Raw genomic sequence first — 57,423 nt, forward strand, 5'->3', positions numbered from 1 at the left:
CCGTTGCAGCGCCGGTTCGACGTCGCGACGTTCGCGGTGCACTCGACGCCCGGCCCGGTCGCGCCGAAGGTCTGGCACCTCGACTCGGTCGACGCCGCGCGCCTCCTCGACACGCAGGCCGCGCGCGCCCGCGAGGCGCGTGCGCACGCGGGCCCGGAGCTGTGGATGCGCCGCGACGAGGTCCCCCTGGCGGCGGACGCCGTCCCCGCTGCGTCCGCCACCACAGCCAGCCCCACAGCCAGCCCCACAGCCAGCCCCGCGGCCACCACCGCAGTCCTCGCCGACGACCTCGTCGAGGACCCTGCCGCGGTCGGCACGGACGACGAGCCGGACCGTGGACCCGGAGCGGTGCCCGTCGACGGACGACCGGGGGACGGAGCGCAGCCGTGAGCACGGCGGTCGCGCGGCCCGGGCGCCTCGGGGTCGGCGTCGTCGGCGCGGGCCGGGTCGGCGCGGTGCTCGGCAGCGCGCTCCGCGCGACCGGTCACGCCGTCGTCGGGGCGAGCGGGGTGTCCGACGCGTCGCGCGAGCGCATCGAGACCCTCCTGCCCGGCGTGCCGGTGCTGGAGGTCCCGCAGGTCGTCGAGCGCGCGGAGCTCGTGCTCCTCGCCGTGCCCGACGACGCGCTGGGCGACCTGGTCCGCGGCCTCGCCGACGTGGGCGCCTGGCAGCCGGGGCAGATCGTCGTGCACACGTCCGGTCGCTACGGGACCGCGGTGCTCGACCCGGCGCGCAGCGCGGGCGCGATCCCGCTCGCGCTGCACCCCGCCATGACCTTCACGGGCACGTCGCTCGACCTCGCACGGCTCGAGGGCACGACGTTCGCCGTCACGGCGCCGGGGCCGGTCCTGCCGATCGGGCAGGCGCTCGTCGTGGAGCTCGGCGGTGAGCCCGTCGTCGTGGCCGAGGAGTCCCGCGGGCTCTACCACGCGGCGCTCGCGCACGGCGCGAACCACCTCGTCGTGCTCGTCGCGCAGGCGGCGCAGGCGCTCGAGGCCGCGGGCGTCGACCAGCCGGGCCGCGCGCTCGCCCCGCTGCTCGCCGCCGCGCTCGACGGCGCGACCCGCGGCGCGGACGCGGGCGCCGGATCGGGCACGGGGGCGGGCGCCGGCGCGCTCCTCGGCCTCACCGGCCCCGTGGTGCGCGGCGACGTCGGCACGGTCCGCGAGCACCTCGCCGCTCTGGACGCGCTCGCCGCGACGAGCGACGCGGCCGACGTGCCGCCGTCGTACCGGGCGCTGAGCCGCGCCGCGACCCACCGCGCCCTCGCGGGCGGACGCCTCGACGAGCGGGCGGCCCGGGCGCTCCTCGACGCGCTCGTCGCGGAACCCGCCGACGGGCCGGACGCTCGGCCCGACGCCCGGCCCGACGCACAGCCCCACGACCCGCACGAAGGAACGGTATGACCACCACCCCTCACCCGGACGCCGCGGCCGCGCCGACGGCCGCCCCGGCCGGGACGCCCCGCGTCGTCGCAACCCGGGCCGGCCTCCGCGGCGCGCTCGACGCCTGGTCGGCCGCGCACCCGGGCGGGCGCCGCGCCGTCGTCATGACGATGGGCGCGCTGCACGCCGGGCACCTCGAGCTCGTGCGCCGCGCTCGTGCCGAGGTCGGCCCGGACGGGCAGGTCGTCGTCACCGACTTCGTCAACCCGCTCCAGTTCGGTCCCGACGAGGACTTCGAGCGCTACCCGCGCGACGTCGCGGCGGACTTCGCGCTGCTCGCCGCCGCGGGCGAGGACGTCGCGGTGGACGTCGTGTTCGCCCCGGACGTGCCCGAGCTGTACCCCGACCTCGGGTCGTCGGCCGGTGGGGGTGGCCCGATCGTCCGCGTCACCTCGGGCCGGATCGGCACCGTGCTGGAGGGCGCGTCGCGGCCCGGGCACTTCGACGGCGTCCTCACCGTCGTGCTCAAGCTGCTCCACCTCGTGCGGCCCGACGTGGCGGTCTTCGGGGCCAAGGACGCGCAGCAGCTGCTCGCGATCCGGCGCCTGGTCGCCGACCTCGACGTGGACGTGGAGATCCTCGCCGTCCCGACGGTGCGCGAGGCGGACGGGCTCGCGCGCTCGTCGCGCAACGCCTACCTGTCGCCCGCCGAGCGGGACCGGGCGCTCGCCCTGAGCCGGGCGCTGCGCGCGGGCGCCGACGCCGCCGCCGCGGGTGCCGACGCGCCGGGCGTGCTCGCCGCCGCGCGGGGAATCCTGGACGCCGCCGACGGCGTTGACCTGGATTACGTGGTGCTCGTCGATCCCGCTACCGTGGAGGACCTGGCGCCCGGCGCCGTCGGCCCCGGGCTCCTCCTGGTCGCGGCACGCGTGGGCACCACCCGTCTCATCGACAACGCGGCCGTCGAGATCGCGCCGCCCGCGACCCGGGCCGCCGACCGCGACGGCCGTGCCCCCGCACCTGGAGGTACCGCGTGACCGCGCAGACCCCGTCGAGCCCGCCGCGCCGTCCGGCGTCCCTGCAGCGCCCCATGATGATCGGCAAGATCCACCGCGCGACGGTGACGCAGGCCGACCTGCACTACGTCGGCTCGATCACCGTGGACGCCGACCTGCTCGACGCCGCGGACCTCTACCCCGGCCAGCAGGTCGACGTCGTGGACGTCACCAACGGCGCGCGGCTGACGACGTACGTCATCCCGGGCGAGCGTGGTGCCGGCGAGGTGTGCATCAACGGCGCCGCCGCACACCTCGTGAACCCGGGCGACGTCGTCATCCTCATCGCCTACGGCATGCTCGACGACGCGGACGCGCGCACCTACCTGCCGAACGTCGTCTTCGTGGACGAGCAGAACCGGATCGTCGAGCTCTCGGACGAGCCCGGCCTCGTGCCCGCGGGCCACGGCCTCGAGGCGAGCGGGCTGCCGTTCGCCCCGTTCCGCGGCGCGGGCGCCGGTGGAGACGCGGCCGTGGTGCGCCCCGCGTGAGCGGGAGCGGCGGTTCCTCGGCGGCTGCGTCCGCCCGGACGCTCGCCCGGACGCTCGCGGCCCCGGCACCGGGCTGGACGACGACTGCGGACGTCGTCGTCGTCGGGTCGGGCATCGCGGGTCTCACCGCGGCGCTCGAGCTGCGTACGCGAGTGCCGCGCGTCCTGCTCGTGACGAAGGGCGAGCTGTCGTCGGGATCGACCGTGTGGGCGCAGGGCGGCATCGCCGCGGCGCTCGACCCGGAGGACTCGCCCGAGGCGCACCTCGCGGACACGCTCGTCGCGGGCGGCGGGGTCTGCGACCCGGCCGCGGTCGAGGTGCTCGTCACCGAGGGCCCGGCGCGCGTGCGCGAGCTCGTGGCGCGCGGCGCGAACTTCGACCGGGCCGAGAACGGCGACATCGCCCTGACGCGCGAGGGCGGCCACCACGCGGACCGCATCGCGCACGCAGGCGGCGACGCGACCGGGGCGGAGATCTCTCGCGCGCTCGTCGCGCAGCTCGACGCCGTGCGCAGCGACCCCGGCATCGAGGTGATCGAGAACGCGCTCGTGCTCGACGTCCTCACGGGCACCGGCCCGGACGGCGTCCCGCGGGCCAGCGGGGTCACGCTCCACGTGCGCGGCGAGGGCACGCGCGACGGCGTCGGGGCGGTCCTCGCGCGCGCGGTCGTGCTCGCGACCGGGGGAGTGGGCCAGGTGTTCCGCTCCTCGACCAACCCGCCGCAGGCGACGGGCGACGGCATCGCGGCGGCGCTGCGCGCGGGCGCGACGCTCGGCGACCTCGAGTTCGTCCAGTTCCACCCGACCGTCCTGTGGCTCGGGCTCGGTGCGAAGGGTCAGCTCCCGCTCATCTCCGAGGCGGTCCGCGGCGAGGGCGCGATCCTCCTCGACACCGACGGCCACCGGTTCATGCCCGCGCAGCACCCCATGGCGGAGCTCGCGCCGCGCGACGTCGTCGCGCACGCGATCGTGCGGCAGATGGCCGCGACGGGCTCCGACCACGTGCTGCTCGACGCGCGCCACCTCGGCGCCGACTTCCTGCGCTCGCGCTTCCCGACGATCACCGAGCGGCTCGCGGAGAACGGCCTCGACTGGACCGAGGAGCCCGTCCCCGTCGCGCCCGCGCAGCACTACCACTCGGGCGGGGTCGTCACCGACCTGCACGGGCGGTCCACGCTCGACGGCCTCTACGCGATCGGCGAGGTCGCGTGCACCGGTGTGCACGGCGCCAACCGGCTCGCGTCCAACTCGCTGCTCGAGGGCCTCGTGTTCGCGCACCGTGCGGCGCGCCAGATCACCGAGAGCGTCGCGGCAGGCTCGCTCGAGCGGGTGGACCCGGTCGACCGGCTCGGCCCGTCCGCGCTCGTCGCCGCCGCGGCGCGCTCGCGCATCCAGTCGATCGCGTCCTCCGGCCCCGGCGTGATCCGTTCCGGTGAGGGACTCGCCACCGCCGCGGCGCGGCTCGCCGCGGTCCGCACCGACGCGCACGAGGCGAGCGACGTCGTCGCGCAGCCGCAGGCCGCGGAGTGGGAGACGACGAACGTGCACCAGGTCGCGACCGCGCTCACCGCGGCCGCGACGCTGCGCACGGAGTCCCGCGGTGGCCACTTCCGCACCGACTTCCCGGAGACGGACCCGGCCTGGGAGCGCCGAGTGCTCGTGTCGCTCGACGCTGACGGGACGCTGCTCGTCCGCTGACGGACCCGCTCCGCTCGCCCGGCGGGCGGTCTCGTCGGCCACCGCCGTCCTGCCGAACCCGGGGTTGTCGACGGGTTCGCGCCCGTATCGGACGACAACCCCGGGCTCGGCGTGGCTCGACGGGACGCGACCTCCGTCTCTGCCGGGCGCGGAGCCTCGGTTCGTCGGACGAGCGGATACGGTGGGGGACCGTGAGCAGCCCCGCCGAGCCCGTGCCCGCCCGCCCGTCCGACGCCGGAGGGCGGTCCGTCCCGACGCGCGTCGAGCCGGGGCTCGACCCGGCGTGGATCGCCGAGACCGTCGCGCGAGCGCTCGACGAGGACCTGGGCGCTGCGCCGGGGCGTGACGTCACCACGCAGGCGACCGTGCCGCCGTCCGCCACCGGGACGGCGCACCTCGTGGCGCGCGCGGACGGGGTCGTGGCGGGGCTCGTCGTCGTCGAGGAGGTGACGCGTCAGGTCGCCGCGCGGTTCGGCCTCCCGCCGGTCGAGGTCACGTTCGCCGCGTCCGACGGCGAGGCCGTGGGCCGCGGCCGCGTGCTCGCCGCGCTCACGGGGCCCGTCCAGGTGCTCCTCACCGCCGAGCGCACGCTCCTGAACCTCGCGAGCCGCGCGTCGGGCGTCGCGACGGCGACGCGTGCGTGGGCACGCGAGCTCGGGGGCACGGGGGCGCAGGTGCTCGACACGCGCAAGACGACGCCGGGCCTGCGCGCGCTCGAGAAGTACGCCGTGCGCGCCGGCGGCGGCACGAACAAGCGCATGGGCCTCTACGACGTCGCGATGGTCAAGGACAACCACGTCGTGGCCGCGGGCTCGGTGAGCGCCGCGATCGACGCGATCCGCCGGACGTTCCCGGACGTGCTCGTCCAGGTCGAGGCGGACACGACCGACCAGGCCCTGGAAGCCGTGTCGGCGGGCGCCGACTTCCTCCTCCTCGACAACATGCCGACCCCGGTCCTCGCCGCGACGGTCGCGGCCGTCCGGGCGCGCGAGGGTCGCGACGGCGTGCCCGAGAAGGTCGAGCTCGAGGCGACGGGCAACCTCACGCTGGACCGCGCGCGCGAGGTCGCGGGCACCGGTGTCGACTACCTCTCCGTCGGCGCCCTGACCCACTCGGCCCCGATCCTCGACCTCGCCCTCGACCTCCTGCCCACCCTCTCGCCGAGCGAGAACCCTGGTCACGCGAGATAGAACCCTGGGAGCGCGAGGTAGAACTCTGGTAGCGCGAGACAGAACCACGGTTCTACCTCGCGTGACCACGGTTCTCCCTCGCGGCACACACGGGCCCGCACGAGCGTCGGTAGAATCCTCGGGTGACCTCCCCCGCCGGAACCCCCTCTCCTGACGTGCGCGAGCCCGAGGAGCACGTCGACGACGTGCCGGAGCAGATGCAGGTCCGCCGCGAGAAGCGCGAGCGGATCCTCGCGCGCGGTGACGAGCCCTACCCGGTCTCCGTCCCGCGCACGACGACGATCGCCGACGTCCGCGCCGCGTACGCGCACCTGGAGACGGGCGAGGAGACGCAGGACGAGGTCGGCGTGGCCGGTCGTGTCGTGTTCCTGCGCAACACCGGCAAGCTGTGCTTCGCCACGCTGCAGGACGGCGAGGGCAACCGTCTGCAGGTCATGCTGAGCCAGGCCGTCGTGGGCGAGGAGTCGCTGGCGTCGTTCAAGGCGGACGTCGACCTGGGCGACCACCTCTTCGCGCACGGCCGCGTCATCAGCTCGCGCCGCGGCGAGCTGAGCGTGTTCGCCGACGCGTGGCAGATCGCCGCGAAGGCGCTGCGCCCGCTCCCGGTGCTCCACAAGGAGCTCTCGGAGGAGGCGCGCGTGCGCCAGCGCTACGTCGACCTCATCGCCCGCCCTGCCGCCCGGGACACGGTGCGCCTGCGTGCCGCCGTCGTGCGCTCGATCCGCGAGAACTTCTGGGAGCGCGGTTTCGTCGAGGTCGAGACGCCGATGCTCCAGACGCGCCCGGAAGGCGCTGCCGCGCGTCAGTTCGAGACGCACATGAATGCGTTCGACATCGACCTGTTCCTGCGCATCGCCCCGGAGCTGTTCCTCAAGCGCGCGGCGGTCGGTGGTGTCGAGAAGGTGTTCGAGATCAACCGCAACTTCCGCAACGAGGGCGTGGACTCCACGCACTCGCCGGAATTCGCGATGCTCGAGGCCTACGAGGCGTACGGTGACTACGACACCATGGCGGTGCTCACGCAGAACCTCGTGCAGCGCGCCGCGCAGGATGCGCTCGGGAAGACCCTGGTCACGCTCGCCGACGGGACGGAATACGACCTCGGCGGCGAATGGACGCAGCTCAGGATGTACGACTCGCTCTCGGACGCGCTGGGCGAGACGATCACGCCCGGGACGTCGGTCGAGTCGCTGCTGACGTACGCCGACAAGTTCGAGCTCTCCTTCGACCCGAAGAACGTCAACCACGGAAAGCTCGTCGAGGGCCTGTGGGAGCACCTGGTGGGCGACCACCTCGTCGCGCCGACGTTCGTGCGCGACTTCCCCGTCGAGACCTCCCCGCTCACGCGGGATCACCGTGCCGTGCGGGGCCAGGTCGAGAAGTGGGACCTCTACGTGCGCGGCGTCGAGCTCGCGACCGCGTACTCCGAGCTCGTGGACCCGGTCGTCCAGCGTCAGCGCTTCGAGGCTCAGGCGCTGCTCGCCGCGGCCGGCGACGAGGAGGCCATGCGTATCGACGAGGACTTCCTCACCGCGATGGAGTACGCGATGCCGCCGTCGGGGGGGATGGGGCTGGGGATCGACCGCCTGCTCATGGCGCTCACCGGTCTCGGCATCCGCGAGACCATCCTCTTCCCGCTCGTGAAGCCCGCGCAGCAGTAGCACCCGAGAGACCGAGGACCGACAGCATGGACATCTGGCCCACCCTGGCCGCACTGATTCCCTCGATCGGCGTCGGGGTGCTCTTCTACGTCGCGATGCGCGCGATCGTGCGTGCGGACCGCAACGAGCGCGCGGCCCTGGCCAGGCTCGACGCGGAACAGGATTCCGCGGTCGACGGGAATGGGACGCCGACGCGCGACTCGTGAGCGCGGCGCTCGATAAACCCGCAATGATGGACTATCGTCCAACAATGCGTGATCACGACCGTCGACACATCGGCGCGGACAATTGACGCCCGCAACTTCCGGATGGCATCCTGGCGAGGACAATCATTCCTGTGAATCGTGAGGTAACCACAGTGGCCCAGAAAGTCCAGGTAATTCTCGTCGACGACCTCGACGGGGGCGCGGCCGACGAGACCGTCACGTTCGCACTTGACGGCGTCTCCTACGAGATCGACCTCAGCACCAAGAATGCGCAGGAGCTGCGCGACGCGTTCGCGTCGTGGGTCGGCAACGCGCGCAAGGTCTCGTCCCGCACGAGCACGGCCCGCCCCGCGCGCCGCGGCAGCCGCGCGTCCGGCTCCGCCCGCGCGACCGAGGTCCGTGAGTGGGCCCGCGCCAACGGCTACACGGTGAACGACCGCGGTCGCATCTCCCAGGAGATCCAGACGGCGTACGACGCCGCGCACTGACGCGACGCCGCGCACTGACGCGACGACGCACCGAGCACCTGGGCGCCCTGCCGACCAGCACCGTCGGCGGGGCGCCCTCGTCGTCGTCCCGGGTGGGCCGTGGCATCCATGCGGTGCTCTCGCCGTGCCCGCGCCGTGCCGGTCAGGGTCGGCTCGGTGCCGGAGGCACCCGTCCGGAGAACTAGGCTCGGGTCATGACCTCCGCGACCCGCGCCCTCTGGATCGGCACCTATCCGCACCCGGCGAACGGCGGCGCGGAGGGCGTGTGGCGGGTCGGGCTCGAGGTCGACGCGGCGGCGGGGACCGGGTCGTTCGTCGGAGGCGCGCTGGTGGCGGAATCGCCTTCGCCGTCCTTCCTCGCCCTCGACCGCGACACCCTGTACGCGGTGGGGGAGACGGAGGCCGGCTCGGTGTCGGCGTTCACCGTCGGGCCCGACGGCGGTCTCGCACCCCGGGGCGCCGCCGTCGCGACGGGCGGGACGTACCCGTGCCACGTGGCCGTGAGCGGTGACGTGCTCGTCGCGAACTACGGGGACGGCGTCCTCACGGCCGTCCCGACCGCCCCGGACGGCGCGCTCGCCGCGTCGGCGCACGACCGGACCGGGACCGCGGTACGTCGCCAGGGGCACACCGGCACGGGACCGGTCGCCGACCGCCAGGAAGGGCCGCACGCCCACTTCGTCGCCCCGCTCGCCCACCTCGGCGCCGCCGACGACGGCAGCGGCGACGTGCTCGTCGTCGACCTCGGGACCGACGAGCTGCGCCGGCACGACCCCGCAGCACCCGACGGTTCCGCACCGCGCGTCGTCGCGACCTTCCCGCCGGGGACCGGCCCGCGCCACCTCGCCGCGCTCCCCACGGGTCACCTCGTCGTGGTCGGCGAGCTCGACCCGGCCCTGTTCGTCCTCGCGCCGGTCGACGGCCCGGACGGGGTGCGCACGTACGACGTCGTCGCGCGCTACGACGTCACGCACGCCGCGGCTCCCGCGGACGGCGGGAACTACCCGTCCCACGTCGCGGTCACGGCGGACGGTTCGCGCGTCCTCGTCGCGGTGCGTGGCTCCGACGTGCTCGCCGTGCACGCGGTGGAGCCCGCCCCCGAGGGCGGCGTCCCCGCCCTGCGACACCTCGCGGACTCCCCGGTGGGCGGCGCCTGGCCCCGTCACTTCGCCGTCCTCGACGGCTCCGGCCTCTCCGAGGCGCAGCCGCACGACCTCGTCGTCGTCGCGAACCAGAACGACGACCCGCTGCTCGCACGGCCGGACGCCCCGAGCGGCGAAGAGCCGACGTCGAACCTCGCCCTCCTGCGCGTGCGTCGCTCGGACGGCGCCGCCCAGGTGCTGGACGTGCTCGCGCTGCCCGCCCCGGCCTGCGTCGTGGAGGCCTGAGCCGTCGTGTCCACGCTCGAGCTGCCGGAGGGCGTCTCCCCGTCGACCCCGCTGCGGGTCGCCATGCTCTCGGTGCACACGTCGCCCCTCGACCAACCGGGCACCGGCGACGCGGGCGGCATGAACGTGTACGTCACCGAGCTCGCGCACGCGCTCGCCCGGCGGGGTACGCAGGTCGAGATCTTCACGCGCGCGACGGCGTCGAGCCAGCCGCGCAAGGTCGAGGTGTCCGACGGCGTGACCGTGCGGCACGTCGTCGCCGGCCCCTTCGAGGGGCTCGACAAGAACGACCTGCCCGGCCAGCTGTGCGCCTTCACGGCGGGCGTGCTGCGTGCCGAGGCACGGCACCACGAGGGCTGGTACGACGTCGTGCACACCCACTACTGGCTCTCGGGGCAGGTGGGCTGGCTCGCGGCCGACCGCTGGGACGTCCCGCTCGTGCACACCATGCACACGCTCGCCCGCGTGAAGAACGCGGCGCTCGCCCCGGGCGACGCGCCCGAGCCCCTGGGCCGGATCATCGGGGAGGAGCAGGTCGTCGCCGAGTCGGACGCGCTCGTCGCGAGCACGGACGCCGAGGCGGACGACCTCGTGCGCGACTACGCCGCCGACCCCGCGCGCGTGCACGTCGTGCCGCCGGGCGTCGACCTCGACCTGTTCTCCCCGGACCCCGGCAGCGCGTCGGCGGGCGACGGCGCCGCGCGGCGGGAGCGGCGCCGGGCGCTGCGGGCCGGGCTGGGGCTGCCCACCGACGGCGGGCTCGTGCTCTTCGCGGGGCGCGTGCAGCCGCTCAAGGGTCCCGACGTGCTCGTCCGGGCGCTCGGCGTCCTCGCCGAGCGCGGGGAGCCCGTGCCGACGCTCGTCGTGCTGGGGGGCCCGAGCGGGCGCCCGACGGCGGTGCGCGAGCTCGAGGCGCTCGCCTACCAGGTCGGGGTGAGCGACCGGCTCGTCGTGCGCCCGCCCGTCCCGCGCGACGAGCTCGCGCGGTGGTACCGCGCTGCCGACGTCGTCGCCGTGCCGTCGCACAACGAGTCGTTCGGGCTCGTCGCGGCCGAGGCCGAGGCGAGCGGCACGCCCGTCGTCGCGGCCGCCGTCGGCGGGCTGCGGACGGTGGTCGAGGACCAGGTCTCCGGCGTCCTCGTGCCCGACCACGACCCGGAGACCTGGGCGCGCGTGCTGGGCGACCTGCTCGCCGACGACGAGCGCCTCGCCGCGCTCGGCGACGGCGCCCGACGCGCGGGCGAACGGTTCGGCTGGGACACCGCCGCGCTGCGCATGCTCGACGTCTACGCGCAGGCGCGCAAGGTCCGCGCGGCGCGCTGACGCCGCGCGGACCTCGCTGCGGGTCAGGCGTCCGGCGCGGTGCGCTCCAGGACCAGGACGGGGATCACGCGGGACGTCCTCGTCTGGTAGTCCGCGTACGGCGGGTAGGCCGCGACGGCGCGCTCCCACCAGAGCGCCCGTTCCTCGCCGTGGACCTCGCGCGCGACGTAGTCGTGGCGCTCGGCCTCGTCCTGGAGCTCTACCTGCGGGTGCGCCAGGACGTTGTGGTACCAGACGGGGTGCTGAGGGGCGCCGCCCAGCGACGCGACGACCGCGTACGCGCCGTCGTGCTCGACCCGCATGAGCGGCGTCTTGCGGACCTTGCCGGTGCGTCGGCCGAGGGTCGTGAGCACGACCACCGGCATCCCGTTCAGGGTCGTGCTGCGCGTCCCGCCGGACGACTCGTAGGACTCGGCCTGCTTGCGGGACCAGGCGCTCGGGCTGGGGGCGTACTCTCCGTCGATCGGCATGTCCGGGCAACGTGCGCCTCGCCCACTCGATTCCCGGACCTTCGTCCCACGCCCGACGGCGACGGTCATCACCACGTGGGACGCGGGTGCCCACGCGCCGGGCCGTGCGGCAGGATGGAACCCATGACCTACACCCTCGTGCTGCTCCGCCACGGCGAGAGCGAATGGAACGCCAAGAACCTGTTCACCGGCTGGGTGGACGTCGCCCTCTCGGAGAAGGGGACCGAGGAGGCGAAGCGCGGCGGTCAGCTCCTCACGGAGGCCGGCGTCCTGCCCGACGTCGTGCACACCTCGCTCCTGCGCCGCGCCATCACGACGGCGAACCTGTCGCTCGACGCCGCGGACCGCCACTGGATCCCCGTGAAGCGGTCGTGGCGCCTCAACGAGCGCCACTACGGCGCGCTGCAGGGCAAGAACAAGAAGCAGACGCTCGAGGAGTTCGGCGAGGAGCAGTTCATGCTCTGGCGCCGCTCGTACGACGTGCCGCCGCCCGAGATCGAGCTCGGCTCCGAGTTCTCGCAGGACGCGGACCCGCGCTACGCCGACGCCCCCGTCGTGCGCACCGAGTGCCTCAAGGACGTGCTCGAGCGCGCCCTGCCGTACTGGGAGGGCGAGGTCGTCCCGGACCTGAAGGCCGGCAAGACCGTCCTCGTCGCGGCGCACGGCAACTCGCTGCGCGCGATCGTCAAGCACCTCGACGGCATCTCCGACGAGGACATCGCCGCGCTCAACATCCCGACCGGCATCCCGCTGCTCTACGAGCTCGACGAGGACCTCAAGCCCGTCACCAAGGGCGGGCGCTACCTCGATCCCGAGGCCGCCGCCAAGGCAGCCGCCGCGGTCGCCAACCAGGGCCGCTGACCGCCCGCACGCAGAGACGACCGTGGCCCGTCCGGACATCCGGACGGGCCACGGTCGTCTGTGCGCAGAGACCGAGACGGCAGGTAGAACCACCGGCACCGAGGTAGAGCTCCGCGGGTCCTACCTCGAGACCTGAGGCTCTATCTCGCGGGCAGGGCCGTGGCGCCGTCGTCAGGCAGACGCGCGGGCGGAGCCGGCGGGGGTGCCGCGGTCGTCGGCGAAGTCGCCGGTGACGAGGTACGTCACGCGCTTGGCGATGGAGACGCCGTGGTCGCCGAAGCGCTCGTAGTAGCGGCCCACGAGCGTGACGTCGACCGTCTCCTGCGGGGTCCCGTTCCACGTGCCGTCGAGCAGCGCGGTGAAGGTGTCCTGGTGGAGCTTGTCGAGCAGGTCGTCGTCGCGCTCGATGTTCGCGGCGACGGTGAGGTCGCGCGTCGTGAGGAGCGTCGTCGTCCGGCGGGCCACGCGCACGGCGGCGTCGTGCATCTGCTCGAACGTGCGGTGCAGCGACGGCTCGATCGCCCGGGACGGGTACCGGCCGCGCGCGACCTGCGCGATGTGGCGAGCCAGGTCGCCCATGCGCTCCAGGGTGGCGCTCATGCGCAGCGCGCTGACCACGACGCGCAGGTCGGTCGCGACAGGCTGCTGCTGCGCGAGGAGGAGCACGCAGCGCTCGTCGAGCTCGCGCTCGAGCGCGTCGATCGCGTGGTCGTCGCCGATCACGGACTGGGCGAGCTGCAGGTCCGCCGTGAGGAGCGCCTGCCCGGCGCGGTTCACGGCCGACTCCACCAGCCGGCTCATCTCGGCCAGGTCGTCGCCGACCTGCTTCAGCTCGGCCTCGAAGATCTCCCGCATCGCTTCCCTCTCGTCGTGACCGGTCCGTCCGGTCCGTGACGGCGTGCGCCCCTGCGCGCCGGGAGGCGCCCGGTCACGCCGTCGGCTCCGGTCACGCTCGCAGGTGCGGTCGACCGGGCGGTGAACTCCAGGGCGCCGCCAGGTGAACTCTTGGCGGCTCGCGCCCGCAGGGGCCCGCTTCGGCCGGGCGGGTCCGTGCGCGACCGTACGCTGGACGTGTGGAAGCCGAGGGACTCATCGAGGGCGCGACCGTGCTGCTCGCCGGTGTCGTGGGCGTGGTGGTCGGCGTGGTCGCCGCGATCGCGTTCCGCGTGAGCGAGCGCCAGCAGCGTGCCGTGCGGGCGGAGCCCGCGCCGGAGCTCGACGAAGGACTCGTCCGGGTGCTCGCCGTGCTGCGGTCCGCCGCCGTCGTGCTCGACGGCGAGGGGGAGGTCGTGCGCGCGAGCCCGCCCGCCTACGCGCTGGGCGTGGTCCGCGGCGACGCGATCGCGCACGCGGCGATTCGCGACATGATCGACGACGTGCGCCGGGACGGCGTGATCCGCGACGAGGAGCTGGAGCTCCCGCGCGGCCCGGTCGGTCGCGGCACGGTCATGCTCCAGGTCCGGGTCGCGCAGGTCGGGCCGCACCACGTGCTGGTGCTCGCGGAGGACCGGACGGAGGCGCGGCGGGTGGAGGCGATCCGTCGAGACTTCGTCGTCAACGTCTCGCACGAGCTCAAGACGCCGGTCGGGGCCCTCGCGCTCCTCGCCGAGACGGTGCAGGACGCGGCGGACGACCCGGTGGCGGTGCGCCGGTTCGCCGCGCGCATGCAGTCCGAGGCGACCCGGCTGTCCGCGCTCGTCCAGGAGATCATCGAGCTCTCGCGGCTCCAGGTGGCGGGGGCGCTCCAGGAGGTGACGGTCGTGCCGGTGCGCGGCGTGGTCGAGGAGGCCGTGGACCGGGCCCGCACGACGGCGCAGGGCAAGGGGATCACGCTCACCACGGGCGGTGAGCTCGACGCGGCGGTGTACGGGGACCACAACCTGCTCGTCACGGCGGTCCGCAACCTCCTCGACAACGCGGTCGCGTACTCGGGCGAGAACACGCGCGTCGGTGTCGGGGTCACGCTCTCGGGCGACCTCGTCGAGATCGCGGTCGTGGACCAGGGCATCGGGATCGCGGCCGACGAGCAGGCGCGCGTGTTCGAACGGTTCTACCGGGTGGACCCCGCACGGTCGCGCGACACGGGCGGCACGGGTCTCGGGCTCAGCATCGTCAAGCACGTCGCCGCCGACCACGGGGGTGAGGTCACGATGTGGTCCGAGCCCGGTCGCGGCTCGACCTTCACGCTCCGGATCCCCGCCGCGGACGTCTCGGCCGGTCAGGTGCGGCACGAGCCCGCCGGGCGGGTCGCTGTCGACGAGCCGGTGGACGACGGCACGGGCGGCGCGGGTCCCCGCGCCGGGCAGCACGGCGCCCGGGGGGCCACGCAGGACCCCGCGCCGCACGAAGAAGCACAGAACAAGGAGGTAGGCGCGTGACGCGCATCCTGGTGGTGGAGGACGAGGAGTCGTACCGCGACCCGTTGACGTACCAGCTGCGTCGTGAGGGCTTCGACGTCGTCGAGGCCGCGACGGGCACGGAGGCGTTGGAGCGGTACGACGCGGACGGGGCCGACCTGGTCCTGCTCGACCTCATGCTCCCCGGGCTCAGCGGCACCGAGGTGTGCCGTGAGCTGCGGGCGCGCGGTGACGTCCCCGTCATCATGCTCACGGCGAAGGACTCGGAGATCGACAAGGTCGTGGGCCTCGAGCTCGGTGCGGACGACTACGTGACGAAGCCGTACTCGTTCCGCGAGCTGCTCGCGCGCGTGCGCGCCGTGCTGCGCCGCAAGGGGGGTGACAACGGCGGTGAGGTCGCCGCGGAGAGCGCGCTGGAGGTCGGGCCGGTCCGCATGGACGTCGAGCGGCACACGGTCTCCGTGGACGGCCAGGTGGTCCCGTTCCCGCTCAAGGAGTTCGAGCTCCTGGAGCTGCTCCTGCGCAACGCGGGTCGCGTGCTGACGCGCGGGCAGCTGATCGACCGCGTGTGGGGCACCGACTACGTGGGGGACACGAAGACGCTCGACGTCCACGTGAAGCGCATCCGGTCGAAGATCGAGCCGGAGCCCGCGAGCCCCCGCTACCTCCTCACGGTGCGCGGCCTCGGGTACAAGATCGCGGACGGTCTCGGGCAGGCCTGACCAAGCGTCGACGCGGCGGCGACGCCGCGCCGGCAGCGGCCGGACCCGGCCCCGGCGCGTCCCGCGTGGACGCGCCGGGGCCGTCCTCGTGCGGTACCCGCGACTCCCGGGTGGGGACGTCGCCACGCCCGGACGGGACCCGACGCCTGGCACGGAAGGTCTGTGCACTGTTCATCCCTCGTTCACCCGCTCTCGGGGAACGCGTCACCCGGCGCTCCTAGCGTCGGGATCGTGCCCGGCGCTCGCTGGTGCCACGAGACGCTTGAACAGGATGGAACGAAGAGTGAAGCTCAGCCGATTCTCCCGTGCTGGATCCGCCGTCGCGATCGGTGCGCTCGCGCTGACCCTCGCCGCCTGCGGGTCGGACGACCCCGTCGGCAGCGCCGACGGCGCCACCGACGGTTCCTCCGAGGGCTCCTCCGAGACCGCGAGCGACCTCAGCGGTGAGCTCAACGGTGCGGGCGCGAGCTCGCAGGAGTCCGCCATGGAGGCGTGGCGCGCCGGGTTCCAGAGCGCGAACCCCGACGTCACCGTGAACTACGACCCGGTCGGCTCCGGCGGCGGCCGCACCCAGTTCCTCGAGGGCGGCGTCGCGTTCGCCGGCTCGGACGCGGTGCTCAAGGAGGAGGAGATCACGCAGTCGCAGGCCGTGTGCGGCCCCGACGGCGCGATCGACCTCCCGGTCTACGTCAGCCCGATCGCCATCATCTACAACCTGCCGGACGTCGCGGAGCTCAACCTCGCGCCGGCCACGATCGCGGGCATCTTCAACGGCACGATCACGCAGTGGAACGCGCCGGAGATCGCCGCCGACAACCCCGACGCGACGCTCCCGGACCTCGCGATCACGCCCGTGCACCGCTCCGACGAGTCGGGCACGACCGAGAACTTCACCGAGTACCTCGCCGCGACGGCGGGCGACGCGTGGGGCCACGAGCCGAGCGGCGACTGGCCGACGCAGGGCGGGGAGTCCGCGCAGGGCACCTCCGGCGTCGTGCAGACGGTCCAGGGCGGCGAGGGCACGATCGGCTACGCCGACGCGTCGAAGGCCGGCGACCTCGGCACCGCGAGCATCAAGGTCGGCGAGGAGTGGGTCTCGTACTCGCCCGAGGCCGCCGCCAAGGTCGTCGACGCGTCGCCGCGCGTCGAGGGCCGTGCCGAGCACGACATCGCGGTCGAGCTGGACCGCACGACGACCGAGGCCGGCGCCTACCCGCTGGTGCTCGTCTCGTACGCGATCGCCTGCACGAGCTACGAGGACGAGGCGGCGGGCAACCTCGTCAAGGCGTTCCTCACCTACATCTCGAGCGAGGAGGGCCAGTCGGCCTCCGCGTCGGCCGCGGGCAACGCGCCGATCTCGGAGGACCTGCGCACGGACGTCCACGCGGCCATCGAGTCCATCACGGTGGGCGCCGCGGGCTGACGCTCGGCGCACCATCGCGGGAAGGGGGCGGCGGGGCCTGCGGGCCCCGTCGCCCCGACCCGCGAGACCGACCCGCGAGACCGACCCGCGACACCGACCGTGACCAGACCTCAGGCAGCAGACCGCATGCACCGGGAGCACGAGTGACCACCACAGCCCCACCCACGACGCCGGGCACGGCCCCCCGCGCGGGCGCCCCACGCCGTCGGGCGCGGACGGCCGACCGCGGCGTGAACCGCGCGTTCCGCTGGACGGCGACCGGAGCCGGAGGGCTGATCCTCGCCGTCCTCGCCGCGGTCGCGATCTTCCTCGTGCTGCGCGCGTGGCCCGCGATCACCGCGGGCGGGGAGACCCTGAGCGAGGAGGTGTCGTGGTTCCCCGAGGGGGCGTCGCTCGTCTCGTTCGTCGGGCCGCTGATCTTCGGCACGCTCCTCGCCGCGGCGCTCTCACTCCTCCTCGCGACGCCCGTCGCGATGGGCATCGCGCTGTTCATCTCGCACTACGCGCCGCGCCGGCTCGCGTCGACCCTGGGGTACGTCGTCGACCTGCTCGCGGCGATCCCCAGCGTCGTGTACGGCCTGTGGGGGTCGCTCGTGCTCCCTCCGATCGTGGTCCCGGTGTGGTCGTGGCTCGCCGACACCTTCGGCTGGTTCCCGCTGTTCGCCGGCCCGGCCTCGCCGACCGGCCGCGTCCTGCTCACCGTCGCGCTCGTGCTCGCCGTGATGATCCTGCCGATCATCACGGCCGTGAGCCGCGAGGTGTTCCTCCAGACGCCGAAGCTCCACGAGGAGGCGGCGCTCGCGCTCGGCGCGACGCGCTGGGAGATGATCCGCACCGCGGTCATCCCGTTCGGTCGCTCGGGCGTCATCTCGGCCGCGATGCTCGGCCTCGGCCGCGCGCTCGGCGAGACGATGGCCGTGCTGATGATCCTCTCGCCCGGGCTCCTCTACTCGTTCAAGATCCTGCAGGCCGGGCAGCAGCAGACGATCGCCGCGAACATCGCGGCCGACTTCCCCGAGGCCAACCCGCTCGGGGTGAGCGCGCTCATCGCGACCGGCCTCGCGCTGTTCCTCATCACCCTGCTCGTCAACATGGGCGCCCGCGCGATCGTCGCGCGGCGCAAGGACTTCTCGGGAGCCAACTGATGAGCGCCCTCAGCACCAGCCCCGCGCGCGGGGCCTCCGCCCCCGATCCGGAGCGCACCGCGTCCGTCCGCGCGCTCCTGCGCGGCGCGGACGCCGGCCGCCGCCGCAAGGACCGCACGATGACGGTCCTCATGTGGGGCGCGTTCGCCCTCGCGATGGTGCCGCTCGTGTCCGTCGCGTGGACCGTCGTCGTGCACGGCATGGAGCGGTTCGACGTCTACTTCCTGACGCACTCGATGCGCGGCGTGTTCGGCGGCATGGACGCGGGCGGCATCTACCACGCGATCCTCGGCACGCTCCTCATCACGCTGGGCGCCGCGGTGATCTCCGTCCCGATCGGCCTGCTCGCCGCGATCTACCTCGTCGAGTACGGGCGCGGTCCCCTGGCGCGCGCGGTGACGTTCTTCGTCGACGTCATGACGGGCATCCCGTCGATCGTCGCCGGCCTCTTCGCCTACGCCCTGTTCGCCGTGATCTTCGGGCCGGGGGTGCGCATGGGCATCGTCGGCTCGGTCGCGCTGTCGGTGCTCATGATCCCCGTCGTCGTGCGCTCGTGCGAGGAGATGCTGCGGCTCGTGCCGAACGAGCTGCGCGAGGCGGCCTACGCGCTCGGCGTGCCCAAGTGGCTGACCGTCGTCCGCGTCGTGCTGCGCACGTCGATCGCGGGGATCACGACGGGCGTCATGCTCGCCGTCGCACGCGTCATCGGCGAGACGGCGCCGCTGCTCATCACGGTCGGCGTCGTCGACTCGATCAACGGCAACCTCTTCGAGGGCCGCATGATGACCCTGCCGGTGTACGTGTACCGGCAGTACAGCCAGGGCCTCGTGCCCTGCAGCAACGTCACCGACGTCGTGTGCATCCCTGACATCAACTACGACCGGGCCTGGGCGGCCGCCCTGACGCTGATCCTCATCGTCATGCTGCTCAACCTCGTCGGGCGACTCGTCACCCGCTGGTTCGCGCCCAAGACCCTCCGCTAGAACAGGACACTCCGATGGCACAGCGCATCGACGTCAAGGACCTCAACATCTACTACGGCGACTTCCTCGCCGTGCAGGACGTCGGCATGACGATCGACCCCCAGTCCGTGACGGCCTTCATCGGCCCGTCCGGCTGCGGCAAGTCGACGTTCCTGCGGACCCTTAACCGCATGCACGAGGTCATCCCCGGCGCGCGCGTCGAGGGCACGGTCGCGATGGAGGGCGTCGACCTCTACGGGGACGACGTCGACCCGGTCGCCGTCCGCCGCCAGGTCGGCATGGTCTTCCAGCGGCCCAACCCGTTCCCGACGATGTCCATCAAGGAGAACGTCCTCGCGGGGGTCAAGCTCAACAACAAGCGGATCTCGAAGTCCGACGCCGAGGACCTCGTCGAGTCCTCGCTGCGCGGCGCGAACCTGTGGAACGAGGTCAAGGACCGCCTGGACCGCCCGGGCTCGGGCCTCTCCGGCGGGCAGCAGCAGCGCCTGTGCATCGCGCGCGCCATCGCGGTCAAGCCGCAGGTGCTCCTCATGGACGAGCCCTGCTCGGCGCTCGACCCGATCTCCACGCTCGCGATCGAGGACCTCATCGCCGAGCTCAAGGACGAGTACACGATCGTCATCGTCACGCACAACATGCAGCAGGCCGCGCGCGTGAGCGACCGCACCGCGTTCTTCAACATCGCGGGCACCGGCAAGCCCGGGCGCCTCATCGAGATGGACGACACCGCGACGATGTTCTCCTCGCCCACCCAGCAGGCGACGGAGGACTACATCTCCGGCCGCTTCGGGTGACCTGATCCCCACGGGCCGGTCGACCCGGTCGGACGACGACGGCGCCTCTCCCGGACCGGGAGGGGCGCCGTCGTGCGTGGGGTGGGTCGGGTCAGGACGCGCGGCGCCGGAGCGACCCCGTCACGTCGGTGCCGGGTGGTGTCGAGGACGTCGGCACGTGAAGGCCGGGGTCCGCCGTCGACACGGTCCGGGACGAGCTCTCGGGCCGGGGCCGCGGTGTCACGGCAGCAGGTGCGCGTACTCCTCGAGGGTGCCGTCGAGGACCGGCAGGGAGAGCGACTGCTCGTCGCCGGAGGTGACGCTCACCGTCACGGGGAGGACGTCGCCCGGCTCCGCGTCGACGCGGCCGATCTGCGCGTCGAACCCGTCCTCGGCGCCGAGGTAGACGGTCTCGCCCGCGGCGACGGGGATCGTGACGGCGGAGCCGCCCTCGGGCGTCACGTCGAACTCGACGTCCTCCGTCGAGTCGTTCGCGAACGCGCCGACGAGCGCGCCGGCGTCGCCCTCGGCGGCGCTCACGACGAGCAGGTTGAGGCCGCGCAGGTCGTCGGTGAGGTCGACGCGCAGGCCGTCCGACGGCGAGTACGGGCGGTTCGTCTCGATGGGGGAGCAGGCGGCGGCGAGCGCGACGCTCGCGACCACGACGGGCACGGCCCAGTAGCGCGCGCGGCCGGTCGCTCGGGACACCGCACGGGTCGATGCTCGGGGGGTCGGGATGCGGGTCACGTGCGCTCCAGGGCTGCGAGAGGGGGACGGGATTCCGCGCCCAGCCTAGTGCGTCGTGCGAGGCCGGGCGGCCGGAACGGGCGCCTCGCGACGGTCGCGTGAGCGGCGTCACGCACGCGCGCAGGCGGTCGGTGGGGGCGTCGCCCGGTGCCGAGCGGGCCCTGGGGCCCCTCCCGTGACATTCGTGAGGCGCGCTGACAGGCTCCTGACCTGCGGAGATGCTGTCTCTGAACGCTTGTCAAGGGGCGAAGGGGCTCGGATTTGCGCCCTTCCGCGTGGTAAGGTGGACCACCGCGAAAGGGGACATCTGCAGATGACGTTCACAGTAGGCGAGACCGTTGTCTACCCGCACCACGGAGCCGCACTGATCGAGGAGATCAAGACGCGCACCATCCGCGGAGAGGACAAGATCTACCTCAAGCTCAAGGTCGCGCAGGGCGACCTGACCATCGAAGTCCCAGCCGAGAACGTCGACCTCGTCGGCGTGCGTGACGTCGTCGGCCAGGAGGGTCTCGATCGCGTGTTCGAGGTGCTGCGTGCACCCTACACCGAGGAGCCGACCAACTGGTCGCGCCGGTACAAGGCGAACCTCGAGAAGCTGGCGTCGGGCGACGTGATCAAGGTGGCGGAGGTCGTGCGCGACCTGTCGCGCCGGGACGCGGACCGCGGCCTCTCGGCCGGCGAGAAGCGCATGCTCTCGAAGGCTCGTCAGATCCTGGTCTCGGAGCTCGCGCTGGCCGAGCACACCGAAGAGGACAAGGCCGAGGCGATCCTCGACGAGGTGCTGGCCTCCTGACGCCCGGGGCCTCGGCCCGAGCGACAGACCACCGGGGAGGGTGCCGTCCGTACGGACGGCACCCTCCCCGTCGTCGTGCCCGGTAGCGTGTGCCCGTGCCGACTCTTGCCGTCCTCACCGCCGCGGGCTCCGGGACCCGTCTCGGGCTGGACCTGCCCAAGGCCCTCGTCGAGCTCGACGGCCTGCCGCTCGTCGTGCACGCCGCGCGGCGGCTGTGCGCGTCCGGTGCGGTCGACGCGGTCGTCGTCACGGCGCCGCCCGGCCTGCGGGAGCACGTCGCGACGCTGCTCCGGGACGACCCCGCGGTGGATCGTCCGGTGCGGGTCGTCGAGGGGGCGGGGACGCGCCAGGCGTCCGTCGCCGCGGGGCTGCGCGCCGGGCTGGACCGGCTGCCGGGCGACGCGGCGGACGGCGACCCCCGCCGGGGGGCCGAGGGTGCCGCGTTCGACGTCGTGCTCGTCCACGACGCAGCACGACCCCTCGCGCCGCCGTCGCTCGTCCGCCGCGTCGTCGAGGCCGTGCGGTCGGGCCACGGCGCCGTCGTGCCGGGACTGCCGGTGACGGACACGATCAAGCGCGTGACCGCCGCGCGGTCCGACGACCCGTCCCACGCCGAGCCCGTCGCGGAGACGGTGGACCGGGCCGTCCTGCGCGCCGTCCAGACCCCGCAGGGGTTCGACCGGGCGCTCCTCGTGCGCGCGCACGAGGCCGCGGCCCACCGGGCCGACGACGAGCGGTCTGCCGCGACCGACGACGCCGGCCTCGTGGAGGCCCTCGGGCTCCCTGTCCACGTCGTCCCCGGCGACGCCGCGGCGGCGAAGATCACGACCGCCCACGACCTGCGTGTCGCGGCGCTCACCCTCCGGGAGGAACGATGACGACCCCCTCCGAGCCCGCCGAGGGCACGCCGCTGCCCACCCTGCCGCGCACGGGTGTCGGCGTCGACGTGCATGCGTTCGCCCCCGAGGGCGAGGAGCGGGAGCTCTGGCTCGGGGGGTTGCACTGGCCGGGGGAGCGTGGGCTCGCCGGGCACTCGGACGCGGACGTCGCGGCGCACGCCGCGGCCGACGCGCTCTTCTCGGCGACCGGCCTCGGTGACCTGGGGTCGAACTTCGGCACGAGCGCGCCCGAGTGGGCGGGAGCGAGCGGGGCGCGCCTCCTGGCCGAGGCTGCGCGCCGGGTGCGGGCCGCCGGGTTCGAGATCGGGAACGTGGCCGTCCAGGTCATCGGCAACCGTCCCCGCCTCGGCCCGCGCCGCGCGGAGGCGGAGGCCGCGCTGGGCGCGGCCGCGGCCGCCCCGGTGACGCTCACCGCGACGACGACCGACGGCCTCGGTCTGACCGGCCGGGGCGAGGGGGTCGCGGCGGTCGCGACGGCGCTCGTGGTCGCCGTCCGGCCCTCGGCGTGAGCTCAGCCCGCAGGGGCGAGCTCGACGCTCTCGAGGATCGCGCGCGCCTGCGCGGCGCCGTCGGCGTCCTCGGTGGCGTACGAGGCCGTGAGGTCGACGACCCAGGCCTGCGGCCCGTCGCCGGTCCGGACGGCCACGACCTCCTGTGCGACGACCGTCCCGGCCGCCTCGTACGTGCCCGCGACGCGGAAGGCGGGGAGCTCGGCGAGGGTCGTCATGCCCTGACCGTCGCCGTCCGGGCTCCAGCCGGGGATCGCGCCCACGGCGGCCGCGGTGTCGGCGCCGGCCTGCTCGAGCGTCGTCGCGGACTGCTCGCCCGTCACGACGACGTTCGCCCGGAAGCCCTGCGCGCCCGACCCGCTCGGCGCGCGCAGCACGAACGACCCGTCGCGTGTGACGTGCTCCCAGCCCGGGGGAGCGGTGACCCGGACCGGGACCTCGGGGACGTCGTACGCGACCGGCTCGTCGCCGCCCCCGGTGTCCTCGGGACCGGCGCAGCCCGCGAGGGCGAGCGCCGCGGTCACGAGGGTCGCGACGGGCGCGACGGTCCAGGAGGTGCGGGGGTGGCGCGGTCGGGGCACGGTCGTCCTTCGTCGGGGGCAGGAGCACGGCGGGCTCGGGGGGTTCGGCTCGCCATTCTCGCCTCCCGGCGTCCCGGGTGCCAGGGCCACGGGCAGACACTACGATCGCTGGGAGCGCATCGATGTGTTTGACTTTCCCAAGAACGACACATGGGATGAATCGCACATGAACCGAATGTCCGTCGAAGAACGCCGGGCCCAGCTCGTCGACGCGGCGATGACCATCGCCGTCCGCGAGGGCGTCGAGGCCGTCACGATCCGCGGCGTCGCGGCCGAGGCCGGGGTGTCGCTCGGCGTCGTGCACTACTGCTTCGAGGACAAGGACGAGCTCCTCCAGGCGATGGGCAACAGCCTCGCCCTGGTCGCGTCCGAGCCGGTGCGCGCGGCCCTCGACGTCGACGGCGACGTCGTGGAGCTCGCCCACGCTGCGGCCGACGGGCTGTGGAGCGGGCTGACACCGCGCCGGCACATGCGCCTCCTCACGTTCGAGTTCGCGACGGCGGGCGTGCGCAGCCGCGCGCTGCGGTCCGTCGCGCACACGCACCTGGAGCAGACGTGGGCGATGACCCGCGGATTCCTCGAGAACGTCGCGGAGCGCGGGAACGTCACCTACTCGATGGACCTGGGCTTCCTCTCGCGCATCGTGGCCGGGTACATCGACGGCATCGAGATCGCGTGGCTCGTCGAGCAGGACGACGAGACCGCGGTCCGCAGCTTCCACGCGCTCGCGGAGTACGTGCTGTCCGTCATGGTCCGACCGGACGGCTCGCCCGTGCGCGAGCACGGCCCGGAGCCCGTCTCCTGACCGACGGCGCGGCCGTCTCGTGCCGCGGCCGACCCCGTGACGACTGCGGTCACGGGACTCGGGCGGACGGCCGTCAGCCGCGCAGGCCCGGGGCGCGCCCGAGCACCTGGTCCGTGTAGGCGTTCGCGAACACCCCGCGCGGGTCCGCCGCGTCGCGGACGGCCACGGCGTCGTCGAACCGGGGGTAGAGCGCGCGGAGGCGGTCGGCACCGAGGCCGTGGAGCTTGCCCCAGTGGGGGCGACCGTCGACCTCCGCGACGATCCGCTCGACGGCGTCGAAGTACCGCTCGTGCGGCAGGCGCGCGTACTGGTGCACGGCGACGTACGCGGTCTCGCGGCCGTGGGCCGTGGAGAGCCAGACGTCGTCGGGCGCCGCGAACCGGACCTCGACCGGGAAGGGCACGTGCTCGCCGGACCGGTTCAGCCAGTCGTCGATGCTCGACAGGACGTCCACCAGGCGCTCGCGCGGCACGGCGTACTCCATCTCGCGGAACCGGACGCGCCGCGAGGTGACGAAGACCTGGTGCGACGGCGCGACGTAGGTGCGGGGCGCGAGCGCGCGGGCCGAGACGGCGTTGAGCCGCGGGGTGACACGGGGCACGGCGGTCGCGAGCCGGTTGACGAGCTCGAACGCCCCGTTGGACAGCAGCTCCTCGTCGACCCACGTGCGTGCCCGCGCGACGGGCCCGGGTCCCGTGGTGCGCAGGCGCTCGAGCTCCGCCGCCTCCTCGTCGGGTGCGAGCCGGTTGTTGCGCTTCGTCAGCGCGCGCCGCGTGTGGGGGAACCAGTAGAACTCGAAGTGGTCGTTGCCCCCGACGAGCCCGTCCGGGTCGTCCGGCGTGCCGAGCCCCTCCAGCACGCGGTCGAGCGGCCAGGGCTCCTCCTGCGCGCGGAGCAGGAAGGCGGGGACGACCTCGAGCGTGACGGCCGACAGCACGCCCGTCACGCCGAGCCCGAGGCGGCTCACCTCGAACAGGTCGGGGTCCTGCGTCGCCGACGCCTCGCGGACCTCGCCGTCGGCCCCGACGACCCGGACGCCGCGCACCTGGGTGGCGAGCCCGCCGAGCCCGGCGCCGGTCCCGTGCGTGCCCGTCGAGATCGCACCCGCGATCGACTGCCGGTCGATGTCGCCGAGGTTGCGCATCGCGAGGCCTGCGGCGGCGAGGGCCTCGTTGAGCCGGTGCAGGCGGATGCCCGCCCCGACGGTCACGAGGATCGCGTCGGCGTCGGCCTCACCCGGTGCGCCCGTGCCGCGCGTGATGCGCTCGACGAGGCCGATGCGGTCCAGGTCGAGCAGCAGCCCGTCCGTGGCGGCAGCGGGGGTGAACGAGTGGCCCGCCCCGACGGCGCGCACCGGCATCCCGTCGGCGGCGGCGCGGGCGACGAGCTCGCCCAGCTCCGCCTCGTCGCGCGGGGAGGCGCGACGGCGCGGGGTCGCGGAGGCCGTGCGGGCCCAGTTGGTCCAGGAGAGGGCGTCGTCGCTGCTCACAGGTCGTACTGTCTCACGCTCCCTGCGTGGCGTACGTTCTCCCCATGACGACCGACGCGGCCCCCGGGCCGGACGCGGGGACGAGGGCGGGGACGGGCGAGCATGGCGCGGACGAGCGCGGTGCGACGCCGTCGCTGCTCGCCCGGCTGACCCGCGCGACCGCCGACCTCGACGGGCCGCTCGCCGTCGTCGACCTCGACCGGTTCGACGCCAACGCCGACGAGCTCCTCGCGCGCGCCGGCGGCGTCCCCGTGCGGGTCGCCTCGAAGTCCGTGCGGGTGCGGTCGCTCGTGGCCCGTGCGGTCGATCGGGGCTTCCGGGGCGTCATGGCCTACTCGGTGCGCGAGGCGCTGTGGCTCGTCGACGCGGGCGTCCGCGACGTCCTCGTGGGCTACCCGTCGGTGGACCGCGGGGCGCTCGCCGCGCTCGCGCGGCACGAGGCCGGGCGGCGCGAGGTCACGCTCATGGTCGACGACGCGGCGCACCTCGAGCTCGTCCGGCACGCGCTCGCCGAGGCGGGCGCGGGCGACGACCCGCCCGTGCGCGTGTGCCTCGACGTCGACGCGTCCTTGCGCGTCGGCCTCGGGATCGTCACGGTCCACCTCGGCACGCGGCGCTCGCCCCTGCACGACCCCCCGGACGTCGCGTCGCTCGCCGCGCGCGTCGTCTCGACGCCGGGGCTCGCGCTGCGCGGCCTCATGTTCTACGAGGCGCAGGTCGCCGGGATGCCCGACTCGAGCCTCGCTGTCCGCGCGGTCAAGCGCCTCTCGGTGCTGGAGCTGGGCGAGCGCCGCGGCGAGGTCGTCGCCGCGGTCCGCGACGTCGTCGGGCACGACCTCGAGCTCGTGAACTCGGGCGGCACGGGGTCGCTCGAGACGTCGTCGGCGGACGACGTCGTGACGGAGGTGACGGCGGGGTCGGGGCTGTACGTCCCCGGGCTGTTCGACGAGTACCGGTCCTTCCGGCCGCGGCCCTCCGCCTTCTTCGGCCTCGACGTGGTGCGCGTGCCCGCCCCCGGGTGGGCGACGGCGTTCGGAGGCGGGTACGTCGCGTCCGGCCCGGCGTCGCGCAGCCGCCTGCCGCGCGTCGCGACGCCCGGCTGGTCGCTCACGGGCCGCGAGGGCGCGGGCGAGGTCCAGACGCCGCTGCACCGGGCCCGGCGCGCCGTGGGCGCTCCCGACCTCGCCGTGGGCGACCGCGTCTGGTTCCGCCACGGCAAGGCGGGCGAGGCGATGGAGCGGTTCGACCGCGTGCACCTCGTGCGGGGCGACGAGGTCGTCGACGTGGTGCCGACGTACCGCGGCGAGGGCAAGAGCTTCGGCTGACGCGGTCGGCCCGGGCGGCGCCGAGACCCGCGGTCGGGCGGGCGCGTCCCGCTTCGGTCGCGACGGCGCCTCCCCGGTACCCTTGCGGACGTGACTCTTCGCCTGTTCGACACCGCCACGCGGGACGTGCGCGACTTCGTGCCCCTGACCCCGGGCGAGGTCGGCATCTACCTGTGCGGCGCGACGGTCCAGGCGGCGCCCCACATCGGCCACATGCGCTCCGCCGTCGCGTTCGACGTGCTCGTGCGCTGGCTGCGGCGCGGCGGGTCGCGCGTGACGCTCATCCGCAACGTCACCGACATCGACGACAAGATCCTCGTGAAGTCCGCCGACGCCGGCGAGCCGTGGTGGGCCTGGGCCGCGACGTACGAGCGCGCGTTCACCGCCGCGTACGACGCGCTCGGCGTCCTGCCGCCCACGTACGAGCCGCGCGCGACCGGGCACGTGCCGGACATGGTCGAGCTCATGGAGCGGCTCGTGGAGCGCGGGCACGCGTACACGACCGGCCCCGGCGACGTGTGGTTCGACGTGCGGTCGTGGTCCGAGTACGGCTCGCTGACCAACCAGCGCCTCGAGGACCTCAACCCCGTGCCCGACGACGTCCCCGCGGACGCGGAGGAAGCCGCCGCCAAGCGCGACCCGCGCGACTTCGCGCTGTGGAAGGCACCCAAGGAGGGCGAGCCGGAGACCGCGTCGTGGCCCACGCCGTTCGGCCGTGGACGACCCGGCTGGCACCTCGAGTGCTCCGCGATGGCGCGCCGGTACCTCGGCGACACGTTCGACATCCACGGCGGCGGGCTCGACCTGCGCTTCCCGCACCACGAGAACGAGCAGGCGCAGTCCCGCGCCGCGGGATACGGGTTCGCGCAGCACTGGCTGCACAGCGCGTGGGTCACGCAGGGCGGCGCCAAGATGAGCAAGTCGCTCGGCAACGGTCTGCTCGTGCGCGAGGTCCTCGCGACCACCAGCCCGGCCGTGCTGCGCTACGCCCTCGGGTCCGTGCAGTACCGCTCGATGCTCGAGTGGACGCCTGCGACCGTGGTCGAGGCCGAGGCCACGTGGGAGCGCCTCGCCGGGTTCGTCGAGCGCGCGACCGAGCGCGTGGGCGACGTCGAGGGCGTGCGCGAGGCCGAGCTGCCCGCCGCGTTCACCGCGGCGATGGACGACGACCTCAACGTCCCGGCGGCGCTCGCCGTCGTGCACGAGCACCTGCGCGCGGGCAACGCGGCGCTCGCGGACCGCACGACGGCCGCCGACGCCGTCGCGCGGCACCACCTCGTCGCGGTCCGGGCCATGCTCGACGTCCTGGGTCTCGACCCGGGCGACGCGCAGTGGGCCGACCGCGGGGACTCGCGCTACGCGTCGGTGCTCGACGCCGTCGTGGGTGCGGAGCTCGCCGCGCGGGCCGAGGCCCGAGCGGCACGCGACTTCGCGACCGCCGACGCGATCCGCGACCGCCTCGCCGCGGCGGGCGTCGCGGTCGAGGACTCGGCCGACGGCGCACGCTGGACCCTCGCCTGACACCCTCCTGGACGGCCCACCGGGAGCGCACCGCGGGCTCGCGAGGTAGAACCGTGGTACCGCGAGGTAGAACCGTGGTACCGCGAGGTAGAACCGTGGTCGTGCGAGGTAGAACCCTGGTAGCGCGAGGTAGAACCCTGGTCCCGCTTGGCGGCCGACGGTTCTCCCTCCGCGAGGAGTCTGGGGGACACTGGACCAGGAGCGAGACACGCCGGGCGTCGAACCCGACACGAACTGACCTGAACTGACCTGAACGACGACACGATCGGTACACCATGGCTGGCAACTCACAACGACGCGGCGCGACCCGCAAGCCCGGCAGCAAGAAGGGCGCGACCGTCGGCTCCGGCGGGCAGCGGCGCAAGGGCCTCGAGGGTCGCGGGCCGACCCCGAAGGCCGAGGACCGCGTCTACCACGCGGCGCACAAGCGCAAGGTCGCGGACGAGAAGCGCGCCACGACGCCGACTGGGCGCGGGGGTTCCACGCGGGGCACCGCCGCCAAGGGCGGTACGTCGCGCGGTGGCGGCCCGAAGGGTCGTGGCTCGGTGCAGGAGGTCGTCGCGGGCCGCAACTCCGTGCTCGAGGCGCTGCGGGCACGCATCCCGGTCGAGGTGGTCTACCTCGCGTCGCGCCTCGACGCCGACGACCGCACGCGCGAGATCGTCGACATCGTCGCGGGCCGCGGGTACGACCTCCTCGAGGTCGGCAAGCCCGAGCTCGACCGCCTCACCGACGGCGCCGTGCACCAGGGCGTCGCGATCAAGGTGCCGCCGTACGAGTACGCCGACGTCGACGACCTGCTCGACGCGGCCGAGGCGACAGGTCGTCCGCCGCTGATCGTCGCGCTCGACGGCGTGACCGACCCCCGCAACCTCGGCGCCGTGCTGCGCTCCGCGGGTGCGTTCGGGGCGCACGGCGTGCTCGTCCCCGAGCGCCGGGCCGCGGGCGTCACGGCGTCGGCGTGGAAGGTCTCCGCCGGGGCGGCCGCCCGGGTGCCCGTCGCGCGGGCGACCAACCTCGTGCGCGCCCTCGGTGAGCTCAAGAAGGCGGGCTGCTTCGTCGTCGGGCTCGACGCCGGCGGGGACACCGCGATCGGCGACCTCCAGCTCGCGACCGAGCCGCTCGTCGTCGTCGCCGGGTCCGAGGGCAAGGGCCTCTCGCGCCTCGTGCGCGAGGCGTGCGACGTCGTCGCGTCGATCCCCATCGGGTCGGACACCGAGTCGCTCAACGCCGCCGTCGCGACGGGCATCTCGCTCTACGAGGTCGCGCGGCTGCGTCGCGAGGCCTGAGCCTTCCTCGACACCTGTCAGCGCTCCACGGGTCCAGGGACGCGTGGGGCGCTGACGGCTTTCCAGGTGCTAGCCGTAGAACTCGGGGTCCTTCTCACCGGGCGCGAGGCCGAGGATCGCCTTCTCGTCCGGCCGGTGGCGCAGCACGTTCTCGACGTAGGACTGCGTAGCCTCCGGCATCGGGACGTCGCGGCGGGCGCGCTCGGAGATGAACCAGCGGTGGTCGAGGATCTCGTGGAACAGCTGCGCGGGTTCGAGCTTGCGGCGCAGGTTGCGGGGCACGGCCTGGATCGTGGGCTCGAACACGCCGCTCAGCCAGTCGTGCGCGACGAACTCCTCGTCGTCGTTCTGCCGCTCCGCCGCGGCGCGGAACGAGTCCAGGTCGTTGAGCAGCCGTCGGGCCTGGTTCTCCTGCACGTCGAGACCCGTGAGGCGCAGCAGACGCCGCGAGTGGTGCCCCGCGTCGACGACCTTCGGCTGGATCTGCACGGTCGTGCCGTCGATGTCGGTCGTGATCGCGAGCTCGTCGACGTCGAACCCGAGGTTGTTGAGGTGCTCGATGCGCGCCGCGACGCGCCACCGCTCGTTCGCGTCGAACGACTCCGACGTGGTCAGCGCCTCCCACAGCTCCTCGTAGCGGGCGACGAGCGCGTCGCCGATCGCGACCTCGTCGACGTCCTCGTCGAGCAGCTCGCCCGCGGACAGGTCCATGAGCTCGCCGATGATGTTCGTGCGGGCGAGGTCGACGTCGTAGGAGCGCTGGCCGGGGGAGAGCTCGCGGTGCAGGTCGCCCGTCTCGGCGTCCACGAGGAACGCCGCGAAGGTCTCCGCGTCGCGGCGGAACAACGTGTTCGAGAGCGACACGTCACCCCAGTAGAACCCCACGAGGTGCAGGCGCACGAGCAGCACGGCGAGCGCGTCGATGAGGCGCGTCGCCGTGTCCGGACGCAGCGACTGGCTGAACAGCGCGCGGTAGGGGAGCGAGAACTGCAGGTGCTCCGTGATGAGCACCGCCTCCAGCCGCTCGCCGTCCGCGTCCTTGCGCCCGGTGATGACGCCCACCGGGACGACGCTCGGCACCTCGAGCCGGCGGAGCTGGCGCAGCAGCTCGTACTCGCGGTACGCGACCGTCTCGCCGATCTCCTTGATCGCGATGACGCGCCCGGAGAGCCGGACGAACCGCACGATGTGCCGGGAGATACCGCGCGGCAGCGCCGCGAGGGTCTCGGCCGGCCACTCCTCGAGCGGGATGTCCCAGGGCAGGTCGAGGAGGGCCGGGTCGGGGGCCGACGCGGTGATCTGCAGGTTGTGCACCGTCACGGGTCCATTGTCCATGGTCGCCGCGTGGGCCGGGTGGCTGGGGTGCCTCCGCCGACGCCGGAGCGAGGGGCGCGGCGGGTCTACCATCCGCCGCTCGTCCCTCGCGGCTCCCGGCTGGTCCCGTCATCACCCACCACGACCCGCCCCACCCCTCGCTCCGGCGTCGGCTCGATGCTCGGCTCGCCGTGCGAGGCGGGCCCGACCCGTGAGGTCGGACCCGCCTCGCAACGCGGTGCGGGAGGAGGTCAGGCGCAGTCGAGCGCGTCGTGGTCGACGTCGAACGTCGAGGTGACGTCCTCACCGTCGACCGTCGCGGTGCCCGTGACGGTCACCGACCCGCTCGCGACCGAGGCCGAGCGCACCGCGAACGACTGGTACGCGTTCTTGCCCGGGGCGACGTCGGCGAACTCGCGGGTGCCGTAGGCCGTCGCGAGGGTCACGTCGACCGGCGAGTCCTCGCCGTTCGCCGCGCGGACGGCGAGGTACGCCTGGCCGGCGAGGCACCGCGCCTGCACCTCGACGTCGAGGTCGAGCTGCCCGGCCGGCGTGCCGTAGACCTCGAGCTCGTAGAGCGAGAAGCCCCACTGCGTCGCGCGCTCCGTGAGGTAGAGACGCACGTAGCGGCCCGTGCCCGCGACGTCCAGCTCGTCGAACCCGCCGTCACCGTCGGCCACGGTGCGCACCGTGGTCCAGGTCTCGCCGTCCGACGAGGTCTGGATCTCGTACCCCGACCCGTACGCGGTCTCCCAGTCGATCACGACCTTGCTGAGGTCGTAGCTCGCGCCGAGGTCCACCGCGATCCACTCCGGGTCGTTCCACGCGCTGCTCCAGCGGGTGCCGGCGTTGCCGTCGACCGCCATCTCGGCCTCGTGACCGGCCTCGTCGATGCTGGAGGCCGTCACCGGGCGGCCCAGGGCGAGCGAGTCATCGTCCTCGTTCCCGCCGCCGTCCTCGGACAGGTAGCAGCGGAGGTAGCGGTAGGACTCCGCGGAGGTCTCGAACGACGGCGCCCAGTCCCACTCGTAGGTGTAGTACTGCACGTACGGCTCGGCCGCGGCGATGATCGCGGGGAGGTCGAGGTCGCCGTTGCCGAGGGCGACCTGCCGCATGTCGCCCGGCGCGTCGACGTTCACGGCGTCCTTGATGTGGAGGAGCTCGATGCGGTCGCCGTGCTCCGCGATCCAGGCCGGGACGTCGAGGCCGGCGTCGGCGGCCCAGCCGACGTCGAGCTGGAACGTGACGTAGCGCGGGTCGGTGTTCGCCTCGATGACCTCCCAGGCGCTGACCATCTCGCCCGTCACCGGGTGGGGGTACCGCGTGGTGAACTCGCTCTGGTGGTTGTGCAGCGCGATCTTGTTCGCGCCGTTCTCGTGCGCGTACTGCCCGAGCTGGTTGACGTACGCCGCGGTGGCGACCGCCTCGTCGTACGTGCCGTAGCTCCCCGCCATGCCGCCGGTCCCGATGTAGTCCTGCCCCAGCGCGACGGCGTAGGCGACCGTCTGGGGCCACGACGCCCAGTCCGTGCTGCCGTGGCTCGACGACACCGCGAGGCCGTGCTCGTCGAGGATCGCCTGGTACTCGCCGACCGGCATCGAGTAGGGCTGGTTGTACGGCTCCACGTTCGTGAAGCCGGCGCTCGCGACCTCCCCGAGCACGCGATCGAGCGTCTCGGCGGACGGAGTCCCCGAGCCGCCGAGCTCCCCGACGTGCGTGTAGAGCTGGATGGAGATCTTGGAGTCGGGGAGGCCCTCGTCGGCGCTGCAGGGCTCGGCCGCGGCGAGGGTGGTCGGGGGACTGGTCTCGACGGAAGGGTTCGCGACGGCCGGGGCCGCGGCGAGCGTGGCCGCGACGAGTGCGCCGCCCGTCAGGGCCGCGCCGAGGCGCCGGGACGAAGGGTACGAGATCTGCATGGGACTCCAATTGACAGCGTTGTCGTTTTGGGTGACGAACATGCAACTTCTGACGTCACGTGTGCAAAAGCAGTCTCGTGGGCGCCCATGGCCGTGTCAAGGACGGCTCTCGGAGTCCGCTGCGTCGGAGGAGGGCTCGTCGTGCCCGACGGTGCGCCCGCCGGGGAGACGCCGCAGGGCGGGTCCTCCCGACCGGGAGAACCCGCCCTGCGGCGGTGCTGCGTGAGGGGTGTCAGCTGATGCGCTGGCCCGACGCCGCGCCGAAGACGTGCGAGTGACCCGGGCGGATCGTCACGTAGATGCGCTCGCCCTTGGCCGGGACGTTGCGCGGGTCGACGCGGACGATGACCTGGTTGTCACCGGCGCCGGAGTGGACGTCGGCCTGCGCGGCCAGGTCGCCCTTGAGCGTGCCGTAGACGAACGCGTCGGAGCCGAGCTCCTCGACGATGTTCACCTCGACCGGGAAGGCGGCCTCGTTCGCCTGCGACACGACGTCGAGGGCCTCCGGGCGGAAGCCGATCGTCACCTTGCCGTTGTCGGCCTCGGTGATCTTCGCGGCCGTCTCGCGCTCGAGCGTGATGCGGGCCGGGCCCACCTCGGCGACGCCGTTCTTGACCACGAACGTGCCGATGTTCATGGCCGGCGAGCCGATGAAGCCGGCGACGAAGACGTTCTGCGGGGTGTCGTACATGTCGCGCGGCGTGCCGACCTGCTGGAGCAGACCGTCCTTGAGGACCGCGATGCGGTCACCCATGGTGAGGGCCTCGGTCTGGTCGTGCGTGACGTAGACCGTCGTGACGCCGAGGCGGCGCTGGAGCGACGCGATCTGCGTACGGGTCTGGACGCGGAGCTTGGCGTCGAGGTTCGACAGCGGCTCGTCCATGAGGAACACCTGCGGCTGGCGGACGATCGCGCGGCCCATGGCGACACGCTGACGCTGACCGCCGGAGAGCGCCTTCGGCTTGCGGTCGAGGTACTCGGTGAGGTCGAGGATCTTCGCAGCCTCCTCGACGCGCTGGCGGATCTCCGCCTTCGGCGTGCCGGCGATCTTCAGCGCGAAGCCCATGTTGTCCGCGACGGACATGTGCGGGTACAGCGCGTAGTTCTGGAACACCATCGCGATGTCGCGGTCCTTCGGCTGGACGTCCGTGACGTCGCGGTCGCCGATGTAGATGTGACCGCCGTTGACGTCCTCGAGGCCCGCGAGCATGCGGAGCGACGTCGACTTGCCGCAGCCCGAGGGGCCGACGAGGACGAGGAACTCGCCGTCCTCGATGTGCAGGTTGAGCTGGTCCACGGCGGGGCGCTCGGTCCCGGGGTAGAGCCGGGTTGCGTGGTCGTAGGTGACCGTAGCCATGACTGGTACATCCCTCCACCGGCAGGTACGTGCCGGACGATCCGTTGTGCAGTGACGTGCCACGTCGACGTAGCTGTTCGCGATGGCGGACGAGCGTGTCTTCGACGACACAGAAGAAGTCGGATCCCCGGGTGGTGCAGGTGGGGACCCGACGTCATCGTGGACCCGATACTACTCCCGGTCCTGAGTGCTTCGTCACAGAGCCGGTCACGATCGGGTAGCGGTTTCGTGGTGGTGCCGCCCGCGGCCGACGGCGTGCCGCGGGCGGCCACGTCACCCGCCCGGGCGTTCCAGCAGGTCGGCGAGGAGGTCGAGCGCCGCGGCGAGCGCGTCGGCGTCCGCGACGCGCTCCGTCGCGAGCGTCTCGCCGTCGCCGACCTTGATCCCGAGGTCACCCGGTCCCAGGACCGCGAACGCGGTCTCGTCCGTCGTGTCGTCGCCCGCGTACAGGACGCGGGTGCGTCCCCCCGCCTGCCCGGCGTCCTGCGCGACGACCTCCCGCAGCCGGTCCACGGCCTCGCCCTTCGAGGTCTCGACCACGCCGACCTCGACCACGTCCTTGCCGTGCATCGCGTGCAGGCCGAGCCGCTCGGCGACCGCGTCGGCGACGGTGACGGCGGCGCGGGAGTCGGCGTCGGACGCGAGGCGGGTGTGCAGGACGGCGGCGCTCGGCTTGTCCTGGACCCACGCCCCCGCGCGACCCGCGACGGCGTCGGCCAGCCCCGCGCGGAGCGCGGCCAGCGACTCCTCCTGGGACGACGTGAGCACGAGCGGGACCGCCTCGATCCCGTGCGCGGCGACGTGCCCGGTCTCGGCACCGTGGCTGCCCACGAGGTACGTGCCGACCGGTGGCTCGCCGCAGGCCGCGAGGTCCGCGAGGTTGCGGCCGGAGACCAGGGCGAGACGCGTCGTCGTCCCCTCGAGCGCCGCCGCGAGCCGGTCGACCGCGGCGCGCGCCGCGGGCGCCATCCGGGCCGCGTGCGGGTCGTCGACGAGCGGCGCGAGGGTCCCGTCGAAGTCGAGCGCGACGAGTCGCGCGTGCGGGTCGGCGGCGGCGTCCGCCGCGAAGGCGCGCACGGCGTCGGCGACGGTTCCGTCACGGCGCCCGGGCGGTGCGGTGCGGGGCTCGGGCCGCGTCACGCGCCGACCTCGGCTCGCAGCCCGCGGTCCTCGGGTGCGTCGCTCGCACGCCGGTGCGGCACGCGCGACGGCATCGCCGTGAGGACGCCGAGGAACGACTGCGACCACTTCGCGACGTCGTCGTTGAGGACCTTGCGACGCAGACGGCGCATGCGCTTGCGCTGCTCGCGGTGGTCCATGTGCGCGGCCGCCACGATGATGTCCTTCATCCCGTCGATGTCGTGCGGGTTGACGAGGAGCGCGCCGGAGGAGAGCTCGTCCGCGGCGCCCGTGAACTCCGAGAGGACCAGCACGCCGTGGTCGTCGGAGCGCGCGGCGACGTACTCCTTGGCGACGAGGTTCATGCCGTCGCGCAGCGCGGTCACGAGCATGACGTCCGCCGCGAGGTACAGCGCGGCCATCTCCTCCGGCGGGTAGGAGTGGTGCAGGTAGTGGATCGCGGCGTGCCCGATCTCCGCGTACTCGCCGTTGATGCGGCCGACCGCACCCTCGACGTGCTCGCGCAGCTCCTGGTAGGCGTCCACGTTCTCGCGGCTCGGGCTCGCGACCTGCACGAGCGTCGCGTGCTCGACGTCGAGGCGGCCGTCCTGCAGCAGCTCGCCGTACGCCTTGATGCGGTGCCGGATGCCCTTGGTGTAGTCCAGTCGGTCCACGCCGAGCATCATGATGTCCGGGTCGCCGAGGTCGGCGCGGATCTCGCGCGAACGCTGCTGCACCTCGGGCGAGCGCGCGAGCTCGTCGAAGCGGCGCGAGTCGATCGAGATGGGGAACGCGGCGGCGCGGACGTGACGGTCGCGCCCGTCCTCGCCCGGGACCGTGATCATCGGCCCGCGCGTCGTGTGCGCGCGCAGGCGCCGGACCGCGCGGATGAAGTTCGCGGCGTCGCCCGCGCGCTGGAAGCCCACGAGGTCCGCGCCGAGCAGGCCGTCGAGCACCTGCCGCCGCCACGGGAGCTGCTGGAACAGCTCGAGCGGCGGGAACGGGATGTGGTTGAAGAACCCGATCCGTACGTCCGGGCGCTGGGCGCGGATCATCTGCGGGACGAGCTGGAGCTGGTAGTCGTGGACCCACACCACGCCGCCCTGCGCAACCTGGGCCACGGCGGCGTCGGCGAAGCGCTGGTTGACGCGGCGGTACGCGTCCCACCAGGTGCGGTGGTAGGTGGGCGGCGAGATCACGTCGTGGTAGAGCGGCCAGAGCGTGTCGTTGGAGAAGCCCTCGTAGTAGCGCTCGATCTCGTCCGCGGAGAGGGTGACGGGGACGAGGCGCATGTCGTCGGCGTCGAACGGCTCGCTCGCGAGGTCGGGCGCGCCGGACCAACCGACCCACGCGCCGTCGGACGCCTGCATGACCGGCTCGAGCGCCGTGACCAGGCCTCCTGGCGAGCGGTTCCACTCGACGTGGCCACCGGGTCCGACCGTGAAGTCCACGGGCAGCCGGTTCGCCACCACGACGAGATCGAATCCGTCTTTGCCGGTCAATGGAGTTCTCCTTGAGCTTCGATGGATCGCGCCTGGGTAGCCCAGGGTAGTCGGCCCACCCGACGCGCGGTCGGGCCGTCCACCCCTCCGGAGCGGGCCACCGGTGCCGGCGGGCCGCTCCGTGAGGCGGCCACGGGCGTGCTGCGGCTACCTTGTCACCATGGAGGAGCCCACGCAGCGCGTCGACGCGCGGCCCGCCCCGGGCGGGCCGGCGCGCGGCCCCGCGCCGGGCAGCGAGGTCGGGGGCTACCTCATCGGTGCCCGGCTCGGCTCCGGCGCCATGGGCACGGTCCACAGCGCGCACGACGGCGGCGGGAACCTCGTCGCGATCAAGCTGCTCCACGCCCACGTGGACCTCGACGCCGCCGCCCAGGGTCGCGAACGGCTGCGACGCGAGGCGCTCGCGCTCCAGCGGTTGCGGCACCCCGCCGTCGCGCAGATCCTCGACGTCGAGCTCGACGGCCCCGACGCGTTCATCGTCACCGAGCTCGTCGACGGCCCGACCCTCGAGGACGAGGTCGCCGAGGGCGGTCCGCTCGACCCGTGGGACCTCTACGAGCTCGCCGACCAGCTCGCCGCCGCGCTCGAGTCGGTGCACGCGGCCGGCGTCGTGCACCGCGACCTCAAGCCGACCAACGTCATGGTCTCGTCCCGCGGCCCCGTGCTCATCGACTTCGGCATCGCCCAGGGGCTGGAGGACGCGCGCGTCACCTCGACCGGCCTCGTCATGGGCACGCCCGGCTACCTCGCGCCCGAGCTGCTGGAGGGGGCCGCGCCGAACGTCGGCACCGACTGGTGGGGCTGGGCCGCCCTCCTCGCCTACGCGGCCACCGGTCGCGCGCCGTTCGGCGTCCGGCCGACCGACGTCGTGCTGGCCCGCGCCCGCAGCGGGCGGCCCGACCTCGCCGGCCTCGGGCCCGTCACGGCGCGCGTGCTTGCGGGCGCGCTGCACGCCGACCCCGCACGACGGCTCGGCCCGACCGAGGTCGTCGCCGCCCTGCGCCAGGCCGCGGACACCGGCGACGCCGCGCCGGCGACCCAGGTCGTCGGCCCGCCCACCGGCGCGACGCCCGTCGCACCGCCCGTCGCGGTGGTCCCCGTCGGAACCGGCGCGCACGCGTGGACCGGGCAGGCGCAGGTCGAACCGCCGCCGCTGCCGACGTCGCAGTCCCAGGTCAACGACGGCCGCACCATGGCCGTCCCCACCGGTCACGACCTCATGGACGACCTCGGCGCCCCGCCCGTGGGCGAGGACGGCGAGCCACTGTACGTGCGGCCCGTGCCGGCCGCGCGCCGCACCGCGCTGCTCCTCCTGGCCGCACCCCTCGTCCTGCTCGGCGTGCTCTACCCGGGTGTCGCGTTCGTCGTGCTGTCCGTGCTCGTCGTCCTCGCGCGCATCGTCGGCGTGACCACCGAGTCGCTGCACACGCGGCGCGAGCGGCGCGGCGTGTCGCCCCGCGACACCCTGCGGTCCGTCGCCGCGTCCCCCTGGTACGTCGTGCGCGCCGCCGTCGGGGCGCTCCCGTCGCTGCTCGTCGCGGCGTGCGCCGGGGTCCTCGTCGTCGTGGCCGGGTGGTGGCTCCTCGAGTCCGACCGGTGGGTCGTGGTCGAGGGGGCGGACGGCGGGAACTCGCCCGTCGTCACGACCGTCGTCCTCGGCCTGGCGGCGCTCGCGGCCGTCGTGCTCGCGTGGGCCGGGCCGCTCACCCACCTCACGCGGTACGGGACGCGGACGGCCTTCGCTCGACTGGCCCCGGGCCGCACCGGGACGCTCGTGCTCGTCGGCGCCGGCCTCGTGCTCACCGTCGTGTGCGTCGTGCTCCTCGCGGGCGACCCCGGCGTGACGTGGTGGCCGTTCCCCGGGCCGCCGTCGTTGCGCTGAGCGGCCCGCCTCGCTCGGTCGTCGGGATCGGTCGCCACGGTCACCCGGGGCCGGCCGTGTCCCGGGCGCTCCCAGCCCCCTACCAGCCCCCGTGCGTAGGATGGGCGCCGTGCTCCGGACGACGGTGCCGCGCGCGTGGTCGCGCGGCGTGACGCGCACGTCCGTCGTGCCCGCGACCGGCCGCCTGCTCGGCCCCGCGCTCCTGCTCCTCACCCTCCTCGCCGCCGTGATGACGCACCTCGCCGACCGCGGGTACGCCGTCGTGCACCAGTGCGTCACGCTGCCCGGCGCGTGGGGCGTCGCGGGGATGCACCTCGCGCTCGTCCACGAGACCCCTGACTGCCCGTCGGGCACGGCGCTCGGCGGCGACCCCGCCGCCGTCGTCACCGTGGTCGGGGCGCTCGCGCTGCCCGTCGTCGTCGCCCACGCGCTGGCCGCGGCCGTCGCGTGGGGCGTGTCCACGTGGGCGCGTCGCGCACACGAGCGTTCCCGGGCCGTCGTGACCGGGGCGGCGCGCTCCTTGCGCGCGGTCGTGCGGGGCAACCCGCGCCCGGTGCGCGGGCTCGTCGCGGGTGCGCCTCGCGTCGCGCGCCAGGTGCCCGACGCCGTCCCCGCCGCGCTGCACCACCTCGCCGACGCGGTGGTACGCACCCGGCGCGGACCGCCGCGGCTCGCCCTCGTCTGACGACGCCGTCGGACGCACGGCCCGCGCGACCCTCGTCGGCGCGCACCTCGACCCCCAGCTCTCGGAACTCCCTCGGAGGACGACCATGCCCAGCAACGAAGCCCAGACCAAGGCCCAGCGCCGCGAGGCCGCGCGCGCGGAGGCCCTCGCGCTGCGCGAGGCGCAGGCCAAGCGCGACAAGCGGAACCGCCTCATCACGATCGGAGCGCTCGTCGCGGGCGTCCTCGTGCTCGTCGGCGTGTTCCTCGCCGTGTGGATCCCCGCGATGAACGACCAGCAGAAGACGGTCGACGCCGTCGCCGCGGGCAACCTCGCCGACGTGACGAACCCGGCCACCGCTCGCGAGGACGGCGGCATCCCCATGGGGGCCGACGGCGCCGCGGGCACGGAGAACGACGGCGCGGTCGAGGTCGGCGTGTACCTCGACTACATGTGCCCCATCTGCGGCCAGTTCGAGGAGACGAACGGCGCGACGCTCGACGAGCTCCGCTCGTCCGGCGACATCACCGTGGTCCTGCACCCGGTCTCCATCCTCGACCGGGTCGCGCAGTCCCAGCAGTTCTCGACCCGCTCGGCCTCCGCCGCGGCGTGGATCGCGGACCAGGCGCCCGAGGCGCTCAACGCGTTCAACACGGCGATGTTCCAGAACCAGCCCGCCGAGGGCAGCGGCACCCTGACCGACGCCCAGATCGCGGACATCGCCGAGCAGGCGGGCGTCCCCGCGGACGTCGCCGCCGGGATCGAGGACGGCACCGCGGTCGAGACGTACGGCGACTGGGTCGCGACCGCCACGAGCCTCGTCACGCAGGACGAGGCGCTCGCGAACCCGCAGTCCGGCGGCTTCGGCACGCCGACGATCACGATCGACGGCGAGCGCTGGGACGGGAACTGGAGCGACCCGAACGCGCTCCCCGACGCCGTCACGGCCGCGCAGGGCTGACCGTCGGGCCCGCGTCGTCGGCGTCGCGGGCCGCCGACCGGGTCTGCCGGGCGAGCAGGTAGTCTGTTCGCTCGCCCGGCAGCCCGGGCACGCCGCCTTAGCTCAGCTGGTAGAGCACTCGCCTTGTAAGCGAAAGGTCGTCGGTTCGAACCCGACAGGCGGCTCCCACCACGACGCCCCCGGTTCCGCGGACCCGGGGGCGTCGTCGTGCCGGCGCGCGGTCGTGAGCTCGGCAGCCCTTGCCGAGATCGGCAGCATCGACCGCCGATCTCGGCAGGAGCCGCCGACCTCGTCCGCGATCAGCGGTCGGCGAGCGGCACCGGGAGGAGCTCGGGCGCCTTGGGGATGCGGCCGTCGCCCGACGACGTCCCCCGGATCCGGCGCTGCGCCCACGGCACGACGTGCGTGCGCACCCACTGTGCGTTCTGGCGCGCGCGGTCCAGGGCCGGGAGCGGCGGCAGGGGAGCGAGCGGGTCGTCCCACGCCGCGTCGTCGGGCGACTGGCCCAGCCCGACGAGCGCCGCCTGCGCGACCCGCCGGTGCCCCTCGGGCGTCAGGTGGATGCGGTCCTCCGACCACACGCGCCAGTCCTGGAGCGCGCGCATGCCCCACAGGTCGAGCACGTACGCGCCCTGCCGGCGCGCGATCGACCAGATGTGCGCGTTGTACACCCCGACGCGAGACCGGGTGAGGCCCACGAGCGGCGACTGCGACGCGTCGAAGCCGGTCGCCAGGAGGACGTCGATCCCCGCCCCGCACAGGCGCGCCACCGCGTGCTCGAGGTTGCGCGCGAGCCGGTCGACGTCGGCGTTCGGCCGCAGGATGTCGTTGCCGCCGCCGATGACGCTCACGAGGTCCGGCTTCAGCGCCAGCGCCGCCGGGACCTGCTCGGTGAGGATCGAGCGCAGCTTGCGCCCACGGATCGCGAGGTTCGCGTAGCGCAGCGGGTCCTCACCCGCCTCGACGCGCCGGACGGCGAGGTGCTGGGCGAGGAGGTCGGCCCACCCCCGCTGGTGGTCGTCCTCGCCGGGGTAGGGATCCCACAGGCCCTCGGTGAACGAGTCGCCGATCGCGACGTAGCTCGTCCAGCGGGGCGGGGCGTCGTCGGGGCGGCGTGCGTCGGAGGCGTCACCGGCCAGGGGAGTGGTCGTCGGGTTCTGCGTCGTCACCCGCCCATTCTGCTCCCGGCGCCGCCCGACCAGGCGATCCCGGCGGGTCGACCAGGCGATCCCGGCGCGTCACGCGGCGGCGACGAGCCAGAACCACCTGCTCGGCGTGGTGGGTGCTACGCGGTGGGGAGGGTCCAGTCGACGGGAGGTGCGCCCTGGGTGGCGAGGAGCTCGTTGACGCGCGAGAACGGGCGGGAGCCGAAGAAGCCCCGGCGCGCGGAGAGCGGGCTCGGGTGGGCGCTCGCGACGACGGGCGTGTCGCCGAGCATCGGGCGCAGCGTCGCGGCGTCGCGGCCCCACAGGATCGCGACGAGCGGGGCGTCGCGTGCGACGAGCGCACGGATCGCGGCCTCCGTGACGGCCTCCCAGCCCTGGCCGCGGTGCGAGCCCGGCTCGCCCGGGCGGACGGTGAGCACCCTGTTGAGGAGCATGACGCCCTGGTCGCTCCACGCGGTGAGGTCGCCGTTCGCGGGCGTGGGGGCGCCGACGTCCTCAGCGAGCTCCGCGAAGATGTTCTGGAGCGAACGGGGCACCGGGCGCACGTGCGGCTGCACGGAGAACGACAGCCCCATCGGGTGCCCCGGGGTGGGGTACGGGTCCTGCCCGACGACGAGCACGCGCACGTCCGCGAGCGGCCGCGAGAAGGCGTTGAGGATCGCCGACGGCGCGGGCAGGTACTCGCGTCCGGCCGCCACCTCGGTGCGCAGGAAGTCCCCGAGCGCGTGGAGCTGCGGCTCGACGGGCGCGAGGGCCTGCGCCCAGTCGGGCGCCATGATGCTCGCGAGCGGGGGGCGGGGCGGAGTCGGCTCGGTGACGGCCGGGGCCGCGACCGGGTCGACGTCGACGGGCTGGGCGGGTGCGCTCTCCACGGCACCGAGCCTAACGGCCTCACGGGGCGCCTCTTCGAGACTCCGGCGAGGACGAATGACACCGGTGTGGTTCGTGCGTACGCTGAGAGGCGGTCGCGCGCACCGCCGTGCGCAGGCCTGGTGACGAGAGAGTGCAGGGAGGGAACGATGAGCGAGGCGGCGTACGTGCTCGACGGACCCGACGCGGTCGGCGACCCGACCGTCCAGGAGGACCCGTCGTCGGGCCTGAGCGAGCGCGACCAGGAGATCCTGGCGTTCGAGCGGCAGTGGTGGAAGTACTCGGGCGCCAAGGAGCAGGCGGTGCGCGAGCTGTTCGACATGACCGCGACGCGCTACTACCAGGTGCTCAACGCGCTCATCGACTCCCCGGCGGCGCTCGCCCACGACCCGATGCTCGTCAAGCGGCTGCGCCGGATGCGTTCCACCAGGCAGCGGGCTCGCACGGCCCGTCGGCTCGAAGGGCTCTGACGTGCGACGGACCTTCGCCCGTGAAGTCCGGGCGAACCGGGCGTTTAGCCAACGGGCCTGACCGGGCTACCCTGTCGCCGTGACGAAGAGCCGCTACCCCTACGCGCCCGACGAGTTCGACGCGCCCGCGCAGCAGGGCTCCCCCGTGGGGGTGCACCGCACGCCGCGCAGCGGGTGGAGCAAGACGTGGCCGTTCCTGCTGGTCGCCGTCGTCTTCGCCGGCCTCGCGTACGGGGGCGTCGCGCTGCTGTCGGACAACGGCGCGACCGAGAACCCGCCGCAGGCGCAGTCCACCGACCCCGCGGCCGGGGAGACCGAGGCGCCGCCCGCCGAGGAGACCGAGGAGCCTCCGGCGACCGAGGAGCCCCCGGCGACGGAGGAACCGCCGGCTGAGGAGACGCCCGCGGCGCCCGACATCGCCACGCTCATGGCTGCCGCCGACCCCTCGGCCAACGTCCGGGTGCTCAACGCCAGCGGCATCGGTGGCGAGGCGGGCAAGGGTCGCGACGCGCTCACGAGCCAGGGCTTCACGGACGTGGAGGCCGCGGACTACGAGGGCGACCCGGACGAGGTTTCCGCGACCACCGTCTGGTACGCCGAGGACCGCAGCGACAGCGCCGCCGCCGTCGCGGCCATCCTCGGCATCCCGGCGGAGCAGGTGAGTCAGCAGACGCTCCGCGCCGGCGACGTCGTGGTGATCGTCAAGTCGGAGCTCACCCCGGTCGGCTGACCGCCGCGCTGCGTATCTCGTTCCCTCCCGGGCGGCGAGCGCACCCGTGTGACCTGCCCGTTCGTCGGAGTCCTTGCCTGCGTCGCGCCGCGCGTCCGACCTTCCGTGCGGGCCGCTCCCGGGCTAGGCTCGGGCTACCACGGGGCGGGGGTCGCCTCGCGGGCGACGATGCACGAGGAGAACGTCAATGGCTCAGGGCACCGTGAAGTGGTTCAACTCCGAGAAGGGCTACGGGTTCATCACGCCCGCAGCCGGCGGGCAGGACCTCTTCGTGCACTTCAGCGCGATCCAGACCGACGGTTACCGCACGCTCGACGAGGGCCAGGAGGTCGAGTTCGAGCTCGGCCAGGGCACGAAGGGCCCGCAGGCCGAGCAGGTGCGGCCCCTCTGACACCGCACGCGAGGGTCGCGTGACGGAGAACCTCGACGCCGTCGTCGTCGGTTCAGGCCCCAACGGGCTGGCCGCCGCCGTGACCCTCGCACGTGCCGGTCTTGCCGTGCGCGTCCTCGAGGCGCAGCCCACGATCGGCGGCGGCTCGCGCACGCTCGACCTCGGTCTCGCGGACGGGGTCGTGCACGACCTCTGCTCGGCCGTGCACCCGATGGCGTGGGCGTCGCCGTTCTTCGAGGCGTTCGACCTGGGTGCGCGCGGCGTGGAGCTGCTCGTGCCCGAGGTGTCGTACGCGCAGCCGCTCGACGGCGGCCGTGCGGGCATCGCGTTCCACGACCTCGACCGCACGGTGGAGCGTCTGGGTGTTGACGGCGACGCCTGGCGCAGCCTGCTCGGCCCGCTCGCCGACGGCTGGCGCGACGTCGTCGCGCTCGCCCTGGGTGACAAGCGCTCGGTCCCCGGGCGCACGCTGACGCCCGGTGGCGCCGCCGTCGCCGCACGGTTCGGTGCGGCCGTCCTCGAGCAGGGCAGTGCGGCTTGGGGCCGGCGCTTCCGGACCGAGGAGGGGGGTGCGCTCCTCACGGGCGTCGCGGCGCACGCGATCTCGCGCCTGCCCTCGCCGGCCGCCGCGGGGACGGCGCTCCTGCTCGCGTCGCTCGGCCACGCCCCGGGCGGCTGGCCGCTTCCTCGCGGCGGGTCGGGCGCGATCGTCGGGGCTCTCCTGGACGACCTGCGGGCGCACGGCGGCGAGGTCGTCACGGGTCACCGCGTCAGCGCGCTCGCCGACCTGCCACGGGCCCGGGCGTACGTGTTCGACACGGCTCCCGGCGTCGTCGCGGACGTGTTCGGCGACCGGCTGTCGCCCCGCACGGAGTGGGCCCTGCGGCGGTTCCGGCACGGCGACGCGGCCGCGAAGGTCGACCTCGTGCTCTCCGGGCCGGTCCCGTGGACGGACCCCGAGGTGGGGCGTGCCGGGACGGTGCACGTCGGCGGGACGCGGGCCGAGATGGCGCGCGCGGAGGCGGACGTCGCGGCCGGCCGCCACGCGGCGCGGCCGATGGTCCTCGCGAGCGACCCGACCGTCGTCGACCCCGCGCGCGAGGTGAACGGCCTGCGGCCGCTGTGGACCTACGCGCACGTGCCTGCGGGCTCGACGCGCGACGTGACCGAGGACGTCCTCGGTCAGCTCGAACGGTTCGCCCCGGGGGTCCGGGACCTCGTCGTCGCGTCCCGCTGCGTGCCCGCCGCGGAGATGGCGGCGCACGACGAGAGCTACGTGGGCGGCGACATCGCGGGCGGTGCCGTGAGCATGTGGCAGATGGTCGCGCGCCCGACGCCCCGGCTCGACCCGTACGCGGTCGGGCTGGAAGGCGTGTACCTGTGCTCGGCGTCCACGCCGCCTGGTCCGGGCGTGCACGGGCTCGGCGGCTGGAACGCCGCGCGGCGCGTGCTGCGCCGCGAGTTCGACGTGCGGGAGGAGCCGAGCCTGGCACCGACGCCGAACCTCGCTCCGCGCAGGTAGGCCCCCGGAACTGCTCCGGCGGACCCCGGTTCTCCTGCGGCGGACCAGGGTTCTCCCTCGTGATGCCAGGGTTCTCCCTCGGCGAGTCCTGGCGCTATCTCGCGGTGTCGAGCTCCGCGAGGGCGAGGACGACGAGGGCGGAGCTCCAGGAGAGCGGCGCGACGGCTGCGGGGGAGCCGTCCGCGAGGACCTTCTCCGGGATCGCGCCGGACGCGGTGCGGTGGTCGTCGACCCAGCGGAGCCACTCCCGGGCGTCGGCACGGTCCTCCGGGTCCGACGACGACGCGGCGGTGAGCGCGTAGAGCGTCGTCTGCGGCGTCCAGGAGATGCCGTCCTCGCGCCAGCCCGCGCCGGGCGCGAGACCGCCCGCCGGGCGCAGCATCTCGGTGACCGACGCGCGCCACGCCGCGTCCGCGCCCGCGAGCGGTTCGGGCTGGAACGGCGGCAGCACGAACGCGGTCGACGCGTCGCGCGCGCCGCCGGTCACGTGGCGCGGGTAGCCCTGCGACCCGAACGACCGCTCGACCGCCATGCGCAGCCGCGCGGCGGCGAGCGTCGCGTCGGTCGCCCGGTCGGTCTCGCCCACGGCGGCGTAGACGTCGGCGGCCCCCTCGAGCCCGGCGAGGAGGGGTCCGGCGGTCCCGAGCGTGAGCGCCGTGGGCTCGACCTCCCAGTAGTCGCTCGACGGCGGGGGAAGCGGGTCCTCGCCGTCGACGAGCGAGAGCGCGTGGTCGGCCGCGGCGTCGACGAGGGGCCGCAGCTCGGCGGCGACCTCGCGGCGCTCGCCGACGGGCGTCTCCTCGAGCACGACGTCGGCTGCCCACAGGACCCAGCCGACGCCGTCGGACTGGAGGCCGCGGTCGTCGGGCACGCCCGAGCCGTCGGGCAGGTAGCGCGCGTGGAACGACCCGTCGTCCTCCTGGACGCGGGCGAGGAAGCCGAGGACGTCCCGCGCGTCGTCGACGTGACCGGTGCGCGCGAACGCCGCGGCGGTGAACGACGCGTCGCGCGGCCACACGTAGCGCCACTTGGGCGACGCGGCGGCGAGCGCGGCGCCGTCGTCGAGGGTCAGGGCGCGCAGGTCGAGCAGCGCGGCCTCGCCGAGGGCTGCGAACGGACCGTCAGCGCCGGGGACGACGCCGGACGCGAGCCACGCGCGCGAGGCGGCGGCGGCGTCCTGCGCCCGGGCGGGGTCGAGGAGCGCCGACGCGTCGAGCCGGGTCCCGGCGACCTGTGCGAGCCGGTCCGCCTCGCCGTCGGCGGGGTCGACGCCGTCGGCGACCGTGAACGGGGAGAGCGTCGCGGGGTCGAGCACACGGCTGCCGTCGAGGTACGTCGCCGCGGCGCCGGGGGCGAGGCGCAGGAGCGCGGTGCCGCCGTCGGGGGCGGTCGTGACGGCGACGCCGTCCTGGTACAGGTCGATGTGCTCGCCCGTGGGGGCTGCGACGGCGGTCGCGGCGGTGAGGCCGAGGGCAGGGACCAGCACGAAGCCGGCCAGGGCTGCTGCGAGGCGCCACGACGGTGTTGCGCGGATCACACCGCGCATCCTAAGGGGAGCGGGCGGCACGGCGGGTTTCGCCCGTCGCGATACGAGGGAGAGCCCTGACGGGCTGTCTTGCACTCGCACCGTGCGAGTGCCAATAATGGCGTTAGCACTCTCGTCATGAGAGTGACAGAAGTGACCAGCGCAGGCAGCCGCTCACCGCGGGTGCGGCGCACAACACCAGGTCGACAGGTGAGGCCCGCCCCGGCGGCGTGACATGAACGCCGCCCGTCGCGGGCCGTCCGTCGCGGGCGCCGGCCGACCGCCACACGCCACCAGCGGAGGATCATTCCCCATGGCCAAGATCATCGCCTTCGACGAGGAGGCTCGTCGGAGCATGGAGCGAGGGCTCAACATCCTCGCCGACACCGTCAAGGTCACCCTCGGCCCCAAGGGCCGCAACGTCGTGCTCGACAAGAAGTGGGGCGCGCCGACCATCACGAACGACGGCGTCTCCATCGCCAAGGAGATCGAGCTCGAGGACCCGTACGAGAAGATCGGTGCCGAGCTCGTCAAGGAGGTCGCCAAGAAGACCGACGACGTCGCGGGTGACGGCACCACAACCGCCACCGTGCTCGCCCAGGCGCTCGTGCGCGAGGGCCTGCGCGTCGTCGCGGCCGGCGCCAACCCGATCGCCGTCAAGCGCGGCATCGAGAAGGCCGTCGACGCGGTGACCGAGCAGCTGCTCAACGCCGCCAAGGAGATCGAGACCAAGGAGGAGATCGCCGCCACGGCCGCCATCTCCGCCGGCGACCCCGCGATCGGCGAGCTCATCGCCGAGGCCCTCGACAAGGTGGGCAAGGAGGGCGTCATCACGGTCGAGGAGTCGAACACGTTCGGCCTCGAGCTCGAGCTCACCGAGGGCATGCGCTTCGACAAGGGCTTCCTCGCGCGCTACTTCGAGACGGACCCCGAGCGCCAGGAGGCCGTGCTCGAGGACCCGTACGTCCTCATCGTCGAGTCCAAGATCGCGAACGTGAAGGACCTGCTCCCGGTCCTCGACCAGGTCATGAAGGCCGGCCGCTCGCTCCTCATCATCGCCGAGGACGTCGAGGGCGAGGCGCTCGCGACCCTGGTGCTCAACAAGATCCGTGGCACGTTCAAGTCCGTCGCCGTCAAGGCCCCGGGCTTCGGCGACCGCCGCAAGGCCATGCTCCAGGACATCGCGATCCTCACCGGCGGCCAGGTCATCACCGAGACGGTGGGCCTCAAGCTCGAGAACGCGACGCTGGACCTGCTCGGCCAGGCGCGCAAGGTCGTCGTCACCAAGGACGAGACCACGATCGTCGAGGGTGCGGGCGACGCCGACCTGATCCAGGGTCGCGTCAACCAGATCCGTGGCGAGATCGAGAAGTCGGACTCCGACTACGACCGCGAGAAGCTCCAGGAGCGCCTCGCGAAGCTCGCCGGCGGCGTGGCCGTCATCAAGGCGGGTGCCGCGACGGAGGTCGAGCTCAAGGAGCGCAAGCACCGCATCGAGGACGCCGTGCGCAACGCGAAGGCGGCCGTCGAGGAGGGCATCGTCGCCGGTGGTGGCGTCGCGCTCATCCAGGCCGGTGCCGTGGCGTTCGAGAAGCTCGAGCTCGAGGGCGACGAGGCGACCGGTGCGCAGATCGTGCGCGCCGCGATCGACGCCCCGCTCAAGCAGATCGCCGTCAACGCGGGCCTCGAGGGTGGCGTCGTCGCGGAGAAGGTGCGCAACCTCCCGTCCGGCCAGGGCCTCAACGCCGCGACCGGTGTGTACGAGGACCTCCTCGCCGCCGGCGTGAACGACCCGGTCAAGGTCACGCGTTCCGCGCTGCAGAACGCCGCCTCGATCGCGGCGCTCTTCCTCACGACCGAGGCCGTCGTCGCCGACAAGCCGGAGAAGGCCGCCCCCGCGGGCGACCCGACCGGTGGCATGGGTGGCATGGACTTCTGATCCACGCCTGACCCTCTCCCGGTCTGTCCGGGAGGTCGCAGGACATCGAAGGCCGTCGGCCGGGTTCGCCCGGTCGGCGGCCTTCGTCGTGCCCGGGACCGCACCGGTACACGGACGTATAACGCGGTGTATACACGCCCGAAACGAACGCGCGGCAGGATCGCCGTCATGCACCTGACGCCCGCGGACACCGAGAAGCTGCTGCTCGCCGTCGCGGGCATGGTCGCGCGCGACCGGCGCGAGCGGGGCGTGCTGCTCAACTACCCCGAGACGGTCGCGCTGCTCACCACGTGGGTGATCGAGCGGGCCCGCGAGGGGGCGGGCGTCGAGGAGCTCATGGTCTCGGGGCGCGAGGTGCTCGGCCGCGACGAGGTCATGGACGGCGTCGCGGAGATGCTGCCGGACGTCCAGGTCGAGGCGACGTTCCCCGACGGGCGCAAGCTCGTCACCATCCACCAGCCGATCGCCTGAGCCGGACCGGTCCGGCGCGCGCACGAGGCTCAGCGAGAGCGAGGCGAGACATGGCAGGCATCAGCACGAGCGGCCCCGGCGCGGTCCGGCTCAAGCGCGGCACCGAGGACGTGCCCGTGGTCCTCAACGCCGACCGCACGGACGACGAGCGCGTGACGCTGGTCGTGACGAACACGGGGGACCGCCCGGTCCAGATCGGCTCGCACCTCCACCTGCCCGACGCCAACGCCGCGCTCTCGTTCGACCGCGCCGCCGCGCACGGGTTCCGGCTCGACGTCCCCTCCGGCACGTCGCGCCGCTTCGAGCCGGGCGCGTCCGCCGAGGTCGAGGCCGTCGCCCTGCGCGGTCGACGGCGAGTGCCCGGCCTCCAGCGCGGCAAGCCCGACGGCGGGGCGCTGGACCGCGCGACCGAGCCTGCTGAGCCCGGGGTCGCTCCCCAGGATCCGGCGGACGTGGGGAGAGACCCCGGGTTCGGCGCACGGAGCACGACGACACCCGAGGAGGGCTGACGCATGGTCGCGATCTCGCGCGAGCGCTACGTCGCGCTCTACGGCCCGACGACGGGCGACCAGGTGCGCCTCGGCGACACCGACCTGTGGATCGAGGTCGAGGAGGACCGCACGTTCGGCGGCGAGGAGGTCGTCTTCGGCGGTGGTAAGTCGATCCGCGAGTCGATGGCGCAGGGGTCGACGACCCGCGCCGAGGGCGCGCTCGACACGGTGGTCACGAACGCCGTCGTGCTGGACTGGTGGGGGATCGTCAAGGCGGACGTCGGGATCCGGGACGGACGGATCGTCGCGCTCGGGCGCGCGGGCAACCCCGACGTCGCGGACGGCGTCCACCCCGACCTGCACATCGGGCCGAGCACGGACGTCGTGAGCGGGGAGGGCAAGATCCTCACCGCGGGTGGCATCGACTCGCACGTGCACCTCATCTCGCCGTCGCAGGTCGTGGAGGCGCTGGCCACGGGCATCACGACCGTCGCGGGCGGCGGCACCGGGCCGAGCGAGGGCACCAAGGCCACGACGGTCACGCCCGGCGCGTGGCACCTCGAGGCGATCCACCGCTCGCTCGACCGGCTCCCGGTGAACGTCCTGCTGCTCGGCAAGGGCAACACCGTGAGCGCGGAGGGCCTGCGCGAGCAGGCCATGGCGGGGGCGGGCGGCTACAAGGTCCACGAGGACTGGGGCTCGACGCCGGCCGCGATCGACGCGGCCCTGAAGGCCGCCGAGGACTGGGGGCTGCAGGTCGCGCTGCACTCGGACTCGCTCAACGAGGCCGGGTTCGTCGAGTCGACGCTGCGCGCGATCGGCGGCCGCTCGATCCACGCGTTCCACGCCGAGGGCGCGGGCGGCGGGCACGCGCCGGACATCCTCACCGTCGCGAGCCACCCGAACGTCATCCCCGGCTCGACCAACCCGACGCTCCCGCACACCGTGAACACCGTCGCCGAGCACCTCGACATGCTCATGGTGTGCCACCACCTCAACCCGCAGGTCGCGGAGGACCTCGCGTTCGCCGAGTCGCGCATCCGCGGCACGACCATCGCCGCCGAGGACGTCCTGCACGACCTCGGCGCCATGTCGATCACGTCGTCCGACGCGCAGGCCATGGGCCGCATCGGCGAGGTGGTCACGCGCACGTGGCAGGTCGCGCACGTCATGAAGGCGCGGCGCGGCGCGAGCCCCGGTGGCGCGCGCGGCCCCGAGCTCCCTGCCGACAACCTGCGGGCCCGCCGTTACGTCGCGAAGTACACGATCAACCCGGCCGTCGCGCACGGGATCGACGCGTACGTCGGGTCGGTCGAGCCGGGAAAGGTCGCGGACCTCGTGCTGTGGGAGCCGAAGTTCTTCGGGGTCCGGCCGAGCGTCGTCATGAAGGGCGGCGCGCTCGTGTGGGGCGCGCTGGGCGACCCGAACGCGTCCATCCCGTCGCCGCAGCCCGTGCTCATGCGGCCCGCGCTCGCCGACGCGATCGGCGCCGACGTGTCCATGTCGTTCGTCTCGCCCGCCGCGCTCGACGACGGTCTGGAGGAGCGGCTCGGGCTCGCCCGACAGCTCCTCCCCGTCGCGGACACGCGCGGCGTCGGCAAGGCGCAGATGAAGAACAACGACTACCTGCCGCAGATCGACATCGACCCGGAGTCCTTCGCGATCGAGGTCGACGGCGAGCTCGTCGTCCCCGCGCCCGCCGACCGGCTGCCGCTCGCGCAGCTCTACTCGCTGTTCTGAGCCATGAGCGAGACGCCCGAGGTCGACGGGGAGGGGCGCGCGGAGCTCATGCTCGCGCTGCTCGCCGACGCGCGCCTGCCCACCGGCGGGCACACGCAGTCCGCGGGCCTCGAACCCGCGCTGCGAGCGGGCATGCCCGCGGCGCGCGTGCCCGACTACGTGCGCGCGCGCCTCGCCACGGTCACGCGCGTCGAGGCGGCCACGGCGGTCGTCGCGCGGCACGTCGCGCTCGCGGCCGGTCCCGTGCCCGACGGCGCGGGGTGGCCTCCCGCGGGTGGCGCGCCGTCCGCGGTGCGTGACGGCGTGACGCCCGGCGGCGTGGTGTCCGCGGCGCACGACCTCGCCGACACGTGGCTCGCCTGGACGGCCCGGACACCGTCGCCCGCGCTGCGCGAGACGTCGCAGCGGCTGGGGCGCGGTTCTCTGCGGCTGCTGCGCCGCCTGTGGGCAGGGCATCCCGCGGTCGCCGCGCTGGACGAGGCGGCGGTGCTCGTCGCCGACGCGCGCCGCGCCGACGCGCGCCGCGCCGACGGGTCACCCGACCCGGGCGCGGGCACCACGTCGTCCGAGCGAGCGCCGTCGGGCACCGGACCAGGTCCGGGTGGCCGGGCGGTGGCCGGCCGCCGGGGGCCGCAGCCTCCGCGACCGGTCGTGCTCGGCGTGACCGCCGCGTGCGCAGGGCTGTCCGCGCTCCAGGTCGCGCGTCTCGTCGGGTACGAGGACGTGCAGACCGTCGCAGCGGCGACGCTCAAGCTCGAGCCCGTCGACCCGGTCGTCGCGACGGGCTGGGTCGTGGCCGCTCATCCGGCGATCGACGCGCTCGCCCACGACGTCGCCGACCTGACCGACCCCCGCGCGATCCCCGCGCACGGCGCACCGCTCGTCGAGCAGTGGGCCGAGATCCACGCCCGCACCACCGAGAGGCTGTTCAGTGCCTGACACCCTGCCTGACCACCAGGCCACCCAGAACCCCACCCGCTCCCTGCGCCTCGGCGTCGCGGGACCCGTCGGCACGGGCAAGAGCTCGCTCATCGCGCTCCTGTGCCGCGAGCTGTCCGGCGTCCTGCAGCTCGGCGTCATCACCAACGACATCTACACCGACGAGGACGCGCGGTTCCTGCGCTCCGCGGGCGTGCTCGACCCCGAGCGCATCCGCGCCGTCGAGACGGGCGCGTGCCCCCACACCGCGATCCGCGACGACGTGACCGCCAACCTGCTCGCCGTCGAAGACCTCGAGGAGGACTTCGCGCCGCTCGACGTCGTGCTCGTCGAGTCGGGCGGCGACAACCTCACGGCGACGTTCTCCCCGGCGCTGGTCGACGCGCAGATCTTCGTGCTCGACGTCGCGGGTGGCGGCGACGTCGCGCGCAAGGGTGGGCCGGGCATCGCCCGGGCCGACCTGCTCGTCGTCAACAAGACCGACCTCGCGCCGTACGTGGGCGTCGACGTGCCGCGGATGGTCCTCGACGCGACCGCCGCGCGCGACGGAGCCCCGGTGCTCGCCCTCTCGCGCCTCGACCGCGAGTCGATCGACGCGCTCACCACGTGGGTGCAGACCCTGCTCGTCGCGCACCGAGCGGGTGCGCACGTGCCGCAGGACCCCGGTCCGATGGCGCCGCACTTCCACGCGGACGAGGAGGGCAACGGGTTCCTCCACACGCACGACGAGGGCGACGGGTCGCACGACCACCCGCACGACCACCCGCACGGTGACGTGCCCGCGGAGCCTGCGGCCGCCGTCGGGCGCGACTGACCCAGGACGACGCAGAGGACGAGGGCGAGGACGACGGAGGCGCTGGTGGACGACCTGACGCGCGTCGGCGCGTACCGGGAGGCGGGCCGCGTGCGGTGCGACCTGCGGCCCGGCGCGCTGTCCCCGCGCGTGCTGTCCACGGGTCGCCGCACGGCCCGGGTCGCGCTCGTCGCGACGCGCGCGCTGCTCCTCGGCGGCGACCACGTGCGCATCGAGGTGCACGTGGGGGAGGGCGTCGAGCTCGAGCTCGTCGAGGTGTCGGGCACGGTCGCGTACGCGGGGCGCGGCCGGTCGGCGTCGTGGGACGTGGAGGTGCGGGTCGACGCCGGAGCGCTCCTCGTGTGGGACGCGCTGCCGTTCGTCGTCGCGGACGGGGCCGACGTCGAGCGCACCACGCGCGTGTCGCTCGCCGACGGCGGGACACAGGGTGATCGGGGCGTCGCGCTGCTGCGCGAGACGCTCGTCCTGGGCCGCACGGGCGAGGTGGGCGGCCGGCTGCGGTCGCGCACGCGCGTCGACCTGTCGGGACCTGTCGCCCCGCGGATCCTCGGCGGTGTCGGCGGGACCGGTGAGTCCGCGCCGCCGGGAGGGTCGAGACGCGCATGGCAGGAAGACCCGACGCGGCCGGAGCGCGTGCGCGAGCTCTTCGTCGAGGACCTCGACCTCGCCGACGACCGGACGCTGCCCGGGATCCTCGGCGAGTCCCGGGTCGTCGACTCGGCGCTGTGCCTCGGCGCCCGGCCGCCCGCGACCGCCTCGGAACCGCCCTCGACCTCGGCGCCGTCCCGCCCAGGTCCGCCCGCGCTCACCGGACCCCTGCGGCTGGACCTCGACGGACCCGGCGTGATCGCCCGCCACCTCGGCGCGAGCACCCACGACGCCGGGATCGACGCCGTCGTCGCGGCCTGGACGACGGCGGCGCGCGCCGCCCGAGTCACGGACCCGCCCGGTGCCGCGCCGCCGCCCGCCCGCGGTGCGCCGTCGACCGCCGACCTCCCCGAGACCCGCACGACACTGCTGACGACAGGAGCCTGACATGCACGTCCCCGACCACTTCCTGAACGACCCCACGTCGGCGACGACCGCCGTCGTCTCCCTCGCTGCCGTCGGCTACGCCGCCTACCGGGCGCGCGAGGACCTCACCCCGCGTCGCGTCGCGCTCACGGCCGCGACGACCGGGTTCGTCTTCGCCGTGCAGATGCTCAACTACCCGGTCGCCGCCGGCACGAGCGGGCACCTCATGGGCGGGGCGCTCGCGGCCGCGCTCGTCGGGCCGTGGCTCGGCGTGCTGTCCGTGACGCTCGTGCTGCTCGTCCAGGCGCTCGTGTTCGCCGACGGCGGGCTCACCGCGCTGGGCACGAACGTGCTGCTCATGGCGGTGGTCGGGACGCTCGTCGGCTGGGCCGTGACCCGCGGGGTGCTGCGGCTGACGCGCGGCCGGTGGTCGCCCGCGGCAGCGGGAGCGGGGGCGCTCGCGAGCGTGCCCGTGTCGGCGGCGGTGTTCGCCGGGCTGTTCGCCGTCGGCGGGACGGTCCCGGTCCCGGTGGGCGAGCTCGTCGGCCAGATGCTCTCCGTGCACGCGGTGATCGGGCTCGGCGAGGCGCTCATCACGGCCGGGGTCGTCGGGCTCGTGCTCGCCGTCGCCCCGGGCGTCGCGGCGATCGAGGACGTGGCTCGCTCCGCGGCGAGCGGCGCCGTCGTGCCCGCCCAGACCTCGCCGGGCGCAGCCGTCTCGCCTCGCCCTGGCTCTCCTGCTGCCGCGTCCGTCGGTGCGGTGCGTCGCGCCGTGCTCGCGCTCGGGTCGGGCGCGCTGCTCGCGGCGGTCGTCGTGTCCTCGTTCGCGGCGGCCACCCCGGACGGCCTCGAGGCGACGGCCGAGTCGGTCGGCTTCGCGGACGCGGCCCGCGACCACGCGTTCGCGGGGATGCCGCTCGCCGACTACGGCGAGGCCGGCGGGATCTTCGTCGGCGTCGCGGGCCTCGTCGGCGTGGCCCTCGTCGTCGCCCTCGCCGCGGCGCTGACGATCGCGCTCCTGCGTACCCGGGGGAGGGCAGCCACCGCGACCGTCCGACCGTGACCGGCGCGTGACCCGCGGCGCCTACGCTTGCGCCCGTGCACGACGACGTCGCCCCTCGCCGACCCTGGTACGCCGCGGCAGCGGTCGCGGTCCTCCTCGCGACCGGGCTCGGCGTCGCCGCCGGGCTGGGCGACGTCCTCGCCGTCGAGGCGGAGCCGGCGGTCGCCGCGCCCGAGGAACCGGCCGCCGCACCACGGACGCCTGTCGCGGAGGTGCCCCCGGTGTCGGTCGTCGCGCTGCCCGACGACAGCCTCAGGCTGTCGCTCGCGGCCGACGCGCTCGTCGCCGCGCTCGCCGGCCGTGGGCGCGACGCCGAGGCGCGGCGGGGCGCCGGGGGAGCGGGCGACGGCGGCGCGGCGGCCGGTGAGCTGCGCGTCGTGACCGGCGTCGACCTCGGTTCGGACGACCCCGAGGCGTACCGCGTGACGGTCGTCGCGGACGGCTGGCGCCTCGAGGCGGCTGATCCTGCCGGCGCCGCGCACGGTCTGTACGAGGTCGCGGACCGCGTGCGCACGGGCCGGGTGGCGCTCCCCGCCGGGGCCGGGGACCCGCAGGACGGCGCGGTGCGCGAGCCCGCGCTCGGCATGCGGCTCGTCGACAAGGGGGCGACCGGCATCGAGCCGGACGCGCAGGGGTGGCGCGAGGGCGATCCTTACTCGCACAACGGGGGGTCGTTCGCCGACGCGATCCTCTCGGAGGCCCCCTACGTGGACGACGCCGCGCTCGCCGACGACGCGGCGGACCTCCGGGGCTACGTGGCGACCCAGCTCGCGCAGGGGTTCAACGGGGTCGTCGTCCCGGGGTTCCTGGAGTACGTCACGTTCGACGGGGTGGGCGACGGGCACGGCGTCTACCCCGTGGGCGACGAGCACCTCGACCGCGCGCTCGCGATGCGCGAGGGGTTCGGCCCGCTGTGGGAGGACACGGACGAGGCGGGCATGGACGTCTACCTCCAGACCGACATGCTCATGCTCAGCACGCCGCTGCGGGACTACCTCGACGGACGCGGGCTGGACGTGCACGACCCCGAGCTCTGGGACGTGTACGCCGCCGGCCTCGACGAGCTGTTCACCGCGATGCCCGCGGTCGACGGGATCATGGTCCGCATCGGGGAGGCCGGCCGGATCTACGACCTGCCCGGCTGGGACTACTGGTCCGAGCTCGCGGTCACGGACGAGGAGGCGGTCCGGGCCATGCTCGGGGCGTTCACGCGCGTCGCCGAGGAGCACGGCAAGGACGTCATCTTCCGGTCGTGGACGGTCGGTGTCGGCGCCGTCGGCGACCTGCACACGAACCCCGAGTCGTACGAGAGCGTGCTCGCCGGCATCGACTCGCCGTCGCTCGTCGTGTCCACGAAGCACGTCGCCGGCGACTTCTACTCGTGGTTGCCGCTCAACCCGACGCTGGAGGTCGGGACGCAGCGCCGCATCGTCGAGCTCCAGTCGCGGCGCGAGTTCGAGGGCTTCGGCGCGCTGCCCAACGACCTCGCGCCCGCCTACGCCGCGGCGCTCGACCACTACCTCGCCGCGAACCCGGGCGTCGAGGGCGTGTGGGCGTGGGCGCAGGACGGCGGTCCGTGGAAGGCCGGGCCCATGAGCCTGTACCGCAAGTCCGGGTTCTGGCAGCTCTACGACCTCAACACGTACGCCGCGGCCCGCCTGGCCGTCGACCCGGGCACGGATCCCGGGGAGATCACCGCCTCCTGGGCGCGGGCGACGTTCTCGGACGACCCGGCGACCGTCGCGGCGGTCGGGGAGGCGATGGCCCGCTCGCGCGACGCCGTGCGGCAGGGGCTGTACATCGAGCCGTTCGCGGAGAACCGGGTGCGGGCGCTCGGGCTCGAGCCCCCGCCGATGATGTGGATCTTCGAGTGGGACATCGTCTCCGGCGACGCCGCGGCGCTCGACTCGATCTCGTCGATCGTGGGCACCGACCCGGAAGACGTCGAGGCGGCCGTCGCCGAGGGGCGCGGCGCGGTGGAGAC

Annotated in this window: 54 protein-coding genes and 1 tRNA gene (2 of these 55 running past the window's edge); 42 read left to right on the forward strand and 13 right to left on the reverse strand. The window is 74.3% G+C overall.

The genetic code is table 11. The features are described 5' to 3' along the window. The 11 genes from FIC82_RS05900 to mshA all read left to right on the forward strand — a co-directional run. Positions 1–390, forward strand: partial view of a PH domain-containing protein gene (locus tag FIC82_RS05900; protein WP_168731534.1) — the final stretch only. Its footprint begins 1,332 nt before the window's first position; the window shows 390 of its 1,722 coding nt (coding positions 1,333–1,722); the start codon falls outside the window, past its left edge; its stop codon occupies positions 388–390. Then, the gene (locus tag FIC82_RS05905; protein ID WP_168731535.1) at positions 387–1,406 is read left to right on the forward strand and encodes a Rossmann-like and DUF2520 domain-containing protein; all 1,020 of its coding nucleotides are present in this window, start codon (positions 387–389) and stop codon (positions 1,404–1,406) included. The genes FIC82_RS05900 and FIC82_RS05905 overlap by 4 nt, the downstream gene beginning before the upstream one ends. Further along, positions 1,403–2,422 carry a pantoate--beta-alanine ligase gene (gene panC, locus FIC82_RS05910; RefSeq protein ID WP_154797909.1) on the forward strand — a complete coding sequence of 340 codons (1,020 nt, stop codon included), beginning with the start codon at positions 1,403–1,405 and terminating at the stop codon, positions 2,420–2,422. The genes FIC82_RS05905 and panC overlap by 4 nt, the downstream gene beginning before the upstream one ends. Before the next feature lie 53 nt (positions 2,423–2,475). Then, positions 2,476–2,931 (forward strand): aspartate 1-decarboxylase, encoded by a 456-nt coding sequence (panD, locus tag FIC82_RS05915; protein WP_154799893.1) that lies wholly within the window; start codon positions 2,476–2,478, stop codon positions 2,929–2,931. Further along, positions 2,928–4,628, forward strand: a complete 1,701-nt coding sequence (locus FIC82_RS05920) for an L-aspartate oxidase (protein WP_168731536.1) — start codon at positions 2,928–2,930, stop codon at positions 4,626–4,628. Before panD ends, FIC82_RS05920 begins: the two co-directional genes overlap by 4 nt. Before the next feature lie 212 nt (positions 4,629–4,840). Further along, entirely contained in the window at positions 4,841–5,818 is a 978-nt protein-coding gene (gene nadC, locus FIC82_RS05925; RefSeq protein WP_216610034.1) for a carboxylating nicotinate-nucleotide diphosphorylase, read from the forward strand. A gap of 197 nt (positions 5,819–6,015) precedes the next feature. Continuing rightward, a complete protein-coding gene (lysS, locus tag FIC82_RS05930) occupies positions 6,016–7,479 on the forward strand; it encodes a lysine--tRNA ligase (protein ID WP_154799895.1) in 1,464 nt (487 codons plus the stop codon). 26 nt (positions 7,480–7,505) lie between these two features. After that, complete coding sequence (locus tag FIC82_RS05935; protein ID WP_154797910.1) at positions 7,506–7,685, forward strand: hypothetical protein; 180 nt, start codon at positions 7,506–7,508, stop codon at positions 7,683–7,685. Between the two features lie 152 nt (positions 7,686–7,837). Beyond that, positions 7,838–8,173: a histone-like nucleoid-structuring protein Lsr2 gene (locus tag FIC82_RS05940; RefSeq protein WP_168731538.1), complete on the forward strand. Its 336-nt coding sequence runs from the start codon at positions 7,838–7,840 to the stop codon at positions 8,171–8,173. Between the two features lie 194 nt (positions 8,174–8,367). After that, positions 8,368–9,561, forward strand: coding sequence for a lactonase family protein (locus FIC82_RS05945; RefSeq protein ID WP_154797912.1), 1,194 nt, complete (start codon positions 8,368–8,370; stop codon positions 9,559–9,561). Positions 9,562–9,624: 63 nt separating this feature from the next. Beyond that, on the forward strand, positions 9,625–10,884 hold the full coding sequence (mshA, locus tag FIC82_RS05950) for a D-inositol-3-phosphate glycosyltransferase (protein WP_154799896.1): 1,260 nt from the start codon (positions 9,625–9,627) through the stop codon (positions 10,882–10,884). 23 nt (positions 10,885–10,907) lie between these two features. On the opposite strand, the gene FIC82_RS05955 is transcribed toward mshA, so the two are convergent. After that, a complete protein-coding gene (locus FIC82_RS05955) occupies positions 10,908–11,354 on the reverse strand; it encodes a nitroreductase family deazaflavin-dependent oxidoreductase (protein WP_154797913.1) in 447 nt (148 codons plus the stop codon). Between the two features lie 123 nt (positions 11,355–11,477). On the opposite strand from FIC82_RS05955, the gene FIC82_RS05960 reads away from it, so the two are divergent. After that, positions 11,478–12,215 (forward strand): phosphoglyceromutase, encoded by a 738-nt coding sequence (locus FIC82_RS05960; protein WP_154797914.1) that lies wholly within the window; start codon positions 11,478–11,480, stop codon positions 12,213–12,215. Between the two features lie 171 nt (positions 12,216–12,386). Here FIC82_RS05960 and phoU read toward each other — a convergent pair whose 3' ends face one another. After that, on the reverse strand, positions 12,387–13,070 hold the full coding sequence (gene phoU, locus FIC82_RS05965) for a phosphate signaling complex protein PhoU (protein WP_154797915.1): 684 nt from the start codon (positions 13,068–13,070) through the stop codon (positions 12,387–12,389). 218 nt (positions 13,071–13,288) lie between these two features. Between phoU and FIC82_RS05970 the strand changes: the two genes are divergently transcribed. The 6 genes from FIC82_RS05970 (at position 13,289) to pstB (ending at position 19,639) form a co-directional block, all read left to right on the forward strand. After that, positions 13,289–14,593, forward strand: coding sequence for a sensor histidine kinase (locus FIC82_RS05970; RefSeq protein ID WP_253691517.1), 1,305 nt, complete (start codon positions 13,289–13,291; stop codon positions 14,591–14,593). Then, positions 14,590–15,294: a response regulator transcription factor gene (locus FIC82_RS05975; RefSeq protein WP_168731539.1), complete on the forward strand. Its 705-nt coding sequence runs from the start codon at positions 14,590–14,592 to the stop codon at positions 15,292–15,294. Before FIC82_RS05970 ends, FIC82_RS05975 begins: the two co-directional genes overlap by 4 nt. Before the next feature lie 283 nt (positions 15,295–15,577). Beyond that, positions 15,578–16,717, forward strand: a complete 1,140-nt coding sequence (gene pstS, locus FIC82_RS05980; RefSeq protein WP_231581894.1) for a phosphate ABC transporter substrate-binding protein PstS — start codon at positions 15,578–15,580, stop codon at positions 16,715–16,717. A gap of 143 nt (positions 16,718–16,860) precedes the next feature. Beyond that, a complete protein-coding gene (pstC, locus tag FIC82_RS05985; protein ID WP_168731540.1) occupies positions 16,861–17,862 on the forward strand; it encodes a phosphate ABC transporter permease subunit PstC in 1,002 nt (333 codons plus the stop codon). Next, positions 17,862–18,845 carry a phosphate ABC transporter permease PstA gene (pstA, locus tag FIC82_RS05990; RefSeq protein ID WP_087469844.1) on the forward strand — a complete coding sequence of 328 codons (984 nt, stop codon included), beginning with the start codon at positions 17,862–17,864 and terminating at the stop codon, positions 18,843–18,845. Before pstC ends, pstA begins: the two co-directional genes overlap by 1 nt. Before the next feature lie 14 nt (positions 18,846–18,859). Further along, entirely contained in the window at positions 18,860–19,639 is a 780-nt protein-coding gene (gene pstB / locus FIC82_RS05995) for a phosphate ABC transporter ATP-binding protein PstB (protein WP_154797916.1), read from the forward strand. 219 nt (positions 19,640–19,858) lie between these two features. Here the strand turns inward: pstB and FIC82_RS06000 are convergent, their stop codons facing one another. Further along, complete coding sequence (locus tag FIC82_RS06000; protein ID WP_168731541.1) at positions 19,859–20,326, reverse strand: hypothetical protein; 468 nt, start codon at positions 20,324–20,326, stop codon at positions 19,859–19,861. Between the two features lie 352 nt (positions 20,327–20,678). On the opposite strand from FIC82_RS06000, the gene FIC82_RS06005 reads away from it, so the two are divergent. From FIC82_RS06005 to ispF, 3 genes are all read left to right on the forward strand, one after another. Continuing rightward, the gene (locus FIC82_RS06005) at positions 20,679–21,161 is read left to right on the forward strand and encodes a CarD family transcriptional regulator (RefSeq protein ID WP_031315710.1); all 483 of its coding nucleotides are present in this window, start codon (positions 20,679–20,681) and stop codon (positions 21,159–21,161) included. Positions 21,162–21,256: 95 nt separating this feature from the next. Beyond that, entirely contained in the window at positions 21,257–22,039 is a 783-nt protein-coding gene (ispD, locus tag FIC82_RS06010; RefSeq protein ID WP_168731542.1) for a 2-C-methyl-D-erythritol 4-phosphate cytidylyltransferase, read from the forward strand. After that, complete coding sequence (gene ispF, locus FIC82_RS06015; RefSeq protein WP_154797917.1) at positions 22,036–22,569, forward strand: 2-C-methyl-D-erythritol 2,4-cyclodiphosphate synthase; 534 nt, start codon at positions 22,036–22,038, stop codon at positions 22,567–22,569. The genes ispD and ispF overlap by 4 nt, the downstream gene beginning before the upstream one ends. Before the next feature lie 2 nt (positions 22,570–22,571). Here ispF and FIC82_RS06020 read toward each other — a convergent pair whose 3' ends face one another. Further along, positions 22,572–23,150, reverse strand: coding sequence for an LpqN/LpqT family lipoprotein (locus tag FIC82_RS06020; protein WP_168731543.1), 579 nt, complete (start codon positions 23,148–23,150; stop codon positions 22,572–22,574). A 166-nt stretch (positions 23,151–23,316) separates the two neighbouring features. Here FIC82_RS06020 and FIC82_RS06025 point away from each other — a divergent pair, with 166 nt between their 5' ends. Then, positions 23,317–23,955, forward strand: coding sequence for a TetR/AcrR family transcriptional regulator (locus tag FIC82_RS06025; protein WP_154797919.1), 639 nt, complete (start codon positions 23,317–23,319; stop codon positions 23,953–23,955). 73 nt (positions 23,956–24,028) lie between these two features. On the opposite strand, the gene FIC82_RS06030 is transcribed toward FIC82_RS06025, so the two are convergent. Then, the gene (locus tag FIC82_RS06030) at positions 24,029–25,444 is read right to left on the reverse strand and encodes a D-arabinono-1,4-lactone oxidase (RefSeq protein ID WP_168731544.1); all 1,416 of its coding nucleotides are present in this window, start codon (positions 25,442–25,444) and stop codon (positions 24,029–24,031) included. 44 nt (positions 25,445–25,488) lie between these two features. Between FIC82_RS06030 and FIC82_RS06035 the strand changes: the two genes are divergently transcribed. From FIC82_RS06035 to rlmB, 3 genes are all read left to right on the forward strand, one after another. Beyond that, positions 25,489–26,769: an alanine racemase gene (locus tag FIC82_RS06035; protein WP_154797920.1), complete on the forward strand. Its 1,281-nt coding sequence runs from the start codon at positions 25,489–25,491 to the stop codon at positions 26,767–26,769. Positions 26,770–26,859: 90 nt separating this feature from the next. Further along, a complete protein-coding gene (gene cysS / locus FIC82_RS06040) occupies positions 26,860–28,290 on the forward strand; it encodes a cysteine--tRNA ligase (RefSeq protein ID WP_168731545.1) in 1,431 nt (476 codons plus the stop codon). Between the two features lie 275 nt (positions 28,291–28,565). After that, entirely contained in the window at positions 28,566–29,579 is a 1,014-nt protein-coding gene (gene rlmB, locus FIC82_RS06045; protein WP_154797921.1) for a 23S rRNA (guanosine(2251)-2'-O)-methyltransferase RlmB, read from the forward strand. A gap of 69 nt (positions 29,580–29,648) precedes the next feature. On the opposite strand, the gene FIC82_RS06050 is transcribed toward rlmB, so the two are convergent. The 5 genes from FIC82_RS06050 to FIC82_RS06070 form a co-directional block, all read right to left on the reverse strand. After that, on the reverse strand, positions 29,649–30,893 hold the full coding sequence (locus FIC82_RS06050; RefSeq protein WP_253691753.1) for a DUF4032 domain-containing protein: 1,245 nt from the start codon (positions 30,891–30,893) through the stop codon (positions 29,649–29,651). Between the two features lie 251 nt (positions 30,894–31,144). Then, positions 31,145–32,809 carry a discoidin domain-containing protein gene (locus tag FIC82_RS06055; protein WP_168731546.1) on the reverse strand — a complete coding sequence of 555 codons (1,665 nt, stop codon included), beginning with the start codon at positions 32,807–32,809 and terminating at the stop codon, positions 31,145–31,147. A 232-nt stretch (positions 32,810–33,041) separates the two neighbouring features. Then, on the reverse strand, positions 33,042–34,166 hold the full coding sequence (locus tag FIC82_RS06060) for an ABC transporter ATP-binding protein (RefSeq protein WP_154797923.1): 1,125 nt from the start codon (positions 34,164–34,166) through the stop codon (positions 33,042–33,044). A 273-nt stretch (positions 34,167–34,439) separates the two neighbouring features. Next, the gene (gene otsB, locus FIC82_RS06065) at positions 34,440–35,306 is read right to left on the reverse strand and encodes a trehalose-phosphatase (protein ID WP_168731547.1); all 867 of its coding nucleotides are present in this window, start codon (positions 35,304–35,306) and stop codon (positions 34,440–34,442) included. Next, entirely contained in the window at positions 35,303–36,757 is a 1,455-nt protein-coding gene (locus tag FIC82_RS06070) for an alpha,alpha-trehalose-phosphate synthase (UDP-forming) (RefSeq protein ID WP_269808402.1), read from the reverse strand. Before FIC82_RS06070 ends, otsB begins: the two co-directional genes overlap by 4 nt. 190 nt (positions 36,758–36,947) lie before the next feature. Here FIC82_RS06070 and FIC82_RS06075 point away from each other — a divergent pair, with 190 nt between their 5' ends. The 4 genes from FIC82_RS06075 to FIC82_RS06090 all read left to right on the forward strand — a co-directional run bounded on the left by FIC82_RS06075 (position 36,948) and on the right by FIC82_RS06090 (position 40,458). Next, positions 36,948–38,669, forward strand: a complete 1,722-nt coding sequence (locus FIC82_RS06075) for a serine/threonine-protein kinase (protein ID WP_154797924.1) — start codon at positions 36,948–36,950, stop codon at positions 38,667–38,669. A gap of 109 nt (positions 38,670–38,778) precedes the next feature. Next, positions 38,779–39,354 carry a hypothetical protein gene (locus tag FIC82_RS06080; protein WP_154797925.1) on the forward strand — a complete coding sequence of 192 codons (576 nt, stop codon included), beginning with the start codon at positions 38,779–38,781 and terminating at the stop codon, positions 39,352–39,354. Between the two features lie 85 nt (positions 39,355–39,439). Then, positions 39,440–40,294 carry a DsbA family protein gene (locus FIC82_RS06085; RefSeq protein WP_154797926.1) on the forward strand — a complete coding sequence of 285 codons (855 nt, stop codon included), beginning with the start codon at positions 39,440–39,442 and terminating at the stop codon, positions 40,292–40,294. A gap of 91 nt (positions 40,295–40,385) precedes the next feature. Beyond that, positions 40,386–40,458, forward strand: a tRNA-Thr gene (locus FIC82_RS06090). Positions 40,459–40,593: 135 nt separating this feature from the next. On the opposite strand, the gene FIC82_RS06095 is transcribed toward FIC82_RS06090, so the two are convergent. Together FIC82_RS06095 and FIC82_RS06100 are read right to left on the reverse strand one after the other, a co-directional pair. After that, positions 40,594–41,463 (reverse strand): SGNH/GDSL hydrolase family protein, encoded by an 870-nt coding sequence (locus FIC82_RS06095; protein WP_418884343.1) that lies wholly within the window; start codon positions 41,461–41,463, stop codon positions 40,594–40,596. A 116-nt stretch (positions 41,464–41,579) separates the two neighbouring features. Next, positions 41,580–42,239, reverse strand: a complete 660-nt coding sequence (locus FIC82_RS06100) for a uracil-DNA glycosylase (protein ID WP_256390419.1) — start codon at positions 42,237–42,239, stop codon at positions 41,580–41,582. Between the two features lie 240 nt (positions 42,240–42,479). Here FIC82_RS06100 and FIC82_RS06105 point away from each other — a divergent pair, with 240 nt between their 5' ends. The 4 genes from FIC82_RS06105 to FIC82_RS06120 all read left to right on the forward strand — a co-directional run bounded on the left by FIC82_RS06105 (position 42,480) and on the right by FIC82_RS06120 (position 45,443). Beyond that, on the forward strand, positions 42,480–42,800 hold the full coding sequence (locus tag FIC82_RS06105) for a DUF3263 domain-containing protein (protein ID WP_087469826.1): 321 nt from the start codon (positions 42,480–42,482) through the stop codon (positions 42,798–42,800). Between the two features lie 79 nt (positions 42,801–42,879). Then, complete coding sequence (locus FIC82_RS06110; protein WP_154797927.1) at positions 42,880–43,530, forward strand: LytR C-terminal domain-containing protein; 651 nt, start codon at positions 42,880–42,882, stop codon at positions 43,528–43,530. Positions 43,531–43,717: 187 nt separating this feature from the next. Continuing rightward, the gene (locus FIC82_RS06115; protein WP_047232397.1) at positions 43,718–43,921 is read left to right on the forward strand and encodes a cold-shock protein; all 204 of its coding nucleotides are present in this window, start codon (positions 43,718–43,720) and stop codon (positions 43,919–43,921) included. Between the two features lie 19 nt (positions 43,922–43,940). After that, positions 43,941–45,443: a phytoene desaturase family protein gene (locus FIC82_RS06120; RefSeq protein WP_168731548.1), complete on the forward strand. Its 1,503-nt coding sequence runs from the start codon at positions 43,941–43,943 to the stop codon at positions 45,441–45,443. Positions 45,444–45,537: 94 nt separating this feature from the next. Here the strand turns inward: FIC82_RS06120 and FIC82_RS06125 are convergent, their stop codons facing one another. Continuing rightward, complete coding sequence (locus FIC82_RS06125) at positions 45,538–46,989, reverse strand: glycoside hydrolase family 15 protein (RefSeq protein WP_418884344.1); 1,452 nt, start codon at positions 46,987–46,989, stop codon at positions 45,538–45,540. Between the two features lie 292 nt (positions 46,990–47,281). Here FIC82_RS06125 and groL point away from each other — a divergent pair, with 292 nt between their 5' ends. From groL to FIC82_RS06170, 9 genes are all read left to right on the forward strand, one after another. After that, positions 47,282–48,907 (forward strand): chaperonin GroEL, encoded by a 1,626-nt coding sequence (gene groL / locus FIC82_RS06130; RefSeq protein WP_154797929.1) that lies wholly within the window; start codon positions 47,282–47,284, stop codon positions 48,905–48,907. A gap of 168 nt (positions 48,908–49,075) precedes the next feature. Further along, on the forward strand, positions 49,076–49,378 hold the full coding sequence (locus tag FIC82_RS06135; protein ID WP_047232401.1) for an urease subunit gamma: 303 nt from the start codon (positions 49,076–49,078) through the stop codon (positions 49,376–49,378). Positions 49,379–49,428: 50 nt separating this feature from the next. After that, positions 49,429–49,887, forward strand: a complete 459-nt coding sequence (gene ureB, locus FIC82_RS06140; RefSeq protein ID WP_154797930.1) for an urease subunit beta — start codon at positions 49,429–49,431, stop codon at positions 49,885–49,887. A 3-nt stretch (positions 49,888–49,890) separates the two neighbouring features. Beyond that, positions 49,891–51,609, forward strand: a complete 1,719-nt coding sequence (locus FIC82_RS06145) for an urease subunit alpha (protein WP_154797931.1) — start codon at positions 49,891–49,893, stop codon at positions 51,607–51,609. Positions 51,610–51,612: 3 nt separating this feature from the next. Then, complete coding sequence (locus FIC82_RS06150; protein ID WP_253691519.1) at positions 51,613–52,548, forward strand: urease accessory UreF family protein; 936 nt, start codon at positions 51,613–51,615, stop codon at positions 52,546–52,548. After that, complete coding sequence (gene ureG / locus FIC82_RS06155; RefSeq protein ID WP_168731549.1) at positions 52,541–53,362, forward strand: urease accessory protein UreG; 822 nt, start codon at positions 52,541–52,543, stop codon at positions 53,360–53,362. The genes FIC82_RS06150 and ureG overlap by 8 nt, the downstream gene beginning before the upstream one ends. 45 nt (positions 53,363–53,407) lie before the next feature. Continuing rightward, positions 53,408–54,397, forward strand: coding sequence for an urease accessory protein UreD (locus tag FIC82_RS06160; RefSeq protein ID WP_168731550.1), 990 nt, complete (start codon positions 53,408–53,410; stop codon positions 54,395–54,397). Between the two features lies 1 nt (position 54,398). Then, positions 54,399–55,439 (forward strand): energy-coupling factor ABC transporter permease, encoded by a 1,041-nt coding sequence (locus tag FIC82_RS06165; protein WP_154797933.1) that lies wholly within the window; start codon positions 54,399–54,401, stop codon positions 55,437–55,439. A gap of 35 nt (positions 55,440–55,474) precedes the next feature. Continuing rightward, positions 55,475–57,423 carry the 5' portion of a hypothetical protein gene (locus tag FIC82_RS06170; RefSeq protein WP_168731551.1) on the forward strand. It continues 1,186 nt past the right edge of the window, so the window shows 1,949 of its 3,135 coding nt (coding positions 1–1,949); the start codon lies at positions 55,475–55,477; the stop codon falls past the right edge of the window.

Origin of the sequence: Cellulosimicrobium protaetiae (genome assembly GCF_009708005.2) — a bacterium.
Taxonomy (GTDB): Bacteria; Actinomycetota; Actinomycetes; order Actinomycetales; family Cellulomonadaceae; genus Cellulosimicrobium; species Cellulosimicrobium protaetiae.

Coding starts and splice junctions, on each gene's coding strand:
- FIC82_RS06150 (WP_253691519.1), top strand. CDS start 51,613: ATGAGCGAGACGCCCGAGGTCGACGGGGAGGGGCGCGCGGAGCTCATG.
- FIC82_RS06025 (WP_154797919.1), top strand. CDS start 23,317: ATGAACCGAATGTCCGTCGAAGAACGCCGGGCCCAGCTCGTCGACGCG.
- FIC82_RS06085 (WP_154797926.1), top strand. CDS start 39,440: ATGCCCAGCAACGAAGCCCAGACCAAGGCCCAGCGCCGCGAGGCCGCG.
- FIC82_RS06075 (WP_154797924.1), top strand. CDS start 36,948: ATGGAGGAGCCCACGCAGCGCGTCGACGCGCGGCCCGCCCCGGGCGGG.
- phoU (WP_154797915.1), bottom strand. CDS start 13,070: ATGCGGGAGATCTTCGAGGCCGAGCTGAAGCAGGTCGGCGACGACCTG.
- FIC82_RS05955 (WP_154797913.1), bottom strand. CDS start 11,354: ATGCCGATCGACGGAGAGTACGCCCCCAGCCCGAGCGCCTGGTCCCGC.
- mshA (WP_154799896.1), top strand. CDS start 9,625: ATGCTCTCGGTGCACACGTCGCCCCTCGACCAACCGGGCACCGGCGAC.
- FIC82_RS06055 (WP_168731546.1), bottom strand. CDS start 32,809: ATGCAGATCTCGTACCCTTCGTCCCGGCGCCTCGGCGCGGCCCTGACG.
- FIC82_RS06135 (WP_047232401.1), top strand. CDS start 49,076: ATGCACCTGACGCCCGCGGACACCGAGAAGCTGCTGCTCGCCGTCGCG.
- FIC82_RS06145 (WP_154797931.1), top strand. CDS start 49,891: ATGGTCGCGATCTCGCGCGAGCGCTACGTCGCGCTCTACGGCCCGACG.
- ureB (WP_154797930.1), top strand. CDS start 49,429: ATGGCAGGCATCAGCACGAGCGGCCCCGGCGCGGTCCGGCTCAAGCGC.
- panD (WP_154799893.1), top strand. CDS start 2,476: ATGATGATCGGCAAGATCCACCGCGCGACGGTGACGCAGGCCGACCTG.
- FIC82_RS06035 (WP_154797920.1), top strand. CDS start 25,489: ATGACGACCGACGCGGCCCCCGGGCCGGACGCGGGGACGAGGGCGGGG.
- FIC82_RS05960 (WP_154797914.1), top strand. CDS start 11,478: ATGACCTACACCCTCGTGCTGCTCCGCCACGGCGAGAGCGAATGGAAC.
- rlmB (WP_154797921.1), top strand. CDS start 28,566: ATGGCTGGCAACTCACAACGACGCGGCGCGACCCGCAAGCCCGGCAGC.
- FIC82_RS05945 (WP_154797912.1), top strand. CDS start 8,368: ATGACCTCCGCGACCCGCGCCCTCTGGATCGGCACCTATCCGCACCCG.
- pstA (WP_087469844.1), top strand. CDS start 17,862: ATGAGCGCCCTCAGCACCAGCCCCGCGCGCGGGGCCTCCGCCCCCGAT.
- FIC82_RS06005 (WP_031315710.1), top strand. CDS start 20,679: ATGACGTTCACAGTAGGCGAGACCGTTGTCTACCCGCACCACGGAGCC.
- FIC82_RS06165 (WP_154797933.1), top strand. CDS start 54,399: ATGCACGTCCCCGACCACTTCCTGAACGACCCCACGTCGGCGACGACC.
- FIC82_RS05935 (WP_154797910.1), top strand. CDS start 7,506: ATGGACATCTGGCCCACCCTGGCCGCACTGATTCCCTCGATCGGCGTC.
- FIC82_RS06115 (WP_047232397.1), top strand. CDS start 43,718: ATGGCTCAGGGCACCGTGAAGTGGTTCAACTCCGAGAAGGGCTACGGG.
- panC (WP_154797909.1), top strand. CDS start 1,403: ATGACCACCACCCCTCACCCGGACGCCGCGGCCGCGCCGACGGCCGCC.
- FIC82_RS06060 (WP_154797923.1), bottom strand. CDS start 34,166: ATGGCTACGGTCACCTACGACCACGCAACCCGGCTCTACCCCGGGACC.
- lysS (WP_154799895.1), top strand. CDS start 6,016: ATGCAGGTCCGCCGCGAGAAGCGCGAGCGGATCCTCGCGCGCGGTGAC.
- groL (WP_154797929.1), top strand. CDS start 47,282: ATGGCCAAGATCATCGCCTTCGACGAGGAGGCTCGTCGGAGCATGGAG.
- FIC82_RS06105 (WP_087469826.1), top strand. CDS start 42,480: ATGAGCGAGGCGGCGTACGTGCTCGACGGACCCGACGCGGTCGGCGAC.
- ispF (WP_154797917.1), top strand. CDS start 22,036: ATGACGACCCCCTCCGAGCCCGCCGAGGGCACGCCGCTGCCCACCCTG.
- pstB (WP_154797916.1), top strand. CDS start 18,860: ATGGCACAGCGCATCGACGTCAAGGACCTCAACATCTACTACGGCGAC.
- FIC82_RS06125 (WP_418884344.1), bottom strand. CDS start 46,989: ATGCGCGGTGTGATCCGCGCAACACCGTCGTGGCGCCTCGCAGCAGCC.